The sequence below is a fragment of the Kitasatospora papulosa genome (assembly GCF_000717245.1).
Lineage (GTDB): Bacteria > Actinomycetota > Actinomycetes > Streptomycetales > Streptomycetaceae > Streptomyces > Streptomyces papulosus.
This window is the reverse complement of the sequence record NZ_JNYQ01000006.1, coordinates 111,587-169,257: the sequence shown is the minus strand read 5'-3', so window position 1 is coordinate 169,257 and position 57,671 is coordinate 111,587. Positions and strand designations below refer to the sequence as shown.

Genomic DNA, 57,671 nt, shown 5'->3' with positions numbered 1-57,671 from the left:
TGCGCACGAGGTTGGGGATATCGGCGTAGGCCTTGGTCGTGACCTCACCCGCGACATGCACCAGACCGGTGGTGATCAGGGTCTCGACGGCGACGCGCGAGGTGGGGTCCTCGGTCAGGAGCGCGTCGAGAATCGTGTCGCTGATCTGGTCAGCGATCTTGTCGGGGTGGCCCTCGGTGACGGACTCCGAGGTGAAGAGACGGCGGGACACATCGCTCCCTGGGGTTGCAGCGGCTGCTGGCTGATCATTGATGGAACTCCGGGAGCTGCGCCCGGCACATTCCGTCGACCAGTTTATCGGTCGCTTCCGGTGGTTGGGTCACGCGTCTCGCCCCTTGGGAGGTCTGTGATCTGCGGCACTGTTGACGGCAGTACGACAATCCCTCCTTCCGGGTGCGCGGCATCGACGTTCGTCGTGAGTTCCCTCGAGCCGGAGCGGCATCTGTGCAATCTAACCGAAACGGGCGGTCACGAGGTCCCATACCGTGTCGGCAAGCGCTTCCTTCGGCCCGTACGGCACAGCGGTCTCGCCGCCGTCGGATCCGAGCACGACCGCTTCGTTCTCCTCGGACCCGAAGGTCTTGCGCTCCCCCACCTCGTTCACGACGAGGAGGTCGCAGCCCTTGCGGCGGAGCTTCTCGCGCCCGTTGGCAAGGACGTCGTCGGTCTCGGCGGCGAATCCGACAACGAGCTGTCCGGGCCGGGCCCGGTCGGCGGCGACCTCGGCGAGGATGTCGGGGTTGCGGACGAGCGTGATCGGCGCCGGCTCCTGGCCGTCCTTCTTCTTGATCTTGCCCGACGCGTAGGCCGCGGGCCGGAAGTCGGCGACCGCCGCGGCCATCACCACCACGTCGGCGTCGGCCGACGCCTTCAGCACGGCCTCGCGCAGCTGGACGGCGGTCCCGGCCCGTACGACGTCGGCGCCCGCGGGGTCGGGGAGCCCCGTGTTGGCCTCGATCAGCGTCACCCGGGCGCCCCGCGCGACAGCGGTACGCGCGAGGGCGTAGCCCTGCTTCCCCGAGGACCGGTTGCCCAGGTAGCGCACCGGGTCGAGCGGCTCACGGGTGCCGCCCGCGCTGATCACCACGTGCCGGCCCGCGAGGTCGCGGGCGCCGGGACCGCGGGCGAGGACGCGACGGCAGACCTCGAAGATCTCCCCGGGATCCGGCAGCCGGCCCTTGCCCGTGTCCACGCCGGTGAGCCTGCCGACGGCCGGCTCGATGACGACGGCGCCGCGGCGGCGCAGGGTGGCGACGTTCTCCTGCGTGGCGGGGTGCTCCCACATCTCCGTGTGCATCGCCGGCGCGAAGACGACCGGACAGCGCGCGGTGAGCAGGGTGTTGGTGAGGAGGTCGTCCGCCAGGCCGTGGGCGGCCCTGGCGAGCATGTCCGCGGTGGCCGGGGCGACCACGACGAGATCCGCCGCCTGTCCGATCCGGACGTGCGGCACCTCGTGCACGCTCTCCCAGACCTCGGTCGACACGGGGTTCCCGGAGAGGGCCGACCAGGTGGCGGCCCCGACGAAGTTCAGCGACGCCTCGGTCGGCACGACCCGTACGTCGTGGCCGGACTCGGTCAGCCTGCGGAGCAGTTCGCACGCCTTGTACGCGGCGATGCCTCCGCTGACCCCCAGGACGACCTTCGGCTTCTCCACTGCGTCTCCCCGCACTCGTGTCTCTGCGCACTCGCGTGCGGCCTCATGACGTACGCCCCCATGCTGCCTCACCGCCGCCGGTCCGCTCCGGCGGGCCCGGGGCGGGACACACCACAGGCCCGGCGGTGGATGGCCGCCGGGCCTGTGGTGAAGGTGCGTTTCCTGCGTGCCGCCTGCTTACTGCGCGGGGCCCTCGATGGCCTCGGAGGTCAGCAGACCCGCGTTGATCTCGCGGAGCGCGATCGAGAGCGGCTTCTCGTGCACGTGGGTGTCGACGAGCGGACCGACGTACTCGAGGAGGCCTTCGCCGAGCTGCGAGTAGTACGCGTTGATCTGACGCGCGCGCTTGGCGGCGTAGATCACGAGGCTGTACTTCGAGTCGGTGGCCTCGAGGAGCTCATCAATCGGCGGGTTGATGATGCCCTCGGGCGTGGTGATGGAAGAGGACACTCTCTGCCTTCCGAAGGGGATAGAGATCAAAGAGATCTTTGATCATGCTGGTTCCGCAGTGGTGCTCTGCGTCCGCGGACGTGTGTGGACCGTTGAGGTCAGTCGTCACTGCCGCGGAGGCCGGAAGCCTGCAGCATCAACGTTAGCAGCTCGCGTGCGACGTCCTCGACGGAGGTGTTGACGAGCGTCGTGTCGAACTCCTCCTCCGCGGCCAGTTCGACCTTCGCCGCCGCCAGTCGCCGCTCGATCACGTCGGGCGCCTCGGTGCCGCGGCCGGTGAGCCGGCGCACCAGCTCGTCCCAGCCGGGCGGTGCGAGGAAGACGAGCAGCGCCTCGGGCATCGACTGGCGGACCAGCCGTGCGCCCTGCAGGTCGATCTCCAGCAGTACCGGCTCGCCCGCCTCCAGGCGGTCGAGCACGGCCCGGCGGGGCGTGCCGTAGCGGTTGCCGGCGAACTCGGCCCACTCCAGCAGCTCGCCGTTGGCGATCAGCTTGTCGAACTCCTCGTCGTCCACGAAGAAGTAGTGGACACCGTTGCGCTCACCGGGGCGCGGCTTACGGGTCGTCGCCGACACCGAGAGCCAGACCTCGGGGTGCACGGTGCGCATATGAGCGACGACCGTGCTCTTGCCGACCCCGGAGGGGCCGGAGAGCACGGTCAGCCGCGGACGTACGTCCGGGGGTACGGGGGACGTCCCCCGGGATGTTGCAGCCATGGGGCGATTATCCCCGTTCTCAGGAGTGCCTGAGAACGTCAGGCGGCGCTGCCGCCGAACTCACGCTCCAGGGATGCGATCTGGTTGGAGCCGAGACCCCGGACCCGGCGGCTCTCGGAAATGCCGAGCCGTTCCATGATCTGCTTGGCGCGGACCTTGCCCACGCCCGGCAGGGACTCGAGAAGAGCGGAGACCTTCATCTTGCCGATGACGTCGTTCTCCTGGCCCTGCTTGATGACCTCATGGAGCGAGGCGCCGGAGTGCTTGAGTCGATTCTTGACCTCGGCCCGCTCCCGGCGAGCCGCGGCGGCCTTTTCGAGCGCGGCTGCGCGCTGTTCAGGGGTAAGGGGCGGAAGAGCCACGCCTACGTCACCTCGGATGTCGATCTGTCGGATACGGACCGGTACGGGGCCTGGATGGCTCCGCACCTGGTGAGCAACGAACAACGTGTACTCGTTGGCTCTCGACGGAGACTAGCGGCCACGGCCGCCTGAGTCAGCGAGAACAGACGAAAAGTCCTGGTCAGCTGGCACCGACCCGGACATTCAGCCCATAACAACCCGGAATTTTGGTCAGGATTCCGTCAACAGGCTGTTACGTGGCATGGTCAGCTTTCCGGGACGGCCGTTCGGACCTCGTCCGCGAACCGTCCGGCGGCTTCGCGCAGCCCTGATACGTCCGGTCCGTGGCGCAGCACCCCCCGGCTCACGCTCGGCACGACGTTGCGTACCGCGGCGCCGAAGACCCGCGGGAGATCGGCCGGCGTGGCGCCCTGGGCGCCGATGCCGGGGGCGAGGAGCGGACCGTTGATCGACAGGTCGGCTCCCGTGTCCCCGAGGGTGGCGCCGACCACGGCCCCGACGGAGCCGAGCGGCGTCGCGCCCGCGTTCTCGGCCGCCATGTGGTCGAGCATCAGCTGGGCGAGCGACCGGCCGTCGGCGGAGGTGGCGCGCTGGACCTCGGCACCTTCCGGGTTGGAGGTGAGGGCGAGTACGAAGACGCCCGCGCCGGAGACCTCGGCGGCGTCGAGCGCCGGGCGCAGCGAGCCGAAGCCGAGGTAGGGCGAGACGGTGACCGCGTCCGAGAAGAGCGGCGAGTCCTTGTCGAGGTAGGTGGCGGCGTAGGCGCCCATCGTGGAGCCGATGTCGCCCCGCTTGGCGTCCATGAGCACGAGGGCCCCCGCCGCGCGGGCCTCCTCGACCGCCTTCTCCAGGACCGCGACGCCGCGCGAGCCGAAGCGCTCGAAGAAGGCCGACTGCGGCTTGAGCACGGCGACGCGGTCGGCCAGTGCCTCCACGACCGTGCGTGTGAAGCGCTCGAGGCCCGCGACGTCGTCGTTCAGGCCCCAGGAACCGAGCAAGGAGGCGTGCGGGTCGATGCCGACGCAGAGCGGCCCGCGGGTGTCCATGGCGTGGCGCAGACGCGCGCCGAAGGGTTCAGGGGTCATCGCGTGACCTTCCGTGTCTCGGCGCCGACGGCTTCGGCGAGGGTGGCGTACGGGGAGGCGGCCAGCCGGGCGGCCAGACCCTTGTGGATCGCGCGGGCGTAGAACGGGCCCTCGTAGATGAAGGCGCTGTAACCCTGGACGAGGGTGGCGCCGGCCAGGATGCGCTGCCAGGCGTCCTCGGCGTTCTCGATGCCCCCGACGCCCACCAGGGTGAGCCGGGTCCCCACGCGCGCGTACAGGCGGCTCAGGACCTCCAGGGAGCGCTCCTTGAGGGGTGCGCCGGAGAGCCCGCCGGTCTCCTGGACCAGGGAGGCGTCGGACCTCAGGCCCAGGCCGTCGCGGGCGATGGTGGTGTTGGTGGCGATGATGCCGTCCAGACCGAGCTCGACGGCCAGGTCGGCGACCGCGTCGACGTCCTCGTCGGCGAGGTCGGGGGCGATCTTGACCAGCAGCGGGACGCGCCGGTCGGTGACGGTGCGGTCGGCGGCCTCGCGCACGGCGGTGAGCAGCGGACGCAGCGCCTCGGTCGCCTGGAGGTTGCGCAGACCGGGCGTGTTGGGCGACGAGACGTTGACCACGAGGTAGTCGGCGTGGACGGCGAGCCGCTCGGTGGACTTCACGTAGTCGCCCACGGCCTCGGCCTCGGGGACGACCTTGGTCTTGCCGATGTTGACGCCGACGGTCGTGCGGAAGACGGGGGTGCGGGCGGCGAGGCGCTCCGCCACGGCCGCCGAGCCCTCGTTGTTGAAGCCCATGCGGTTGATCAGCGCGCGGTCCGCGACCAGGCGGAACAACCGCTTCCTCGGGTTTCCGGGCTGCGGCTCCCCGGTGACCGTGCCGATCTCGATGTGGTCGAAGCCGAGCATGGACATGCCGTCTATGGCGACGGCGTTCTTGTCGAAGCCGGCGGCGAGTCCGAAGGGGCCGTGCATCCGCAGTCCGAGGGCCTCGGTGCGCAGCTCCTCGTGGCGGGGGGCGAGCGCGGCGGCGACGAAGGTGCGCAGCACGGGGGTGCGGGCGGCGAGCCGGATCCACCGGAACGCCAGGTGGTGGGCCTGCTCCGGGTCCATCCGCTTGAAGACCAGCTGGAAGAAGAGTTTGTACATCACGGTGTCCTCATGAAGAGGGGGACACCGTTTCCGGTGTCCCCCTGCTGGGCCTGGCTGCTAGTCGCGGGCCGCGGTCAGATGTTCCGCGTGTTCCTGGAGGGAACGTACGCCGACACCGCCGTGGTTCAGCGCGTCGATGCCCTGCACGGCGGCGGCGAGCGCCTGGACCGTGGTGAGGCACGGCACGGACCGGGCGACGGCCGCGGTGCGGATCTCGTAGCCGTCGAGCCGGCCGCCCGTCCCGTACGGCGTGTTGACGATGAGGTCGACCTCGCCGTCGTGGATCAGCTGGACGATGGTCTTCTCGCCGTTCGGGCCCTCGCCCTCGGAGAGCTTGCGCACCACCGTGGCGTTGATGCCGTTGCGCTTGAGGACCTCGGCGGTGCCGGAGGTGGCCATCAGCTCGAAGCCATGGGCGACCAGCTCGCGCGCCGGGAAGATCATCGTGCGCTTGTCGCGGTTGGCGACCGAGATGAAGGCGCGTCCCTTGGTGGGCAGCGGTCCGTAGGCGCCGGCCTGCGACTTGGCGTACGCCGTGCCGAAGACGGAGTCGATGCCCATGACCTCACCGGTGGAGCGCATCTCCGGGCCGAGGACCGTGTCGACGCCGCGGCCCTGGATGTCGCGGAAGCGCGACCACGGCATGACGGCCTCCTTGACGGAGATCGGCGCGTCGAGCGGCAGGGTGCCGCCGTCGCCGTGCCTGGGCAGCAGCCCCTCCTCGCGCAGCTCCGCCACGGTCGCGCCCAGCGAGATGCGGGCGGCGGCCTTGGCGAGCGGCACCGCGGTCGCCTTCGAGGTGAAGGGGACGGTGCGCGAGGCACGCGGGTTGGCCTCGAGCACGTAGAGGATGTCGCCGGAGAGCGCGAACTGGATGTTGATCAGTCCGCGGACGCCGACGCCCTTGGCGATGCCCTCGGTGGAGGCCCGCAGCCGCTTGATGTCGTAGCCGCCGAGCGTGATCGGGGGCAGCGCGCAGGCGGAGTCGCCGGAGTGGATGCCGGCCTCCTCGATGTGCTCCATGACGCCGCCGAGGTAGAGCTCGGTGCCGTCGTAGAGCGCGTCGACGTCGATCTCGATCGCGTCGTCGAGGAAGCGGTCGACCAGGACCGGCCGGGTGGGGCTGATCTCGGTGGACTCCTCGATGTACGAGGAGAGGCGGGCCTCGTCGTAGACGATCTCCATGCCGCGGCCGCCGAGCACGTACGAGGGGCGCACGAGGACGGGGTAGCCGATCTCGTCGGCGATGGCCTTGGCCTCGGCGAAGGTGGTGGCGGTGCCGTGCTTCGGCGCCGGCAGTCCGGCCTCGGCGAGGACCCGGCCGAAGGCCCCGCGGTCCTCGGCGGCGTGGATCGCCTCGGGGGGCGTGCCCACGACGGGAACACCGTTGTCCTTGAGCGCCTGCGAGAGGCCGAGCGGGGTCTGGCCGCCGAGCTGGACGACGACACCGGCGATCGGGCCCGCCAGCGACTCGGCGTGCACGATCTCCAGGACGTCCTCGAGGGTGAGCGGCTCGAAGTAGAGCCGGTCGGAGGTGTCGTAGTCCGTGGAGACGGTCTCCGGGTTGCAGTTGACCATCACGGTCTCGTAGCCCGCGTCGTGCAGGGCGAACGAGGCGTGGACGCACGAGTAGTCGAACTCGATGCCCTGGCCGATGCGGTTCGGGCCGGAGCCGAGGATGATCACCGCGGGCTTGGTCCGGGGCGCGACCTCGGTCTCCTCGTCGTAGGAGGAGTAGAAGTACGGCGTCTTCGCGGCGAACTCGGCGGCGCAGGTGTCGACCGTCTTGTAGACCGGGCGGATGCCCAGGGCGTGGCGGACCTCGCGCACGACGTCCTCGCGCAGGCCGCGGATCTCCCCGATCTGGGCGTCGGAGAAGCCGTGCCGCTTGGCCTCGGCGATCAGCTCGGCGTCCAGGCGCTCGGCGGCGGCCAGCTCGTCGGCGATCTCCTTGATCAGGAAGAGCTGGTCGACGAACCAGGGGTCGATCTTCGTGGCGTCGAAGACCTCTTCCTGGGTGGCGCCGGCGCGGATCGCCTGCATCACGGTGTTGATGCGGCCGTCCGTGGGACGGACCGCCTCGGCGAGCAGCTCGGCCTTGTCGCCCGTCGGGCCGGTGAAGGCGAACTGCGAGCCCTTCTTCTCCAGGGAGCGCAGCGCCTTCTGCAGGGCCTCGGTGAAGTTGCGTCCGATCGCCATGGCCTCGCCCACCGACTTCATGGTGGTGGTGAGGGTGGAGTCGGCGGACGGGAACTTCTCGAAGGCGAAGCGGGGTGCCTTGACGACGACGTAGTCGAGGGTCGGCTCGAAGGAGGCGGGCGTCTTCTCGGTGATGTCGTTGGGGATCTCGTCCAGCGTGTAGCCGACGGCCAGCTTGGCGGCGATCTTGGCGATCGGGAAGCCGGTCGCCTTGGAGGCGAGCGCGGAGGACCGGGAGACGCGCGGGTTCATCTCGATGACGATGACCCGGCCGTCGCTGGGGTCGATGGCGAACTGGATGTTGCAGCCGCCGGTGTCGACGCCGACCTCGCGGATGATCGCGATGCCGACGTCGCGCAGCCGCTGGTACTCACGGTCGGTGAGCGTCATCGCCGGGGCGACCGTGATCGAGTCGCCGGTGTGGACGCCCATCGGGTCGAAGTTCTCGATGGAGCAGACGACCACCACGTTGTCGTTCTTGTCGCGCATCAGCTCCAGCTCGTACTCCTTCCAGCCGAGGATGGACTCCTCCAGGAGCACCTCGGTGGTCGGCGAGAGCGTGAGGCCCTGTCCGGCGATACGGCGCAGCTCCTCCTCGTCGTGGGCGAAGCCGGAGCCGGCGCCGCCCATGGTGAAGGAGGGGCGGACGACGACGGGGTAGCCGCCGAGGGTGTCGACGCCGGCGATGACGTCGTCCATGGTGTGGCAGATGACGGACCGGGCGGACTCGCCGTATCCGATCTTGGCCTTGACTGCCTCGACGACGCCCTTGAAGAGGTCGCGGTCCTCGCCCTTGTTGATCGCCTCGACGTTGGCGCCGATGAGCTCGACGCCGTACTTCTCCAGCACACCGTTGTCGTGCATGGAGATCGCGGTGTTGAGCGCGGTCTGGCCGCCCAGGGTCGGGAGCAGCGCGTCGGGGCGCTCCTTGGCGATGATCTTCTCGACGAACTCGGGGGTGATCGGCTCGACGTACGTGGCGTCGGCGATCTCCGGGTCGGTCATGATCGTCGCCGGGTTGGAGTTCACCAGGATGACGCGCAGGCCCTCGGCCTTGAGCACGCGGCAGGCCTGGGTGCCGGAGTAGTCGAACTCGGCTGCCTGCCCGATGACGATCGGACCGGAGCCGATGACCAGGACGGACTGGATATCGGAGCGCTTAGGCACGCTGGCCCTCCATCAGGGTGACGAAACGGTCGAAGAGGTACGCGGCGTCGTGCGGGCCCGCGGCTGCTTCGGGGTGGTACTGGACGCTGAAGGCCGGCTGGTCGAGCAGCTGCAGCCCTTCGACGACCTGGTCGTTCAGGCATACGTGGGAGACCTCGGCGCGGCCGAACTCCGTGTCGGAGACCCTGTCGAGCGGGGCGTCGACGGCGAAGCCGTGGTTGTGCGCGGTGACCTCGACCTTGCCGGTCGTGCGGTCCTGCACCGGCTGGTTGATGCCGCGGTGGCCGTACTTCAGCTTGTAGGTGCCGAAGCCGAGCGAGCGGCCCAGGATCTGGTTGCCGAAGCAGATGCCGAAGAGCGGGGTCTTCCGCTCCAGGACTCCGCGCATGACGGAGACCGGGTGGTCGGCGGTGGAGGGGTCGCCGGGGCCGTTGGAGAAGAACACGCCGTCGGGCTCGACCGCGTACACGTCCTCCAGGGTGGCGGTGGCGGGCAGGACGTGCACCTCGATGCCGCGCTCGGCCATGCGGTGCGGGGTCATGCCCTTGATGCCGAGGTCGATCGCCGCGACGGTGAACTTCTTGGTGCCGACCGCGGGGACGACGTACGTCTCCTTGGTGGCGACCTCGGCCGCGAGGTCGGCGCCCGTCATCTCGGGCGCCTGGCGGACCTTGGCGAGCAGTACGCCCTCGTCCTGGACGGCGTTGCCGGAGAAGATGCCGACGCGCATCGCGCCGCGCTCGCGCAGGTGGCGGGTGAGCGCGCGGGTGTCGATACCGCTGATGCCGACGACACCCTGGCTCGCGAGCTCCTCGTCCAGCGACCGACGGGAGCGCCAGTTGGAGGGAACCCGGGCGGGGTCGCGCACGACGTAGCCGGAGACCCAGATGCGCTTCGACTCGGGGTCCTCGTCGTTCACGCCGGTGTTGCCGACGTGCGGGGCCGTCATGACGACGACCTGGCGGTGGTACGAGGGGTCGGTCAGCGTTTCCTGGTAGCCGGTCATGCCGGTGGAGAACACCGCCTCGCCGAAGGTCTCCCCCACGGCCCCGTAGGCACGGCCGCGGAAGGAGCGGCCGTCCTCCAGGACGAGTACGGCGGGAGCTTTTCCGGCTCCCCGGGTGGAGATCGTCATCGTGCGGTGCCTTCCGTCGTGCTGGTGGTGGTGCTGGTGAGGTGGTCGCCGGACGTACCGGCGAGGTGGTTGACGGCGTCGACCCACGCCTGGTGCTCGGCCGCGTGGTCGGAGCGGAAGCCGGAGTCGATCAGCTGGTCGCCGTGCGCCCAGGTGATGACCAGCAGGCCGCCCTCGGGGAGGACCTTTCCGGCGAGCGCCTTGTCGAGCCTGGCCTCGCGCAGGGCGGCGGCCGGCACGAAGAAGTCGGCCGCGCCGGGGCGTACGACGTCGAGGCCCTGCTCGGTGAGGGTCAGCTCGGTCCGGCTGCGGGTGCCGAGACCGTGCGCCACGATCCGGTCGAGCCACTGCCCGGCGGTCGTCGAGGCGTGGTAGCGGCCGGTGAGGGTGAGCAGGGTCTCACCGTCGGCGAAGCCCTCCGGGGTGGTGGCCAGCTCGGGCAGGCCGGACTGCAGGCTTCCCCGCCACTTCCATCCCTGGCGCATCAGCCAGTAGACGAACGCGATGAATACGACCAGTCCGAGTACCCAGCTGATGCGGGCGGACCAGTCCGTCACCTCGGCCGACTTCTGCTCGGCGGCCATCCGGTAGAGCTGATAACTGGGGGTGAGTGTTGTCACGCGAGCTTCCCGTCGACGACCGTGGCACGGCCCCGCAGGAAGGTGTGGGTCACTCGGCCGGGCAGCTCGCGACCCTCGTAGGGAGTGTTGCGGCTGCGGGAGGCGAAGCCCGCGGGGTCCACGGCTCCACGGTATGACGGATCGACCAGGGTGAGGTTGGCGGGCTCACCCGCCGAGACGGGCCGGCCGTGTCCTTCGAGCCTGCCGATGGCCGCGGGGCGCAGTGACATCCGGTCGGCGACGCCCGCCCAGTCGAGGAGTCCGGTGTCCACCATCGTCTGCTGGACCACGGAGAGCGCGGTCTCCAGGCCCACCATGCCCATGGCGGCGGCGGCCCACTCGCAGTCCTTGTCCTCGTGCGGGTGCGGGGCGTGGTCGGTGGCCACGCAGTCGATGGTGCCGTCGGCGAGGGCCTCGCGCAGGGCCATGACGTCGGCCTCGGTGCGCAGCGGCGGGTTCACCTTGTAGACGGGGTTGTAGGTCCGTACGAGTTCGTCGGTGAGCAGCAGGTGGTGCGGGGTCACCTCGGCGGTGACGTCCCAGCCCTTGGACTTGGCCCAGCGGACGATCTCCACGGAGCCGGCGGTCGACAGGTGGCAGATGTGCACCCGGGAGCCGACGTGGGCGGCCAGGAGGACGTCGCGGGCGATGATCGACTCCTCGGCGACGGCGGGCCAGCCGCCGAGACCGAGCTCGGCGGAGACGACGCCCTCGTTCATCTGGGCGCCCTCGGTGAGGCGGGGTTCCTGGGCGTGCTGGGCCACGACGCCGTCGAAGGCCTTCACGTACTCCAGCGCGCGGCGCATGATCACGGCGTCGTCGACGCACTTGCCGTCGTCGGAGAAGACCTTCACCCCGGCGGCCGAGTCGTGCATGGCGCCGAGCTCGGCGAGCTGCTTGCCCTCCAGGCCGACGGTGACGGCTCCGACGGGCTGCACGTCGCAGTAGCCGGACTCCTTGCCGAGCCGCCAGACCTGCTCGACGACACCGGCGGTGTCGGCGACCGGGAAGGTGTTGGCCATGGCGTGGACGGCGGTGAAGCCGCCGACCGCGGCCGCCTTGGTGCCGGTGAGGACGGTCTCGGAGTCCTCGCGTCCCGGCTCACGCAGATGGGTGTGCAGGTCGACGAGGCCGGGCAGCAGGATCCGCCCGGCCGCCTCGATCACGGTGGCGCCCTCGGCGTCGAGTCCGGAGCCGGTGGCGGCGATGTTCTCGCCCTCGATGAGGACGTCCTGCGGCTCTCCGCCGAGGACCTTCGCGCCGCGGATAAGGATCTTGCTCATGGTTACTTGTTCTCCTCGGTACGGGCGGCGGCGGACGGCAGGGCGGTCTCGGAACCGCCCAGCAGCAGGTACAGGACGGCCATGCGGGTGGAGACGCCGTTCGCGACCTGTTCGACGGCGGTGCAGCGGTCGGAGTCGGCGACCTCGGCCGTGATCTCCATGCCGCGGACCATCGGGCCGGGGTGCATCACGATGGCGTGCTCGGGCATCCGCGCCATGCGCTCGCCGTCCAGGCCGTAGCGCCGGGAGTACTCGCGCTCGGTCGGGAAGTAGGCGGCGTTCATCCGCTCACGCTGCACACGGAGCATCATGACCGCGTCCGACTTCGGCAGCACGTCGTCGAGCCGGTAGCTGACGTCGCACGGCCACCGCTCGACGCCGACCGGCACGAGGGTGGGCGGCGCGACCAGGGTGACGTGCGCGCCGAGCGTGTGCAGCAGGTGGACGTTGCTGCGGGCCACGCGGCTGTGCAGGATGTCGCCGACGATCGTGATCCGCCGGCCGTCCAGGTCGCGGCCGATCCCCGCGTCGGGCCCGACCAGCCGGCGGCGCATGGTGAACGCGTCCAGCAGCGCCTGGGTGGGGTGCTCGTGCGTTCCGTCACCGGCGTTGACGACGGCGCTGTCGATCCATCCCGAGGTCGCGAGGCGGTACGGGGCGCCGGAGGCGCCGTGCCGGATGACGACGGCGTCGGCGCCCATGGCCTCCAGGGTCAGGGCGGTGTCCTTGAGGGACTCGCCCTTGGAGACGGAGGAGCCCTTCGCGGAGAAGTTGATGACGTCGGCGGAGAGGCGCTTGGCGGCGGCCTCGAAGGAGATCCGGGTACGGGTCGAGTCCTCGAAGAAGAGGTTGACGACCGTTCGTCCACGCAGGGTGGGGAGTTTCTTGATCGGCCGGTCCGCGACCCTGGCCATCTCCTCGGCGGTGTCGAGGATCAGGACGGCGTCGTCGCGGGTGAGGTCTGCGGCCGAGATGAGATGACGGGGGGTCCGGGGGTTGTCCCCGGGAGGGCGCAGCATCTGAGGGTCTCCGTGAAGGGTGGAGGGATCAGGCAGGCGGGCGTGCGGAAGCGGCCGTGCGGCCGGTGGGGCGCGCACGGGACGTGACTCGGCTACCGCTCGCCCGTCGGGGCGGTCTGCTTGACACCGAGCAGTACGGCGTCGCGGCCGTCCTCCTCGGCGAGCTGGACCCTGACCGTCTCCCGCAGCGACGTGGGGAGGTTCTTGCCGACGTAGTCGGCGCGGATCGGCAGTTCGCGGTGGCCGCGGTCGACGAGGACCGCGAGCTGTACGGCACGCGGACGGCCGATGTCGCCGAGCGCGTCGAGTGCGGCACGGATCGTGCGCCCGGAGAAGAGCACGTCGTCGACCAGGACGACGAGACGGTTCTCGATTCCCTCACCGGGGATCTCGGTGCGCGCCAGAGCGCGCGCGGGGCGCATCCGCAGGTCGTCGCGGTACATCGTGATGTCGAGTGACCCGACCGGCGTCTTCCGGCCGGTGATCTCCTCGAGCTTTTCGGCCAGTCGGCCCGCGAGGAAGACCCCTCGTGTCGGGATGCCGAGCAGCACCACGTCGTCGGCGCCCTTGGCGCGTTCGACGATCTCGTGGGCGATGCGGGTCAGTGCCCGGGCGATGTCGGGAGCCTCGAGAACGGGGCGTGCCGCATTGCCGGTGTGGTCATGCTGTGCGTCCATAAGAAACGGACCTCCTTCTCCGCCTCACTGGACGGACGTTAAAGGACGTCGAAATTGCGTCATCCACGTTACCAGGGCTTGCGTGAGGCCCTGACCCCACCCCCGGAAGGTGGCAGTCCGGACCTTTCGGCTTGACGCAGCCATGTAACGCTGCGTAACCTCACAGTGAGTTACCAGCCACGCGGTCCAGCCGCAGAATGTTCCAGCGTCCGGGGAGCCTTATGTCCAGCGAATACGCAAAGCAGCTCGGGGCCAAGCTCCGCGCCATCCGCACCCAGCAGGGTCTCTCCCTCCACGGCGTGGAGGAGAAGTCGCAGGGTCGCTGGAAGGCCGTCGTGGTCGGATCCTACGAGCGCGGGGACCGCGCCGTGACCGTGCAGCGCCTTGCCGAGCTGGCCGACTTCTACGGCGTCCCCGTGCAGGAGCTCCTGCCCGGCACGACCCCCGGCGGCGCCGCCGAGCCGCCGCCGAAGCTGGTCCTCGACCTGGAGCGCCTGGCCCACGTGCCGCCGGAGAAGGCCGGACCGCTGCAGCGTTACGCGGCGACGATCCAGAGCCAGCGCGGTGACTACAACGGCAAGGTGCTCTCGATCCGCCAGGACGACCTGCGCACGCTGGCCGTGATCTACGACCAGTCGCCGTCCGTGCTGACCGAGCAGCTGATCAGCTGGGGCGTGCTGGACGCCGACGCGCGTCGCGCGGTCGCGCACGACGAGGGCTGACCGGCTCCGCAGAAGACGTAACGCCGGGTCGGCGGGGCCTTCGGGCCCCGCCGACCCGGCGTTTTCGTGCCCCTGCCGGGCCCGTACCGGGTGCCGGGACGCCGAAGGGCCCACGGTCGCATCGACCGTGGGCCCTTCGTGCGGCGCGACGCCGCCGGGGATCACTGCTCCCGGCGGAGATTCGGCTTGAGGTCCTTGAACCGGGCCAGCAGGCCGTTCACGAAAGCCGGGGAGTCGTCGGTGGAGAACTCCTTGGCGAGCTGGACCGCCTCGTCGATCACCACGGCGTCCGGGGTGGAGTCCATCCAGACCAGCTCGTACGCGCCGAGCCTGAGGATGCTCCGGTCGACGACCGGCATGCGGTCGATCTCCCAGTCCACGGCGTAGGTGACGATGAGGTCGTCGATCCGGTCCGCGTACTGCGCGTACCCCTCGACCAGCTCCATCGTGAATTCGCCGACCGGCGGCTGGCGGTCGTCGGTCCGCGAGAGCCGTACCCAGTCCGCGAGGACCGTCTGCACGGACTCGCCGCGCTGGTCGGCCTCGAAGAGGATCTGGAAGGCGCGCTTGCGGGCCTTGTTCCGGGCAGCCACGGTTAGCTGTTCACCCGGCCGAGGTAGTCGCCCGAGCGGGTGTCGACCTTGATCTTCTCGCCGGTGGTGATGAAGAGCGGGACGCCGATCTCGTAGCCGGTCTCCAGGGTGGCGGGCTTGGTGCCACCGGTGGAGCGGTCGCCCTGGACACCCGGGTCGGTGTGCTGGATGGTCAGCTCGACCGCGGCGGGCAGCTCGACGTAGAGCACCTCGCCCTCGTGCTGGGCGACGGAGGCGGTGAAGCCCTCGATCAGGAAGTTGGCGGCGTCGCCGACGGACTTGCGGTCGACCATGAGCTGGTCGTACGTGTCCATGTCCATGAAGACGAAGTACTCGCCGTCCATGTACGAGAACTGCATGTCCCGGCGGTCGATGGTGGCCGTTTCGACCTTCACGCCGGCGTTGAACGTCTTGTCGACGACCTTGCCGGAGAGCACGTTCTTGAGCTTGGTGCGCACGAAGGCGGGGCCCTTGCCGGGCTTGACGTGCTGGAACTCGACGACGGACCAGAGCTGGCCTCCGTCGAGCTTGAGCACCAGGCCGTTCTTGAGGTCGTTCGTGGAAGCCACGGTTGCGGAATCTCCTGGACTGAAGCTGGTGGACGACAAAGGATGCGCGCCGGGGTCCCCGCGAGAGGTTCCCCCTAGAGCGCGAGCAGCTCCTTGGTCGTAATGGTGAGTAGCTCGGGTCCGCCGTCCGCCTCGGGGCGTACGACGAGCGTGTCATCGATCCGGACACCGCCCCGGCCCGGGAGGTGGACCCCCGGTTCGACGGTGACCGGCACGCAAGCGTCCAGTTTACCCATGGCTGTCGGTGCCAACTGCGGGTCCTCGTCGATTTCCAGTCCGACACCGTGCCCGGTGCTGGGCGGGAGGCCGTCCGAGTGGCCCGCGGAGTCCAGCAGATGCCTGGCCGCGCGGTCCACGTCACGGTAGGCGGCTCCGGGCACCAGGGCCTCCCGTCCGGCCTTCTGAGCGGCGAAAACAAGGTCGTAGAGCTCGATCTGCCAGTCGGCGGGACTGGTGCCGATGACGAAGGTCCGGCCGATCTCGCAGCGGTAGCCGCGGTAGTTCGCTCCCAGACCGACGGAAAGGAAATCGCCTTCCTCGACCCTGCGGTCGGTGGGCCGGTGACGGCCCTGCCCCGAGTGGGGGCCCGTGCCGACGGAGGTCGCGAAGGCCGGGCCGTCGGCACCGTGGTCCACCAGCCTGCGCTCCAGCTCCAGGGCGAGGTGGCGTTCGGTGCGCCCGACCAGGATGGATTCGAGGAGCTCGCCGAGGGCCTGGTCGGTGATCTCCGCGGCGATCCGCAGGCAGGCGATCTCCTCCTCGTCCTTCACCAGACGCAGCTGTTCGACGGTGCTGCCGAGGTCGCAGAGGCGCAGGCGTGGGGCCGCGGCGGCCATGGCACGGTGGCGGGCGACCGTCAGGTCGTGCTCCTCGACCGCGAGGGAGTCGGCGTGCAGGCCGCCGGCGAGGCCGGCCGCCGCGACGACCGGGTCGCCGTCGTCGTCCGGCAGGACGGTCAGCCTCAGCTGCTCGTCGGGGCGACCGTGGGGTGGGTCCCCGGCCGGTGCCCGTGGGCAGAGCAGGACGTCCTCGCCGGGGCCGAGCAGCAGCACGGCACCGGGCGGGGCCCCGCCCGCGAGATAGCGGACGTTGGCGGGGCGGGAGACCAGGGCGGCCGCGGATCCGGCGGCGGCGAACCGGTCCCGCAGCAGCCCGCGTCGGACGGCGTACACCTCTGACATGTGTCCGAGCGTACGAGCGCGGGCGGGGCCCCGCCCGGTCAGCGCACCCGACCGGGAAAGCGGGGGCCGCTACCAGGCGGGCGGACTGGCTATGGAGCGGGCGAGGACGTCGTCGAGGACCCGCGCGGTCGTCTCGACGTCGTAGGTGGAGTTGTCGATGATGGGCAGGCCGGAGCCGTACCAGCCGGCCATCCGGCCGTGGATACGGGCGACCTCCTCGTCGGAGAGCCTGCGGTTCCCGCTGCGGGCCGCGTTCCGCTCCAGGACGACCTCCAGACCGGGCAGGAGGACCACGGGCAGGAGCCCGGGGCCCACATGGCGTTTCCAGCCGCCGAGACCGACGACCGGCCGGTCGGGGAAGACCGCGTCGTCGAGGATGCAGGAGATGCCGTTGGCGAGGAAGTTACGGGCGGCGAAGCCGCAGGTACGCCGGGCCAGCCGGTACTGGGCCTCGGAGTGGTCGTTCCATCCGGCCTGGGGGTCCGCGAAGCCGGAGCAGACCCACTCGCGGACGTCGTCCAGGGACACGTGCGCGGTGGGGACGCGGCGGCGGCCCGCCCAGAGCTTGGCGACCGTGGTCTTGCCGGCTCCGGCGGGCCCGATGAGGAGCACGGCCAGGGTCGCGGCCCCGGTCCCGGGCTCCGCGGGAGGGGCGGGCAGCGGAACGGGGCCGCCGGGCGGCAGCTGGACGTGCCCGGTGGTCTCCCTTGAGGGAGGCACCGGGGCGTGCTGGGGCGCCGGCGGCTGATGGCCGGGCGCCGGGGGAGGAAGAGGCGGCCCCGGCGGGCCGGGATGGGCTGAGTGCTGTGCCTGCGTCGTCCACGGTCCGTTCCCGGAACCCTGGGGCGGCGGCAGCGGGGCCCCCACTGCGTGCTGCATCCGGTGCCACTCCGTCTCGTACAGGCATTTGGCGCTGATCGACGGCAACCGTACCTTCCCCGGCGGCCATGCGGTGAACGGGCGGGGAAGGTACGAAGTGCCCGGTGTCAGTCCGTCAGTTCGTCCGCGAGGGCCCTCAGGGCCAGCCGGTAGGATCCGATGCCGAACCCGGCCACGGTCCCGGTGGCCACCGGTGCGACCACCGAGGTGTGGCGGAATTCCTCCCGTGCGTACGGATTCGAGATGTGCACCTCGATCAGCGGGGCGGTGCGCTGGGCTGCCGCGTCGCGCATTCCGTACGAATAGTGCGTGAAGGCACCCGGGTTGAGAACGACCGGAATCGAACCGTCTGCCGCCTCGTGGAGCCAGCGGATCAGCTCGCCCTCGTCGTTGGTCTCGCGGACCTCGACGTCGAAGCCGAGCTCCTTGCCGAGGACCTGGCAGGCCTCGACGAGACCGGCGTAGGAGGTCGCACCGTAGACATCGGGCTCGCGGGAGCCGAGACGGCCAAGGTTCGGCCCGTTGAGCACGAGGACCCTGCGGGCCGTCACGCGGAGACCTCCCCGTAGGCGGCGAGCAGCACGGCCGGGTCGGGGCCCTCCAGGACGGTGGGCTTGCCGATGCCGTCCAGGACGATGAAGCGCAGCAGGTCGCCGCGGGACTTCTTGTCGACCTTCATGTTCTCCAGCAGCTTGGGCCACTGGTCACCGCGGTAGGTGAGCGGCAGCCCGACGGCCTCCAGGACGGCGCGGTGCCGGTCGGCGGTGGCGTCGTCGAGACGTCCGGCGAGCCGGCCCAGCTCCGCGGCGAACACCATGCCGACCGAGACGGCCGCGCCGTGGCGCCACTTGTAGCGCTCGTTCTTCTCGATGGCGTGGGCCAGTGTGTGCCCGTAGTTGAGGATCTCCCGGAGGCCGGACTCCTTGAGGTCGCTGGAGACGACGTCGGCCTTGACCCGGATGGAGCGCTCGATCAGCTCCGCGGTGTGCGGTCCGGCGGGCGTACGGGCGCCTTCCGGGTCGGCCTCGACGAGGTCGAGGATCACGGGATCGGCGATGAAACCGGCCTTGATGATCTCGGCCATGCCGGAGACGTAGTCGTGGACGGGCAGCGAGTCCAGGGCGGCGAGGTCGCAGAGCACCCCGGCCGGCGGGTGGAAGGCACCGACGAGGTTCTTGCCCTCGGCGGTGTTGATGCCGGTCTTGCCGCCGACCGCGGCGTCGACCATGGCGAGTACCGTCGTCGGAACGGCGATCCAGCGGACCCCGCGCAGCCAGGACGCGGCGACGAACCCGGCGACATCGGTGGTGGCGCCGCCGCCGACCCCGACGATGACGTCGGTGCGGGTGAAGCCGGTCTGGCCGAGTGCCTTCCAGCAGTAGGCGGCGACCTCGACGGTCTTGGCCTCCTCGGCGTTCGGCAGCTGGATCGCGATGGCCTCGTAGCCCTGGGACGCGAGGTCCTCGCGGACCGCCTCACCGGTCTCGGCGAGCGCCTCGGGGTGCAGGACGGCGACCCGCTTGGCCTGGTCGCCGATGAGGTTCGGCAGCTCGCCGAGTAGCTGGCGGCCGACGAGCACCTCGTACGGGTCGGTGCCTGCCGTGCCGGCGATCTGGATACGGGTGGTGCCCTGCTCGGTCATCGTGTGGTTCTCCTGGCCGGCCGGCACGGCCGCGGCCGTCCGTTCCGGCAGTCCTGTCGCGTCGAGGACCGCCTGGGCGACCTCTTCGGGGGTGTGTTCGTCGGTGGCCACGGTCACGCCGGCCACGTCCTCGTACAGATGGCGCCTGGCGTCCATGAGTTCACGCCACTGCCGCCGCGGGTTGACGGCGAGCAGGGGGCGGGCGGTGTTCAGCCCGACCCTCCTGACCGCCTCGTCGACGTCCATCGACAGGTAGACGACCCGGTGGCCGGCCAGGAGCCCGCGGGTCGTCCCGTCGAGCACGGCACCGCCGCCGAGCGCGAGAACGCCCGGATGCTCGGCGACCGCGTCCCGGACCGCCCGGCGCTCCAGGGAGCGGAACCGCTCCTCGCCCTCGTCGAAGAAGATCTCCGCGATCGACTTGCCGGCCGCGGCCACGACGTCCGCGTCGGTGTCGCGATACGTGGTCCCGAGCCGGTCGGCGAGCAGTTCGCCCACGGTCGACTTGCCGACCCCCATCGGGCCGACCAGGACGATCAGGGGGGCGCTCACCGGATCTGGAGGTGGGAGAGGTACGACTGCACGTTGCGGTGGGTCTCGGCCACGCTGTCGCCGCCGAACTTCTCCGCGACGGCGTCGGCCAGCACCAGGGCGACCATCGCCTCGGCGACGATCCCGGCGGCCGGGACGGCGCACACGTCGGAACGCTGGTGATGGGCCTTGGCCGCCTCGCCGGTCACGACGTCGACGGTGGCGAGCGCGCGGGGCACGGTGGCGATGGGCTTCATGGCGGCGCGGACCCGCAGCAGCTCACCGGTGGTCAGCCCGCCTTCGGTGCCGCCGGAGCGGCCGGAGGTGCGCCTGATGCCGTCCGGGGTGGCCACGATCTCGTCGTGCGCCTTGGAGCCGGGCACCCGGGCGAGGTCGAAGCCGTCGCCGACCTCGACACCCTTGATGGCCTGGATGCCCATCAGCGCGGCTGCGAGGCGGGCGTCGAGCCTGCGGTCCCAGTGGACGTGCGAGCCGAGGCCGACGGGGACGCCGTAGGCGAGCACCTCGACGACTCCCCCGAGGGTGTCGCCGTCCTTGTGGGCCTGGTCGATCTCCTCGACCATCGCCTTCGACGCCTCGGCGTCCAGGCAGCGCACGGGGTCGGCGTCGAGCCGCTCGACGTCGGAGGGCTTCGGGTAGACACCGTAGGGCGCCTTGGCCGCGGCCAGCTCGACGACGTGCGAGACGATCTCGATGCCCGCGGTCTCCTTGAGGTAGGAGCGGGCCACGGCGCCGAGGGCGACCCGGGCCGCGGTCTCCCGGGCGCTGGCGCGCTCCAGGACCGGGCGGGCCTCGTCGAAGCCGTACTTCTGCATGCCCGCCAGGTCGGCGTGGCCGGGGCGGGGGCGGGTCAGCGGGGCGTTGCGCGCCTGCTCGGCCAGTACGTCGGGGTCGACCGGGTCGGCCGACATCACCTGTTCCCACTTGGGCCACTCGGTGTTGCCCACCATGACGGCGACCGGAGATCCCATGGTGAGGCCGTGCCGGACACCGCCGAGGAAGGTGACCTCGTCCCTCTCGAACTTCATCCGGGCGCCGCGCCCGTAACCGAGCCGTCGCCGGGCGAGCGCGTCCGCCACCATCTCCGTGGTGACGGGAATACCGGCGGGAAGACCCTCCAGCGTCGCCACCAGTGCGGGGCCGTGCGACTCTCCGGCGGTCAGCCAGCGCAACCTGCTCAACGGTGCTCCTCATGCTCGCGCCTGTAACTGCAACGGCGCGACCGGGTGCGCGGCCCTGGCCCGCCGCCCTCGATCCTCCCACGATCAGGGACGATTCCCTGCCGCCGGTCCAGGGGGCGGACGCCGCGGTCCCGTCTCCCGGGGCCGGGAGTCGGGACCGGAGCCGGTGCGGATCGTCAGCCGCAGTTCGAGTAGGTGCTGGTGTGGTACCAGTCGCGGATGCTGGAGGCGCCGATCTCCTGGTAGTGCGCCCAGAAGCGGACGCACTTGCCCGGGGCGTTCAGATACACCGGACCCGCGTAGTATTTGTAGTCGTCGTCGTCCTTCTTCATCGAGCCGCCCTCGGCCTGGATCCCCGCGCCGAGCCCGGTGGCGGTGCCGTAGTAGGCACCCGCGTTCTCGTGCTTGACCGTGACCACGCAGTTGTTGCCGGTGGACGAGCTGTAGAGCAGGAACACCGTGACGTTCTGTCCCAGGCCCAGCGAATACTGCCGCTGCACGTAGTAGCTCGACCCGCAGGCCGAAACAGCCTTCTGGGCGGGCGTGGACGCACTGGCGACCCCGGTCCCGGTCACGAGCAGTGCGAACGCTGCGGCAGCTATCGCGGCGGCTCTGGCAATCGGTCTGCGCATGGAACCCTCCCCGGCGGCACGCTCGTGCCGCCTCCGCCGAGGAGCGTAGTGAAAGTGCGCACCGGCGTGGCGGGAGCAGATCGATCAGGCCATCAACTGGCGAGAATCAGTGAGTCCGCGCCGCGAGCGCCGCCTCGCCCGCCGCGCGCATGACGGCGAGAGGTGCGTCCAGGCCCGTCATCTGCTCCACCTGAAGGACCGCCTGGTGCACCAGGAGATCGAGGCCTCCCACGACACCCGCTCCGGTCGCCCCCCAGCGCGAGGCCAGCGCGGTCGGCCAGGGATCGTAAAGGACGTCGAAGAGCGTGCCCGGCGCCGACGGGACGGCGCCGGCGAGGGCGTCCGTGGTGCCGGCCGGGGTGGTGGCGATCACCAGGGGCGCACGCAGGGCCTCATCGGCCTCGGCCCAGTCCGCGACCCTGACGTCGACGCCGAGCCGTCGGCCCCAGCCGCGCATCTCGTCGGCCCGGGCCTCGCTGCGCACGTAGGCCGTGACCGGCCCGGTGCAGATCTCCGCGAGAGCCGCCAGCGCGGAGGACGCCGTCGCCCCTGCGCCGAGGACAGCCGCCGTCCCGACCTTCTCCACGCCTCGTTCGCGCAGGGCGGCGACCATTCCGGGGATGTCCGTGTTGTCGCCGAGCCGCCGGCCGTCCTCGGTGAGGACCACCGTGTTGACGGCCTCGACGGACGCGGCGGTGTCGCTGATCCCGTCCAGCATCGGCATGATCGCCCGCTTGAGCGGCATCGTCAGGGAGAGCCCGGCCCAGGTGGAGTCCAGACCCTCGACGAAGCCGGGGAGTCCTGCCTCGTCCACCTCGAAGCGGTCGTACGACCAGTGGTCGAGGCCGAGCTCCGTGTAGGCGGCCCGGTGGAGGACCGGGGAGAGGGAATGCGCGATGGGCGAGCCGAGGACGGCGGCCCGACGGGTGACGCTCACTGGTTGGCCTGGTTCTCTTGGTACTTCTCGCGGTTGCGCTCGTGCTCCGCGTTGGTCACCGCGAACAGCGTCTTGTCCTCGGTCACGGAGACGAAGTAATACCAAGGGCCATCTGCGGGACTGATCGCCGAGTGCAGGGCATCCGCGCCCGGGTTGGAAATAGGGCCGAGCGGAAGTCCCTTGATCCTGTACGTGTTGTACGGATCGTCGATCTCCCTCAACGCATCGACGGCACCCACGTCCAGCGTGCTCTCGGCGCGGATGTAGTTGATCGTCGAGTCGAATTCCAGTCGGCCGACGGTTTCCAGGTTGTCCGGCTTGAGGCGGTTGTACACCACCCTCGAAACCTTGTCGAAGTCGTGCTTGTACTTGCCCTCCTTCTGGACAAGGCTCGCGACGGTGATGACGTCGAGCGGCGAATCCAGATTGAGCTTCTTCGCGTTCTGTTCGAGGTCGAGCTTCCCGTATTCCTTGTTGGCCCTGGTGACCATCTTCTTCAGCACGTCCTCGGGCTTCGAACCCTTGGGAACGGCATACGCTGCGGGGAAAAGGAAACCCTCAAGCGGGTCCTTCACCTTCGGGTCGTCATCCGCCCAATCGGGCAGCCCGAGGCTCTCGGCCTTCGCCTTCGCGACACCTGCCGTGGTGCCCGCCTTCAAGCCGAGCCTCTTGTCGATTTTCGCGTAGATCTCGGTCGAGATCGAACCCTCCGGGAAGACCAGAGCATTTTGACTCTTCGGGTTCAGCATCAATTCGATGGCGCTGTCGGCAGACATCTCCTTCTTCAGGAGGTAGACGCCGGCTTGCAGGGATCCCCCCTTGGGGTTCCCGTTCTGCGCGGAGACGAAGGCATCGACGGACTTGACGACGCCCGCCTTCTTCAGAATGCTCGCGATCTCGTTGCCCAGGGCGCCGTCCGGGATCTCCACCTCGACCGATCCCGTGCCGCTGCCTTCGTAGTCGGGTGCCGCGCCGAACTGGTTCTGGTAGTACGAGTAGCCCACGTAGCCCACCCCGCCGAGCCCTCCGACGAGGACCACGGCCACGCCCAGGCAGGCGCAGCCATTGCGGCTCTTCTTCTTGCCCTTGCCTCGGCGCTCGCCACCGCCCCTGCGGGACTCGCGCGGGTCGTCGTCGTGGTCGTCCTCGTCGCGCTCGGCGTCTTCCCGGGAGCGGGAACGGGAGTCACGGGTGTCGGCCGGCTCGTCGGCACCGGTGAAGAAAGGATGCGTCTCCTCCTGCGGCACCTCCGGGTCCCAGTCCGGGTTCTTCTGCTGCGCGGGCTCCTCGCGGCGCCCCGGGGGCTGCGGCGGCGGATAGGCCTCGGGGGTTGCGTAGTGGTCACCCTGGTCGCCGTAGCCGCCGGGGGTGTTGCCGTACTCGGGCTGATGCTGGGCCCCGTACGGCATGGCCGCCTGCTGGCCCGTGTCCCAGCCGCCGTCGTAGTGCGGCTGCTGCGGCTGGGCGTAAGGATCCTGCGGGGACCCGTACTGCTGAGGCTGGTGCTGGTGCTGCTGCGCGTACGGGTCGTGCTGCTGCGGCTGCTGGTGCTGCTGCTGGGCGTACGGGTCCTGCTGCTGCGGCTGCTGCGCGTACGGGTCCTGCTGGTAGCCCTGCTGGGCGTACGGGTCCTGCGCGTAGGGCTGCTGCCGGCCGTCGTGCTGGCCCTGGCCGGACTGCTGGCCTTCGTACTGGCCCTGGCCCTGGCCGTGGGCGGCCTGGTGGCCCCATCCCTGGTCCCCGTACAAGGGGTCCTCCGGATGCCACGGTTCGGAGCCGGGGCCCCGGCCATACTCAGTCATCGATCCCCTTGAGCCGCGAGACGACGCTCCGTCTCTTCGCTTTGCTGTGCGGTGCCTGTTCGAACACCGCCGCATCGCGCGGAACGTTACCGTATCGCGATCAGACAACCACTTCGACGCCCTCGCCCGGAGCGCTGCCTGACGCCCGTTCGGACTCCAGAGCGTTCTGAAGGATCACCACAGCGGCAGCCTGATCGATGACAGACCGGCCCTTCTTGGACTTCACGCCCGAAGCGCGCAGCCCTTGAGTGGCCGTCACTGTGGTCATCCTCTCGTCCAGGAGACGTACAGGAATCGGTGCGACGGCACGGGCGAACACCTGGGCGAACGCGCGGACCTTCGCGGCCGCCGGGCCCTCCCCGCCCCCGAGGGAGCGGGGCAGCCCGACGATGACCTCGATCGGCTCGTACTCCTCGACGATCTGGCCGAGCCGCCGGTGGGCGGCCGGGACGTCGCGTCCCGGCACGGTCTCCACCGGCGTGGCGAGGATCCCGTCGGGGTCGCACGAGGCGACCCCGATCCGGGCATCGCCGACATCGATCGCGAGTCGGCGTCCTCGGCGCATCTGCGACATGACCGGCGTCACGCCGTCTCGGTGACGAGGCGTTCGACAGCGGCGACGGCGTCACCGATGGCGTCCGGGTTCTGCCCGCCGCCCTGGGCGACGTCCGGCTTGCCGCCGCCACCGCCACCGAGGGTCTTGGCGGCGGTGCGGACCAGGTCACCGGCCTTGAGGCCACGCTCGCGGGCCGCCTCGTTGGTGGCGATGACCGTCAGCGGGCGGCCGTTGGCCGTGGTGAACAGGGCCACGACGGCCGGCCGGCCACCCTGGATGCGTCCGCGCACGTCGAGGACCAGCTTGCGCAGGTCGTCGGCCGTGGTGCCGTCCGGCACCTGCCCGGTCACGAGGGCGACGCCGCGTACGTCCTTGGCCGACTCCACGAGCCCGGCGGCGGCGGCGAGCACCTTCTCCGCGCGGAACTTCTCGATCTCCTTCTCGGCGTCCTTCAGCTTGCCGAGCATGCCGGAGATCTTCTCGGGGAGCTCCTCGGGACGGCCCTTGAGCAGCTCCTGGAGCTGGGCGACGACCGTGTGCTCCTTGGCGAGGAAGTTGTACGCGTCCACGCCGACCAGGGCCTCGATGCGTCGCACACCGGAGCCGATGGAGGACTCGCCGAGCAGCTTCACCAGGCCCAGCTGGGCGGTGTTGCCGACGTGCGTGCCGCCGCACAGCTCCTTGGAGAAGTCGCCGATGGTGACGACGCGGACCCGCTCGCCGTACTTCTCGCCGAACTCCGCGATGGCGCCCTGCTTCTTGGCGTCGTCGATGGACATGACTTCGGCCTGGACGTCGAGTTCCCGCGAGAGGACCTCGTTGATCTTCTGCTCGACGTCGGTGAGGACCGTGCCGGGCACGGCGGCGGGCGAACCGAAGTCGAACCGGAACCGGCCCGGCGAGTTCTCCGAACCGGCCTGGGCGGCCGTCGGGCCGAGGGCGTCGCGCAGCGCCTGGTGCGTGAGGTGCGTGGCGCTGTGGGCGCGGGCGATGGCACGACGACGGGTGTTGTCGATGGCGGCGTAGGCGGAGGCGCCGACCGTCACCTCGCCGACCTGGACCGAACCCTTGTGCACGGAGACGCCCGGTACCGGCTGCTGCACGTCCCGGACCTGGATGACGGCACCGCTGTCGAGCTTGATCCGGCCCTGGTCGGCGAGCTGTCCACCGCCCTCGGCGTAGAACGGGGTGCGGTCGAGGACGACCTCGACCTCGTCGCCCTCCGTGGCGGCGGGCGAGGGCACGCCGTCGACGAGCAGACCGACGATCTTCGACTCGCCCTCGATGCTGGCGTAGCCGGTGAACTCCGTGACTCCCGAACGGTCGGCGACCTCACGGTAGGCGGACAGGTCGGCGTGACCGGTCTTCTTCGCCTTGGCGTCGGCCTTGGCGCGCTCGCGCTGCTCCTTCATCAGGCGGCGGAAGCCGTCCTCGTCGACCGAGAGGCCCTGTTCGGCGGCCATCTCGAGCGTGAGGTCGATCGGGAAGCCCCAGGTGTCGTGCAGCAGGAACGCCTTGTCGCCGGCCAGGACCTTGCCGCCGGCGGCCTTGGTCTCGGTGACGGCGGTGTCGAGGATGTTCGTGCCGCCCTTGAGGGCCTTGAGGAAGGCGGCCTCCTCGGCCAGGGCGACGGTCTCGATGCGCTTGCGGTCGGTGATCAGCTCCGGGTACTGCTGCCCCATGGTGTCGACGACGACGTCGACGAGCTCACGGACGACCGGGCCGGTGGCGCCCATCAGCCGCATGTTGCGGATGGCGCGGCGCATGATGCGGCGCAGGACGTAGCCGCGGCCCTCGTTGCCGGGGGTGACGCCGTCACCGATGAGCATCACAGAGGTGCGTACGTGGTCGGCGACGACGCGCAGCGAGACGTCGGAACCCTGGTCGGCGCCGTAGCGCACACCGGTGAGCTCGGTGGCCTTGTCCATGACGACGCGCAGGGTGTCGGTCTCGTACATGTTCTGCACGCCCTGCAGGATCATGGCGAGCCGCTCGAGGCCGAGCCCCGTGTCGATGTTCTGCGACGGCAGGTCACCGAGGATCGGGAAGTCCTCCTTGCCGTCGCCGGCGCCCCGCTCGTACTGCATGAAGACGAGGTTCCAGATCTCCACGTAGCGCTCGTCGTTGACCGCCGGACCACCCTCGACGCCGAACTCGGGGCCGCGGTCGTAGTTGATCTCGGAGCAGGGGCCGCAGGGCCCGGGGACGCCCATGGACCAGAAGTTGTCCTTCTTGCCCAGGCGCTGGATCCGCTCGGCGGGGACACCGATCTTCTCGCGCCAGATCTGCTCGGCCTCGTCGTCGTCCAGGTAGACCGTGATCCACAGGCGCTCGGGGTCGAGGCCGAAGCCGCCCTCCTCCACGGAGTTCGTGAGCGCCGCCCAGGCGAACTCGATGGCGCCTTCCTTGAAGTAGTCGCCGAAGGAGAAGTTGCCGCACATCTGGAAGAACGTGCCGTGCCGGGTGGTCTTGCCGACCTCTTCGATGTCCGGCGTGCGGACGCACTTCTGCACGCTGGTGACGCGCGGGGCGGGCGGCTTGACCTCGCCGAGGAAGTACGGCTTGAAGGGGACCATGCCCGCGGGGACCAGCAGCAGAGTCGGGTCGTCCGCGATGAGCGACGCCGAAGGCACGACGGTGTGACCGCGCTCCTCGAAGAAGCTCAGCCAGCGGCGACGAATTTCAGCCGACTCCATCAGTGGTCCTCATTCCGGTTGTTCGAGTTGTAGGGGAGTGTGCGGTGGGCGACGAGTCCGGGGTCGGCAGGAGCTTCGATACCGAGAGCCCCGCCCAGTTCGGCTTCGCGCCTGACCATGCCCTCACGCACGTCGAGAGCGAAGTCCTTGAGCTTGTGGCCCGCCTCGATCGCCTTGTCGGCGGCCTGCGCCGCGAGGCTCTCGGGGGTCAGCTGCCGGATCTTGCGGTTGACCTTGGTGGTGGCCCAGACGCCGGCGGCTGCGCCGGCGGTGAACCAGAACGTACGGCGGAACATCGCTGGGTCAGTCCTTCTGTCCGCGGGAGCTTCGGCCGTTCCGCTTCCTGACGCGGGCCAACGGCACGGTACGGCCGACGATCACGGCGCGGGCGGGCTCCGGGGCGGGCGTGGCACGGCGGCCGATCGCCTGCCGCACGCCGTAGCCGAACGCCGCGACCTTCACCAGCGGGCCGCCGAACGTCGACGCGACGGTGGTGGAGAGCGCCGAGGCGTTGGAGGTGACCTCCTGGACGTCACTGGCGATGGCGTCGACCTTGTCCAGCTGTGTCTGCGCGGAACGCAGCGTGGCGGAGGCGTCGGCGAGCAGCGGGACAGCCTGCTCCGTCACGTCCGCCACCAGCGCGGTGGTCGCCCTGAGCGTCTGCGCCAGCCTCACGAGTACCACCGCGAGGAAGGAAACCAGGATCGCCCAGAAGACAGCCACCAGGATGCCGGCCACCTCTCCACCGGACACAGTGCACCGCTCTCTGCTCGTCGCCCGCATCGGCGGGGACCCTCTCCCCGCCGGTGTCTGCCTGCCGCCGGCCGGCCGGCGCTTCCTGCCACCTCTGCCGATCGTCGTCCCCCCGAGCCTATCGCGCCGGGCGTCGCACGCCGTACCGCATTAGGGGAGGGCGGCCACGGTCCGCGGAAGCGGGGAGATTGTACGGAGAGCTCGCGTGCCAGTACTCTGCGTGTTTCATGCGACGCCCTCAGCTCCCCTGCCCCACGCCCGACGGTACGGAGCCCGCCCCCGTACGCGGCAATCTCCCGGCGGAGCTGAACACCTTCGTGGGACGTGACGCGGAACTGGCCGAACTCGAGTCGCTGCTGGACGAGTCCAGACTCGTCACCGTGGTGGGGGTGGCCGGTGTCGGCAAGAGCCGTGTCACCGCCCGGGCAGCCGCTCTGATGGAGAAACGGTACTGCGACGGCGTATGGATCGCCGAGCTGTCCGACGTCCACGACCCAGGGCTTCTCGTGCACGCCCTGGTCGACGCACTGGGGCTCACCGACCACACCAGCAGGTCACCTCGCGCGGTGCTGGCCGAGCACTGTGCGGAGCGCCGGCTCCTGCTCGTCATCGACGGGTTCGAGCATCTCGCCGGCCCGTGCGCGTCACTCGTGCGGGAACTGCTGCGCCGGGCGCCCGGCCTCCGGGTGCTGGCGGCCGGCCGCAGGCCCCTGCGGGTGGACGGCGAAGTCGCCTTCCCGCTGATGCCGATGACGGACGACGACGCCCTGGAACTCTTCGTCCGGCGCGCGTCCGCGGTGCGCCCGGGCTTCCGGCCTTCCGACGGGGAACGAGAGACGGCGCGGGAAGTCTGCCGTCGCCTCGACGGCATCCCGCTCGCCCTGGAGCTCGCCGCCGGACGGCTGCGGGCTCTGACGACGGAGCAGGTCCTGCACCGCCTCGACGACCGTTTCCGGCTCTTGACCGGTGGCAGCCCCAGCGCACTCCCCCGGCACCAGACGCTCCGTACGGCCATCGGCTGGAGCCATGAGCTGTGCGCTCCGGAGCAGCGGCTGCTGTGGGCGCGGCTCTCGGTGTTCGCCGGGCAGTTCGACCTCGAGGCCGTCGAGTACATCTGCAGCGGTCCGGGCCTGCCCGCCGACTCCGTGCTCGACGTGCTCGACGAACTGCTGACGCAGTCCGTGGTGATGCGCGAGGACTCGGCCGCCGGCAGCCGCTACCGGCTGCTGGACACGGTGCGGGAGTACGGCGCCGAGTGGCTGGGGGCGACCGGGGACGCCGATCGGCTGCGCCGCAGGCACCGTGACTGGTACCTGGGCCTCGCGACGTGGTGCGAACTCGACTGGTTCGGCCCCAGGCAGGCGGAGGCCGCGGCGCGGATCGACAGTGAACTGCCCAATCTCCGCAGAGCGATGGAGTGCTCGATGGAGAACCCGGAGGAGGTCCATCTCGCGCAGTACCTGGCGGGCACCCTGTGGTTCTACTGGGCGGGCTGCGGACGTCTCGCCGAGGGCCGTCACTGGCTGGACCACGTCCTGGAGGAGGAGTCCCCCTACGACCACTCGCGGCTGAAGGCCCTGTGGGTCCTGGGATACGTCGCGGTGCTGCAGGGGGACCCGGTGGGAGCGGTGTCGGCCCTGCAGGAGTGCCGCGAGGAGGGAGAACGCTCGGGGGACGCCACCGCCGTGGCCTACGCCGTGCACCGCACGGGCTGCCTCTCGATCGTCACGGACGACCCTGCCCGGGCCGAGGACCTGCTGCGCGAGGCGCTGGGGCGCTACCGGGAGATCGGCGAGCTGAACAGCAACGTACTGATGGCGCAGGTCGAACTGGGCATGGCCGTGGCCTTCCGCGGCGACCTGGAAGCGGCCACGGTGATCTGCGACGAGGTCCGGGAGATCTGCGAGGACCACGGTGAGCGGTGGACCCTGGCCTACGCGCTGTACGTCCTGGGCTACGCGGCCCTGCGGGCGGGGCTGGGCGGACGGGCGCGCCGGATGCTCGCGGAGTCGCTGTCCATCACGCACGCCTTCCACGACCTGCTGGGCACGGTCCTGTCCCTGGAACTGCTGGCCCTCGTCACCGCGACGGAGGGCGACGCCGCAGAGGCCGCGGTGCTGCAGGGGGCGGCCGACCGGATCTGGCCCTCGGTGGGCCTGCCGCTGTTCGGCTCCGCCCACTACGGCAGACCGCGGGCGGAGTGCGAGGAACGGGCCAGAGCGCAGCTCGGCGACGCCCGGTACGACGGGGAGCGGCAGTCGGGCCGCCGGCTGGACACACAGGCCGCGGTGGCACGGGCGCTCCGGGCCGGGGCCGCCAGAACCGGATCATCCGGGACCGGGGCGGCCGGGGAAACGCGAAGGCCCGCCGCCTCCCGTACACCAGGGAGGGGCGGGCCCGAGCTCGGCTGAGAGCTACACCTGCGTCAGCGGGCGTAGTACTCGACGACGAGCTGCTCGTCGCAGATGACCGGGATTTCCTTGCGGTTCGGGTCACGGTCCAGGCGGAAGGCCAGGGCCTTCAGGTTCACCTGGAGGTAGCGCGGGGTCTCGCCGTCGGTGTCGTAACCACCCTCACGGGCCACCTGGAAGGGGACCTTGGAGCGGCTGCGCTCGCGGACCTGCACGACGTCGTCGGGGCGCACGCGGAAGGACGGCTTGTCGACCTTGCCACCGTTGACCTCGATGTGGCCGTGGACGACCATCTGGCGGGCCTGGTAGATGGTGCGGGCGATGCCCGAACGCAGGACCAGGGCGTCGAGACGGCGCTCGAGCTCGACGACCAGCGCCTCGCCCGTCTTGCCCTCGGCCTTACGGGCGCGGTCGTAGGCGCGCGCCATCTGGCGCTCGCTGATGTCGTACTGCGCACGCAGACGCTGCTTCTCGAGCAGACGGACCTTGTAGTCCGAGTTCTGCTTGCGGCCACGGCCGTGCTCGCCCGGCGGGTAGGGGCGGGCTTCGAAGTACTTGACAGCCTTCGGCGTCAGGGCGATGCCGAGGGCACGCGACTTCTTGACCTTGGGACGCGACTGGTTAGGCACGTTCTCCAGACCTCCGTTGTAGGTTAGGTTAGGCTTACCTTACTCAAGGAGATCGCATGTCTCGCCCTGGGAACACCACACACGTCACGGACAGCACAGACAGCGACGGCACACACAAAGGTGCCGTAACGACGGAAGGCCGATCTGATCGTGGTCAGCCGCGTCCCAGCGGGCTTGAAAACACTCGGATGCCGTCAGCAGCCGAGCGCACACGAACTCTCGTACAGAGTACCTGCTCCGCGGTGCTGCTCGTACCCGGGCTGTCGGTCATCCACCCGGACCAGCTGATGCCCGACAGCAGGAGCATCGGTCCCGAGGGGGACCTGTTCCTCGGCTTCCCCTCCGGTTCCCCGGTCGTACGGGCCGCGACGCGCGCCCAGGGCGACGAGCTGACCGCTGTGCTGGAGATCACCGACGTCGCTCCGGTCTCCGTCCCCCACCGCATCCGCGGACGCGCCAGGGTCGCCGGCTGGCTCACCGCCGTGCCGGGGCTCGCACAGCCCGGCCGGACGATGCTCCGGCTGGAGACCGGGGAGGCGTCGGTGGACGACCTGTGGGGCTTCGAGGAGGTGGAGCCGGAGGACTTCCGGGACGCCGTCGCCGACCCGCTGGTCGCGCACGAGGCCGAGCTGCTCCAGCATCTGCACGCCGCGCACCGCGAGCAGATGGCCTCCTTGTCCGCCTTGCTGGGCGACCGGGGCGAGTGCGGCTGCGCCGAGCACCGGCTCGACGCCGTCCCGGTCTCCGTCGACCGGTTCGGCCTGCGGGTGCGGTTCGTCGAGGACGGCGACGCCTGCTTCGACGCCCGGTTCGAATTCCCCGATCCCGTACGGGACATCGGCGAGCTCCGCCGGGCGATGCACATCCTCTTCGAGGCGGCGGCCTGCTGAGCGGCCGCCGTCACGAGGCCGCGGGACCGCTCGGCTCCCCGCGGCCCAGCCGCTCACGGACCCGCTCCGCCACGTCGGCGTAGCGCGCCTCCGCGCCGTACCGGGTGGGTTCGTAGTAGCGCCTGCCGCGGACGGCGTCCGGGGCGTACTCCTGGGCGGCGATCCCGCCCGGGACGTCGTGCGGGTAGACGTACCCCTGGGCGTGGCCGAGCTTGGCGGCGCCCTTGTAGTGGCCGTCGCGCAGGTGGGCCGGGACCGGGCCCGCCAGTCCCCGGCGCACGTCCTCCTGCGCGGCGGAGATCGCCAGCGTCGCCGCGTTCGACTTGGGGGCGAGCGCCAGCGCGATCGTGGCATGGCTGAGGGTGAGCGCCGCCTCGGGGAAGCCGATCATCGCGACCGCCTGGGCCGCCGCCACCGCTGTGGGCAGCGCCGTAGGGTCGGCGAGCCCGATGTCCTCGCTGGCGGAGATCATCAGCCGCCTCGCGATGAAGCGCGGGTCCTCCCCCGCCTCGATCATCCGGGCCAGGTAGTGGAGTGCGGCGTCCACGTCGGATCCGCGGATCGACTTGATCAGGGCGCTCGCCACGTCGTAGTGCTGGTCGCCGTCACGGTCGTACTTCACGGCGGCGCGGTCGACGGTCTCCTCGAGCGTCTCCAGCGTGATCTCGTCCTCGTGCTTGGAGAGTGCCGCCCCCGCGGCGGCCTCGAGCGCGGTCAGCACCCGCCGGGCGTCTCCCCCCGCGATCCGCAGCAGGTGCGCCTCGGCGTCCTCGGGAAGGGTGACGGCTCCGGCCAGCCCCCGCTCGTCGGTCACGGCCCGGCGCAGCAGGGCCCGCAGGTCGTCGTCGCCGAGGGGCTCCAGCGTGAGCAGCAGGGAGCGCGACAGCAGGGGGGAGATGATCGAGAAGTACGGATTCTCCGTGGTGGCCGCGATGAGCGTGACCCAGCGGTTCTCCACGGCCGGCAGCAGCGAGTCCTGCTGGGCCTTGGAGAACCGGTGGATCTCGTCGAGGAAGAGGACGGTCTCCTTGCCGAAGCCGCCGGTGGCGCGGCGCGCGCCCTCGATGACCGCCCGGACCTCCTTGACGCCCGCGGTGATCGCGGAGAGCTCCACGAAGCGCTTGTTGGTGGCCTTGCTGACCACGTACGCGAGGGTCGTCTTCCCGGTGCCGGGCGGGCCCCAGAGGATCACCGACGACGGTCCGGCGGGTCCTCCGCCGCCCTCACCGACGAGGCGGCGGAGCGGGGAGCCCGGCTTGAGCAGATGCTGCTGGCCGACGACCTCGTCCAGGGTGCGGGGACGCATCCGGACAGCGAGGGGGCTGCTGGACGGGTCCTTCTCCTGGCGGTCTTCGGCTGCTGCGGTAAAGAGGTCGGGCTCCACGCGGGAAAGCCTATGTCACCCCACCGACAGGACCGCCTTGGGCGTCAGCTGGTCCAGAAGTCCCACCAGCGGGTCAGGATCAGCATGCCGATGATCCCGATCCAGAGCACCGGCGGCACCCAGTGGAACTCGGTGAGCGCGTTCCGCAGCCAGGCGGGTGCGGGCAGGATGCCGTGCCTGACGTTGTGCGTGGTGACGTAGCAGAACATGAAGATCGTGGCGACCCAGGCCAGGCAGCACCACAGGCACAGCGAGTTGATGTTGTACAGCGACTGGTACTGCAGCCAGGTGCAGAAGCCGACGCCGAACAGGGTGCCCGCGTTGAGGCCCAGCCAGTACCAGGCGCGGAAGCGGGCACCGGCGAGGAGCGCCATGCCGATGCCGATGACCACCGAGTAGGTGGCGATGCCGAGCATCGGGTTGGGGAAGCCGAAGGCGGACGCCTGCTCGCTCTTCATGATGTTGCCGCACGCGACCACCGGGTTCAGGCTGCAGCCCGGGGTGAAGCTCGGGTCCTCGAGCAGCTTGAACTTGTCGATCGTGATCACCCAGGCGGCGAGCAGCCCGGCCGCTCCCGTGATCACCAGCAGCAGGGCGAGCGCGCGACTGCCGCCGAAGGTCTTCGCGCCGTTGTCCTCTTCCTGCCGCGAGGAGGAGTGGTCTACCGCTGCCATCGTCATATCGCCGTTCCATCACTGAGTAGCCAGCCGGGCATCGTCATTGTGCCGCACCACCGTCACGGCCATCCGTTCGATGCGCATAAAGGTGTTCCCGGCAGGGGTCCTCGGCCCGGTGCTCCGCCAGGCCCGCGCCACCGGCCCGGGCGCGCGGCCGGCCCGCGCGGACCGGGCGGGCGCCCTGACCGCCCGCGGCCGGTGCGGCGGCCCCGACCTGCGGCTCGCGTCCCCCGGCGGGGCCCGTGGGTCCCTCGTGAGCGCTGGGACGCGGGGGGACGGACCCCACCGCCGCGGGCAGCCGGAGGCGTTCCCCGATCGAGGCCATCTCACAGGATGAATTCGCTCGCACCGGATTGACGCAGCCCGCTCCCGGACCGCGCGGACACCACCTGGACGCGCCTGTGCCCGCCCGGACGGGCCGGGCGGGCACAGGCGGACGGGCCGTCGGCTCAGGCGAGCTTCGCCTGGATCACGGCCACCAGGTCACCGACCGCCACCGCTTCCTGCTCGCCGGACTCCATGTCCTTGAGCTGGACGTCGCCCTCGGCGAGGTCCCGCTCCCCGGCGACGACCGTGTAGCGGGCGCCGGAGCGGTTCGCGCTCTTCATGGCGCCCTTGAGGCCGCGGCCGCCGAAGGCGAAGTCCGTCGCGACGCCGGCCTTGCGCAGTTCGGTGACGAGGCCGAAGAGCACGCGCCGCGCCTCCTCGCCGAGCGGCACCGCGTAGACGCTGGTCGAGGCGGGGATGTCGAGCTCGATGCCCTCCGCCTCCAGGGCGAGCACCGTGCGGTCCACGCCGAGGGCCCAGCCGACGGACGGCAGCGCGGGGCCGCCGATCATCTCGGAGAGGCCGTCGTAGCGCCCGCCGCCGCCCACCGCGGACTGGGAGCCCAGACCGTCGTGGACGAACTCGAAGGTCGTGCGGGTGTAGTAGTCGAGGCCGCGGACCAGCTTCTCGTCGTCCTCGAACGCGACGCCCGCCGCCGTCAGCAGGTCGCGGACCTCCTCGTGGTACGCCTTGCAGGCGTCGCAGAGGAAGTCGCGCAGCATCGGGGCGCCGGTCAGCTGCTTCTGGACGTCGGCCCGCTTGTCGTCGAGGACCCGCAGCGGGTTGATCTCGATGCGCCGGCGGGTCTCCTCGTCGAGGTCGAGGTCCCGCAGGAACGTCTGGAGCGCCTCGCGGTAGACGGGGCGGCACTCCTTGTCGCCCAGCGAGTTCAGCAGGATGCGGAACTGCGTGAGGCCGAGCGAGCGGTACGCCTGGTCGGCGAGGATGATCAGCTCGGCGTCGAGCGCGGGGTCCTCCGTGCCGATGGCCTCGGCGCCCACCTGCGAGAAGTGGCGGTAACGGCCCGCCTGCGGGCGCTCGTAGCGATAGTACGAACCCGAGTACCAGAGCTTGACGGGGAGGTTGCCGACCTTGTGGAGGTTGGCCTCCAGCGCGGCGCGCAGCACGGACGCGGTGCCCTCGGGACGCAGCGCGAGCTTGTCGCCGCCCTTGGTCTCGAAGGCGTACATCTCCTTGGACACGATGTCGGTGGACTCGCCGACGCCCCGGGCGAACAGGGCGACGTCCTCGAAGCCGGGGGTCTCGATGTACCCGTAGCCGGAGTTCTTCAGGGGCGAGGAGATCGCCTCACGCACCGCGAGGAACTTCGCGGAGCGGGGCGGGGTCAGGTCGTACGTGCCCTTGGGGGCCTGGAAGGTGCTCACAGGTTTTTTCTCTCGTCACATTCCTCGGCGGGGCGCGTCCAGTCCGTGCAGGTACGGATTGGAGGCGCGCTCGCGGCCGATGGTCGTCTGGGGGCCGTGGCCGGACAGCACCACGGTCGAGTCGTCGAGCGGCAGGCACACACGGGCCAGCGACGCGAGCAGCTCGGCGTGGTCGCCACCGGGCATGTCGGTGCGTCCGACGGAGCCGGCGAAGAGCAGGTCGCCCGAGAAGAGGATCTGCGGGACGTCCGCGACCTCGGGCATCCGGAACGTCACCGACCCCTTCGTATGGCCCGGTGCGTGCGCGACGCCGAACTCCATGCCCGCGAGCTTCAGCGCCGCGCCGTCGGACAGTTCCTTCACGTCGTCCGGCTCGCCGACGGTCAGCTCGCCCATCAGCGGCATCCCGATGGAGCGTCCCAGCGCCTTCTCCGGGTCGCTCATCATGTAGCGGTCCTCGGGGTGGATCCAGGCGGGGACGTCGTGGGCCCCGCACACGGGAACCACGGAGGCGACGTGATCGATGTGGCCGTGGGTGAGGACGACGGCGACGGGCTTGAGCCGATGCTTCTTCAGCGTTTCCTCGACGCCCTGCGCGGCCTGGTGGCCCGGGTCGATGATCACGCACTCCTCGCCTGCGGCAGGGGCGACCAGGTAGCAGTTGGTCCCCCAGGCCCCGGCGGGGAACCCGGCAATGAGCACGATCGTCCTTAGTTTTTCGTCCGACGAGGAGGGCCGCGGAGGGTGATGCGGCAGACCAGAGACTACCGGCGCTCCTCATTCCACAGCTAACCCATATACCGTACGGGCATTCCAGGTCCGATCACACGACGCACAAGGAGACCATCCGGTGGTCAGCAGCGATCAGCGGCGACGGCAGCTCGCCCGGGAGAAGTTCGAGCGGCAGCAGCAGCGCCGGGAGGAAGCGCGCCGGAGGACCAGGCGTCTCACGGTGATCATCGCCTCGTCGGTGGCCGTGGTCGCGGTCATCGGCGTGGGCGCGTACCTCGCGCGCGGCGGGGACGACACGAAGAACTCCGCGGACGCCGCCGCGAGCGCGAGCCCGTCGGCTTCGCCCTCGGAGAGCGAGAGCAGCGCTCCCGAACCCGCGATGAAGATCGACAAGAAGGCCGAGTACACCATGTCGCTCAAGACGAGCCAGGGTGACATCGGCATCGCGATGGACGCGTCGAAGACCCCGCACACGACGAACTCCTTCAAGGCCCTGGCGGACAAGGGGTACTTCGACGACACCAAGTGTCACCGGCTGACCACCGAGGGCATCTTCGTCCTCCAGTGCGGCGACCCCAAGGGTGACGGCACGGGCGGTCCCGGCTACACGATCCCGGACGAGAATCTGACCGCGCTGGGCAAGGCGGGCGACGACGGCTCGGTGACGTACCCCGCGGGCACCGTCGCGATGGCGAACACCGGCCAGCCGGGAACGGGCGGCAGCCAGTTCTTCCTCGTCTACAAGGACACCAAACTGCCGCCCAGCTACACGCCGTTCGGCACCATGGACGACGCGGGCCTGAAGGCGGTCGAGAAGGTCGCGAAGGCGGGCGTCGCCGAGGGGGCGGGTGACGGTGCTCCGAAGAAGGCCGTCACGGTCGAGAAGGTGACGGTCGACAAGGCGTGACCCGCACGCGGCCGTCCGGCGGGGCGTTCCCGGAGCGCACCGAAGAATTTCAGCCGCGCTGAGTGCGGACAGCCGGGTGGCCGGTCGCCTAGATTGGCGTTGTGCAGGGCGGGCGCTGCCCGCCGCAGGAAACTGTGGACGATGCACGGGGGGCGAACCCCCTCGATGCATCAGGTGGAGGAGGCGCTGTGAGCAGCGACCCGTGGGGCCGTGTCGACGAGACGGGCACCGTGTACGTGCGTACGGCCGAGGGCGAGCAGGTCGTCGGATCGTGGCAGGCCGGTACCCCCGAGGAGGCACTGGCCTATTTCGAGCGCAAGTACGAGGGCCTGGTGGTCGAGATCGGCCTCCTCGAGCGGCGGGTGAAGACCACCGACCTGTCGGCGAAGGACGCCACGGCGGCGATCGACCACCTGCGTCAGCAGGTGGACGAGCACCACGCCGTCGGCGATCTCGCCGCGCTCGGCAAGCGGCTGGACGCGCTCGTCGCGACGGTCGACTCGCGGCGCGAGGAGCGCAAGGTCCAGAAGGCGAAGCAGACCGACGAGGCCCGTCAGGCCAAGGAGGCGCTCGTCGTCGAGGCCGAGGAACTGGCGCAGAGCGAGCAGTGGCGGTCGGCGGGTGAGCGTCTGAGGGCGCTCGTCGACACGTGGAAGGGGCTGCCTCGTCTGGACCGCAAGTCCGATGACGAGCTGTGGCACCGCTTCTCGCACGCCCGTTCCGCCTTCTCCAAGCGGCGCAAGGCCCATTTCGCCGCGTTGGACGCCCAGCGCGAGGACGCCCGCAAGGTCAAGGAGAGGCTGGTCACCGAGGCCGAGTCGCTCTCCGGCTCGACCGACTGGGGTGCGACGGCCGCGCGTTACCGCGACCTGATGACCGAGTGGAAGGCCGCGGGCCGCGCCCAGCGCGAGGCCGAGGACGAGCTGTGGAACCGCTTCCGCGGCGCCCAGGACGTCTTCTTCGGTGCCCGCAGCGGTGTCTTCGCCGAGCGGGACGCGGAGCAGGGCGAGAACCTCAAGCTCAAGGAGGAGCTCGCCACCGAGGCCGAGAAGCTGGTGCCGGTGAAGGACCTGAAGGCGGCCAGGGCCGCGTTCCGTTCCATCAACGAGCGCTGGGAGGCCATCGGCCACGTCCCGCGTGACGCCCGTCCGAAGGTCGAGGGCCGGGTGCAGGCCGTGGAGCGGGCGCTGCAGGAGGCCGAGGAGTCCGAGTGGCGCCGGACGAACCCGGAGGCACGGGCACGTGCCGCGGGTCTGACGGGTCAGCTCCAGGCGGCCGTCGACAAGCTGCGCACGCAGATCGACACGGCGCGCGCCTCGGGCAACAACGCCCGGGCCGACAAGCTCTCCCGGGAGCTCGAGGGCCGTCAGGCCCTGCTGGACCAGGCCCTGAAGGGCCTGGAGGAGTTCGGCGGCTGATCCGGACGAACCGTCCGACACGAGGGGGGCTCCCGTACGGGAGCCCCCCTCGTGTGCGTAAGGCGACCAGAGGTACGGCGCCGGTGGTGGTCGGACCCGGGCGCGATGATCTCCCTGTCGGCACGCTCGCAGGTGCCGGCACCGGGCTCACTCCTGCCTACGGCCGGTGCGCGACGCGTGGGTGGTCGAGGACGCCGTGTCCGGCAGGCTCCCCGCCTGCCGGACACGGCGTCCTCAAGGCCTGCGCGCCGAGGTGACCCGGTAGACGTCGTAGACGCCCTCCACGCCGCGCACGGCCTTCAGGACGTGTCCCAGGTGCTTGGGGTCGCCCATCTCGAAGGTGAACCGCGAGGTGGCCACCCGGTCGCGGGAGGTCTGCACGGCCGCCGACAGGATGTTCACGTGCTGGTCGGACAGCACGCGGGTGACGTCGGAGAGCAGCCGCGACCGGTCGAGCGCCTCCACCTGGATGGCCACCAGGAAGACGGACGACTGCGTGGGCGCCCACTCGACGTCGAGGATCCGCTCGGGCTGCTGCGAGAGCGAGTCGACGTTGACGCAGTCCGCGCGGTGCACGGAGACACCGCTGCCCCGGGTGACGAATCCGATGATCGGGTCGCCCGGAACGGGAGTGCAGCAGCGGGCCAGCTTGACCCAGACGTCCTCCACGCCCTTAACGACCACGCCGGGGTCGGCATTGGCCCGGCGCTTGCTGCGCCCGTGCGAGGGCGGTGAGCTCTCCGCCAGGTCCTCGTTGGCCGCGTCCTCGCCGCCGAGCGCCTGGACGAGCTTCTGGACGACGCCCGCCGCGGCGACGTGCCCTTCCCCGATCGCCGCGTACAGCGAGGAGATGTCGGGGTAGCGCATCTCGTGGGCCAGCGTGACCAGGGAATCGCCGGTCAGGATCCGCTGGATCGGCAGGTTCTGCTTGCGCATGGCCCGCGCGATGGCGTCCTTGCCCTGCTCGATCGCCTCGTCGCGCCGCTCCTTGGAGAACCACGCGCGGATCTTGTTGCGCGCCCGGGGCGACTTGACGAACTGGAGCCAGTCACGGGAAGGCCCGGCGCCCGCCGCCTTGGAGGTGAAGACCTCCACCAGGTCACCGTTGTCGAGGGTCGACTCCAGAGGGACGAGCCGTCCGTTGACCCGTGCCCCTATGGTCCGGTGGCCGACCTCCGTGTGGACGGCGTACGCGAAGTCGACCGGCGTCGCGCCGGCGGGCAGCGCTATCACGTCGCCCTTCGGCGTGAAGACGAACACCTCGTTGCGCGACAGGTCGAAGCGCAGGGACTCCAGGAACTCGCTGGGGTCCTCGGTCTCCTTCTGCCAGTCCAGGAGCTGGCGCAGCCACGCCATGTCGTTGACGGTGTCCTGGCCGCGGCCGCCCGCGTGCTTGGGGACGTCGGTGCGCACCTTGGACGCGCCCGCGACGGCCTCCTGCTTGTACTTCCAGTGCGCGGCGATGCCGTACTCGGCGCGGCGGTGCATGTCGAAGGTACGGATCTGGAGTTCGACGGGCTTGCCGCTGGGACCGATCACGGTGGTGTGCAGCGACTGGTACATGTTGAACTTGGGCATCGCGATGTAGTCCTTGAACCGCCCGGGCACCGGATTCCACCGGGCGTGGACGGTGCCGAGCGCCGCGTAGCAGTCGCGGACCGTGTCGACGAGGACCCTGATGCCCACCAGGTCGTAGATCTCGGCGAAGTCGCGGCCTCGCACGATCATCTTCTGGTAGACGCTGTAGTAGTGCTTCGGCCGCCCGGTGACGGTGGCCTTGATGCGGGCGGCGCGCAGGTCCGCCTGCACCTCGTCGGTCACTATGGCGAGGTACTCGTCGCGCTTGGGCGCGCGCTCGGCGACGAGGCGGACGATCTCGTCGTACATCTTGGGGTAGAGGATCGCGAACGCGAGGTCCTCCAGCTCCCACTTGATGGTGTTCATGCCCAGGCGGTGGGCCAGCGGCGCGTAGATCTCGAGGGTCTCGCGGGCCTTCTTCTCCTGCTTCTCCCGCTTGAGGTAGCGCATGGTGCGCATGTTGTGCAGGCGGTCGGCGAGCTTGATGACGAGGACACGGGGGTCCTTGGCCATGGCGACGACCATCTTGCGCACGGTCTCCGCCTGGGCGGCCTCACCGAACTTGACCTTGTCGAGCTTGGTGACGCCGTCGACGAGGAGGGCGACCTGGTCGCCGAAGTCCTTGCGCAGGGTGTCCAGGCCGTACTCGGTGTCCTCCACGGTGTCGTGGAGCAGCCCGGCCATCAGCGTCGCCGGGTCCATGCCGAGCTCGGCGAGGATGGTGGTGACGGCGAGCGGGTGGGTGATGTACGGGTCGCCGCTCTTGCGCTTCTGACCGCGGTGCCAGCGCTCGGCCACCTGGTAGGCGCGCTCGATCTGGCGCAGGGTGGCGGACTCGATCTTGGGATCGTTGCCCCGGACCGTGCGCAGCAGGGGTTCGAGCACCGGGTTGTACGGGCTGGAGCGCTGCACGCCCAGTCGTGCGAGACGGGCCCGGACGCGGCTGGAGGAGCCGCCGGAGCGCGCGGGCGCGGCCGGCGGGGTGGCGGAGGTCCGGGCCGGGGGCTTGGCGGCGGGGGCCGGAGGCTTCTGCGCCGCGGGCGCGGAGGCGGGCTTCTCCTGTGGCGCGGGCTTCGTCGCGGAGGACGGCGCGGCCTTCGTCCCGGGAGGGGGCGTCGGCTTCGCCGCCGTCGCCGGGGCGGCCGGGGTGCCGGGCGACTCGGGGGCCGGAGCCTTGGCCGGGCCCTGCGTGTGCTCGCCCGCGGAACCGGAGGCGCCCGGACCTTCGTGTTGCGTCTCCCCGGGCGTGGCGGAGGCCGCAGCGGGCCTTTCGGGCTGCGGGGCGGCGACTGGCTGGGCCTCGTCTGGCAAGAGCGCTCCTCGTGCGGATCCGGGCTACCGGAAAGCCCATGGTATCGACCTCCGGGCAGGACCTCGCCCGGGGAGTGTGGAACCCCTCACGACGCAGGACGGGTACCCGGATGTTCCCGGGTACCCGTCCTGTACCTCCCTATGCGCGGCCGATCGGACGCGGCGCAGGTCAGAGGGTGATCAGGGCCTCCAGCGGGGCTTCCCGCAGCCCTGCGCCGAGCCGGTCGCGGCCGGCGAGGAAGCCGAGCTCCATGAGGACGGACACCCCCGCGACCTGTGCACCGGCCCGCCGGATGAGCTCCAGCGATGCCTCGGCGGTGCCGCCGGTGGCCAGGACGTCGTCGATGACCATGACGCGGTCGTCGGCGGACAGGTCCTCGGCGTGGATCTCGATCTCCGCCGTGCCGTACTCCAGCTCGTACTCCTGGCCCAGCGTGGCGCCGGGCAGCTTCCCGGCCTTGCGCACGGGGACGAACCCGAGTCCGGCCCGGACCGCCACCGGCGCGGCCAGGATGAAGCCGCGCGCCTCCAGACCGACGACCTTGGTGGCGCCGTGCCGTGCGCACAGCTCCACGAAGAAGTCGGTGAGCGCGGTGAAGGCGACCGGGTCCGCGAGCAGCGGAGTGATGTCCTTGAACAGCACTCCGGGCTTCGGATAGTCCGGTACGTCGCGGATCCGGCTGAGCAGCAGCTCACGGGTCGCGTCGGTGACGCTCATGCTGGTCATCGGCGGTTCCTCGGAGTCCGGCCGTGCCCGCCCGGCTGACGGCGCTGACCGACGACGGCACCCGCGGGCTCGGTGAGGTCGTCCGTCAGGTCGTCACGCTCGTCCTCGGCGGACTCGCCCTTGGCGGCCGCGGCGGCCCGCTTGGCGAGGATCCGCTTCTTCAGTGCCTTTATCTGCGGCTCGCGTTCCTTGAGGTCGGCGACCAGCGGGGTGGCGATGAAGATGGAGGAGTACGCACCGGCGGCGAGGCCGACGAAGAGCGAGAGCGAGATGTCGTTCAGCATGCCCGCGCCGAGGACACCGCCACCGATGAACAGCAGACCGGCGACCGGCAGCAGCGCGACGACGGTGGTGTTGATGGAACGCACCAGCGTGCCGTTGATGGACCGGTTCGCGATCTCGCTGTAGGTCCAGCGGGTCTGCTTGGTGATCCCCTGCGTGCCCTCCTTGAGGCTGTCGAAGACGACGACCGTGTCGTAGAGGGAGTAACCGAGGATCGTCAGCAGACCGATCACGGTGCCGGGGGTGACCTCGAAGCCGACAAGGGCGTAGACACCGACGGTGATCGTGATGTCGTGGATCAGCGCGATGAGGGCGGCGACGGCCATCCGCCACTCGAAGGCGATGGCCAGGTAGACCACCACGAGGACCATGAAGATGCCGAGGCCGGCCCACGCCTTGTTGGCGATCTGCTCACCCCAGCTGGGGCCGACGAGGTCCGCGTTGATCTTCGCCTCGGGGATGCCGAGGTCCTCGGAGAGCTGGGCCTTGATCTGGTCGGCCTTCTTGGTGTCGACCTCGGTGATCTGGATCCGGAGCCCGCCGTTGCCGAGCTCCTGGACGATCGCCTCGTGACCGGAGGCCGCGACCGCGTCCTCGTGGGCCTGGGAGACGGACACCTTGGCCTTGGTGTCGGTCGTGAAGACGGCACCGCCCTTGAACTCGATGCCCATGTTCAGGCCGCTGACCGCCAGGCCGAGGATGGCCGTGATGGTGATCAGGATCGAGACGCCGTACCAGATCTTGCGCTTGCCGATGAAGTCGTAACCGACCTCGCCACGGTAGAGCCGGGCGCCGAGATTGCCGAGTCGCGACATCTCACGCCTCCTTCGGGTGGTCGGTACGGGCGTTGACGCGGCGCGAGCGGCGCAGCGGCGGCTTGGCGCCGAGCCGCTTCGGGTCCAGGCCGGACCACGGGTGACCGCCACCGAAGAACTTCGTGCGGGCCATCAGCGTCATGACGGGCTTGGTGAAGAGGAACACCACGACGACGTCGAGCAGGGTCGTGAGACCGAGCGTGAACGCGAAGCCCTGGACCTTGCCGACGGTGACGAGGAAGAGCACGGCCGCCGCGAGGAACGACACGAAGTCGGACACGAGGATGGTGCGACGGGCGCGCGGCCAGGCACGCTCGACGGCCGGACGCAGGGTGCGTCCCTCGCGGATCTCGTCCCGGATGCGTTCGAAGTAGACGATGAACGAGTCCGCCGTGATACCGATCGCCACGATCGCGCCGCAGACGGCCGGGAGGTTCAGCGCGAAGCCGATGGCCGGGCCGAGCAGGGCCATGATCGTGTAGGTCAGGATTCCGGAGGCCACCAGGCTGAGGAGCGCGATGAGCGCCAGGCCGCGGTAGTAGGCCACCAGGTAGATGACGACCAGGGCCAGTCCGATGGCGCCGGCGATGAGACCGGCCTCCAGCTGCTCGCCGCCGAGAGCGGCGGTGACCGTGGTGACGGTGTCCTCGCTGAAGGACAGCGGGAGCGCGCCGTAGGACAGGACGTTGGCCAGGTCCTCCGCCGACTGCTGGGTGAAGCTGCCGGAGATCTCGGCGCTGCCGCTGAGCGTCTCGTTCACCTGGGGTGCGGAGACGACCTCGCCGTCGAGGGAGATCGCGAACTGGTTCGCCGGGGACTGCTGCGTCGAGAGCTTCTTGGTGATCGTCTGGAACTTCTTGGAGCCCTTGTCGGTGAACTCCATGGAGACGAGCCAGATGCCGCGCTGCTGGTCGAACTGGGCCTTCGCGTCGTCGACGTCCGTGCCGGAGACCTCGGCCGGGCCGAGCAGGTACTTGGCGTCACCCTCGGAGCTGCAGGCGACCGTCGGGTCCTCGGGCTTCACACCGTCGCCGGCGGCCGCGCGGGCCGCCTTGTCGGTGCAGTCGAGCTCGGTGAACTTCTTCTGGAGCGCCGCGGTGGCCGCGTCGGGCGTCTCGGTCGCCGCGGGGGCGTCCGACTCCGAGGCGCCGGAGGGGGTCGGCGTCGCGTCCTTCTTCAGGGCGCCGGTGACGGCACGGCCCTGGGTGGTGGCACCGTCCGAGGGCGTCGCCTTCGGGTCCGAGGCCGTCTCCGGGTCGCTCGCCTTCGCACTGGGCGTGGCGCTCGGCTTCCCGGAACCGGTGGCGGACGGGCTCGCGGAACCCTCGGGCGTCGGTGCGCCGCCGGCGACCGTGAGGACGGGCCGGAAGTACAGCTGGGCGGTCGTACCGACCTGCTCCCGGGCCTGTGCCGAGTTCGTCCCCTTGGGGATGTTGACGATGATGTTCGATGCGCCCTGGGTCTGAACCTCGGCCTCGGAGACGCCCAGACCATTGACACGGCGTTCGATGATGCTGACCGCGGTGTTCATGTTGGTCTCGTTGATCGCCTCAGGCTTGCCGGGCTGGCTCTTCGCCTTGAGGGTGATCGACGTGCCGCCGGCCAGGTCGATGCCGAGCCGGGGCGTGGTGTGACCGGACAGGAACATCCCGCCGGTCAGGGCGACCATGGCAATGAGGATCAGTGCCAGGGCACGGCCCGGCCTGCCCTGTCCACCGGATGATCCCCGGCCTTTCTTCGGTGCTGCCACCTTTTCGTTTCTCCCTGTCCAACCGCCCCGCGCCGGGTGCGCGCCCGAGCGGCCACTGAGTGATGTGGGGACCCGACCCCGCAGAAGGGCCCACGGCCCGCGAGACGCCGGACACCCGTAGGCATCCGGCGTCCGGGGATCGTGGAACTACTTCGCGTCGCCCTCGCCGTCGGCCTTGGCGTCCTTGACCTCTGAGCCCTTGACCTCGGTGTCCTTCGGCGCCGCGTCGTCCTCGGGCTTCTTGCCCAGGTCGATCTTCGCGACGTCGTCGTGCGCGGACTCACCGTCGGTGAGCGAGGAGGCGTCGTCGGGGACGACCGTGGCCTCGCCCTCCAGCTCGTCGTCGCCGTGGACGATGCGGTTGTACTCCGCGTCGTCGAGGACGGCGCCGATGGCGTTCTTCGCGTAGACGGCGTGGACGCCGGGTGCGACCTCGAGGAGAACCGTGTCGTCCTGGATCTCCTTGACGGTGGCGTACATGCCCCCGATCGTCCGGACGCCGGTGCCGGGCTGCATGTCGTCGCGCATCTGCGCAGCCGCCTGCTGCTTCTTCTTGGCGGACCGGGTCATCAGGAACATGGCCCCGATGAGCACGATGAAGGGGAGGAGGGTCACGAGACTCACGGGACGGAACTTCCTTCGCACGACCACGCTGATTGACGCGGCCTGGTCTACGGGGGTGGGTACACCGACCTGTACGGGCGGCATCGGCGGAGTCTAAGCGAGTCCGCATCATTGGAACAACGTCCAGCATGGCACCGGGGTTCCCCTGCTGGCCAACCCGTCCGGTGTCACGCCCCGAACAGGCCCTGTTGTCTCTTTGCGCCGTGCTGCGGAGGAACGAGGCCGAGGTGGGCCCACGCCGCGGGGGTCGCGACCCTGCCCCGCGGGGTCCTGGCGAGCAGCCCTTCCCGTACGAGGAACGGCTCGGCGACCTCCTCGACCGTCTCGCGCTCCTCCCCCACGGCCACCGCGAGGGTGGAGAGCCCGACGGGGCCCCCGCCGAAGAGCTTGAGCAGGGCGCCGAGCACCGCCCGGTCCAGCCGGTCGAGTCCCCGGGCGTCGACCTCGTACACCCGCAGGGCGGCGGCGGCGATGTCCCGGTCGATCCGACCCTCGGCCTTGACCTGGGCGTAGTCGCGGACACGGCGCAGCAGGCGGTTGGCGATGCGGGGGGTGCCGCGGGAGCGTCCGGCGATCTCGGCGGCTCCGGCGGTGTCTATGGCGACGTCGAGCAGTCCGGCGGAGCGGTGGATGACCCGCTCCAGCTCGGTGGGGGCGTAGAACTCCATGTGGCCGGTGAAGCCGAAGCGGTCGCGGAGCGGGGGCGGGAGCAGTCCCGCCCTGGTGGTGGCGCCGACGAGGGTGAAGGGCGGCAGTTCGAGCGGGATGGCCGTGGCGCCGGGGCCCTTTCCGACGATGACGTCGACCCGGAAGTCCTCCATCGCCATGTAGAGCATCTCCTCGGCGGGCCGCGACATCCGGTGGATCTCGTCGAGGAAGAGGACTTCGCCCTCCTGGAGCGAGGAGAGGATGGCGGCGAGGTCTCCCGCGTGCTGGATGGCGGGGCCCGAGGTGATCCGGATCGGGGCGCCCATCTCCGCCGCGATGATCATGGAGAGGGTGGTCTTGCCCAGGCCGGGGGCGCCGGAGAGCAGGACGTGGTCGGCGGTGGCGCCCCGCGCGCGGGCGGCCTTCAGGACGAGGTCGAGCTGTTCCCGCACCTTCTCCTGGCCGACGAATTCGTGCAGGTCCTTCGGGCGCAGGGCGGCCTCGACCGCGGTGTCCTCGCCGTCGGCGCCGGCGTCGACCAGGCGGTCGTCCAGGCGGTCGTCGGTGAGGTCGCCGGTGTCGGGCCCGGTCTCGTCCCAGTTCATCTCGTCAGTCCCGCCTCGGGTGTTTCGGTGCCGTTCGGTGCGGTGTCCGGCCGGCCTGCGGGGCGTGTGGGCCCCGGGGGTCAGCGTGCGCGGTTGAGCGTCTGCAGGGCTGCGCGGAGCAGCTGGGGTACGGGGGCCTGGCCGCCCCCGGCGATCGCCGCCTCGGCCTGCGGTGTCACGGCGGTCACCGCCTCGTCGGCCTCCCGGGTGGCGTAGCCGAGGCCGATGAGGGCGGCCTGCAGCTGGTCGCGCCAGGAGGAGCTGACGGGGGTGCCGACGCCCTGCTGCCCGATGCGCGCGCCGACCGGGTCGCCGAGCCGGTCCTTGAGTTCGAGGAGGAGCTTCTGGGCGCCCTTCTTGCCGATGCCGGACACGGCGGTGAGGGCCTTCTCGTCACCGGTGGCGACGGCGGTGCGCAGGGCGTCGGGGCTGTGGGTGGCGAGCATCGCCTGGGCGAGCCGGGGGCCCACGCCGCTGGCGGTCTGGAGCAGTTCGAAGACCTGCCGCTCGTCGTCGTCCGCGAAGCCGTACAGGGTGAGGGAGTCCTCCCGGACCACGAGCGAGGTGGCCAGCCGCGCGTCCGTGCCGATCCGCAGCCCGGCGAGGGTGCCGGGGGTGCACTGGACGGCCATGCCGATGCCGCCGACCTCGATCACGGCTGTCGTCGGGGCGAGGGCGGCCACCGGGCCGGAGACGAAGGCGATCATGCGGTACGGCCTTTCAGCGTGCGATGTGCGGCGACGGCCTGCTGCAGTCGGTTCTGCGCGGGTGCGCGCCAGATGTGGCAGATGGCGAGGGCGAGGGCGTCGGCGGCGTCGGCGGGCTTCGGGGGTGCGTCGAGGCGCAGCAGCCGGGTCACCATCGCCCCGACCTGCGCCTTGTCGGCGCGTCCGGATCCGGTGACGGCCGCCTTGACCTCACTGGGCGTGTGCAGGGCGACGGGGATGCCGCGGCGGGACGCGCAGAGCATGGCGACCGCGCTGGCCTGGGCGGTGCCCATGACCGTGCGGACGTTGTGCTGGGCGAACACCCGCTCCACCGCCACGTACTCGGGGCGGTGTTCGTCGAGCCACTGCTCGATGCCCCGCTCGATGGCGACCAGCCGGTGGCCGAGCTCCGCGTCGGCCGGGGTCCGCACGACGCCGACGCCCACCATGGTGAGCGGCCGGCCGGCCACGCCCTCGACGACTCCGACACCGCACCGGGTCAGCCCCGGGTCCACGCCCAACACCCGCACGAAAGGGCCCCCTCCGCCACTCGGTCACCTGTTCCCGCAGGCTATCGGGTCGCACCGACAATGCGACGGGCCGACGGGGTGTGTCCCGTCGGCCCGTCGCTGTGCCGCACCGCCCTCAGGCGTCCACCTTCTCCATGACCTCGTCGGAGACGTCGAAGTTGGCGAAGACGTTCTGCACGTCGTCGCTGTCCTCCAGCGCGTCGATCAGCTTGAAGATCTTGCGCGCGCCCTCCTCGTCGAGCTCGACCTGCATGGTCGGGACGAAGTTGGCCTCGGCCGAGTCGTAGTCGATGGAGGCGTCCTGCAGCGCCGTGCGGACCGCGACCATGTCGGTGGCCTCGCTGAGCACCTCGAACGTGTCACCGAGGTCGTTGACCTCCTCGGCCCCCGCGTCCAGCACGGCACCGAGCACGTCGTCCTCGGACAGCTCGCCCTTGGGGACGATCACGACGCCCTTGCGGTTGAACAGGTACGAGACCGAGCCCGGGTCCGCCATCGAACCGCCGTTGCGGGTCATGGCGACGCGGACGTCGGACGCGGCACGGTTGCGGTTGTCGGTGAGGCACTCGATGAGCACCGCGACGCCGTTCGGACCGTAGCCTTCGTACATGATCGTCTCGTAGTCGGCGCCGCCGGCCTCGAGGCCGGCGCCGCGCTTGACCGCCGAGTCGATGTTCTTGTTCGGGACCGAGCTCTTCTTCGCCTTCTGGATGGCGTCGAAGAGGGTCGGGTTGCCGGACACGTCGGCGCCGCCCGTACGGGCCGCCACCTCGATGTTTTTGATCATCTTCGCGAAGAGCTTGCCGCGCTTGGCGTCGATCACGGCCTTCTTGTGCTTCGTCGTAGCCCATTTAGAGTGGCCGGACATCTGCCTTCTCCTTCGCGTCACCAAAATCGATCCGAACCCGAGAGATCCTACCGGGATCGCGTCAGCCCACGGCGCGCACCATGTCGGTGAAGAGCGCGTGCACGCGGTGGTCCCCGGTGAGTTCCGGGTGGAACGACGTCGCGAGGGCGTTTCCCTGGCGTACGGCCACGATATGTCCGCCGTGCACCGCGAGGACCTCGGCGCGGGCGCCGACCGACTCCACCCAGGGGGCCCGGATGAAGACGCCCTCGACGGGTCCGCCCGGGACCTCGTCCATCTCGACGGCCGCCTCGAAGGACTCGTTCTGCCGCCCGAAGGCGTTACGGCGCACGATCATGTCGATGCCGCCGGCCGTCTCCTGACCGGAGCGGGGGTCGAGGATCTTGTCGGCCAGCAGGATCATCCCGGCGCAGGTGCCGTACACGGGCATCCCCGAGGCGATCCGCTCGCGCAGCGGCTCCATCATGCCGAAGAGGACCGCCAGCTTGGACATCGTGGTGGACTCACCGCCGGGGATGACGAGCCCGTCGACCTCGGCGAGCTCATCGGGCCGCCTGACCGGCCTGGCCAGGGCGTCCGCCACGGCGAGGGCGGTCAGGTGTTCCCGTACGTCGCCCTGGAGCGCCAGGACTCCGATCACAGGGGTGTCGGTCATCGGTGCTTACCAGCCGCGGTTGGCGTAGCGCTCGCCCTCGGGCAGCGTGTCGCAGTTGATGCCGACCATGGCCTCGCCCAGGTTGCGGGAGGCGTCCGCGATGATCTTCGGGTCGTCGTAGAAGGTGGTGGCCTTCACGATGGCGGCGGCGCGCCTGGCCGGGTCGCCGGACTTGAAGATGCCGGAGCCCACGAAGACGCCCTCGGCGCCGAGCTGGCGCATCAGGGCCGCGTCGGCGGGGGTGGCCACGCCGCCGGCCGAGAACAGGACGACGGGCAGCCTGCCGAGCTCGGAGACCTCCTTGACCAGCTCGTAGGGGGCGCGGAGCTCCTTGGCGGCGGCGTACAGCTCGTTGTTGTCGTAGCCGCGCAGCCGGGCGATCTCGTTCTTGATCTGACGCAGGTGCCGGACCGCCTCGACGACGTTGCCCGTGCCCGCCTCGCCCTTGGAGCGGATCATCGCCGCGCCCTCGGCGACACGGCGCAGGGCCTCGCCCAGGTTGGTGGCGCCGCAGACGAACGGGGTGGTGAAGGCGAACTTGTCGCTGTGGTTGACCTCGTCGGCCGGGGTGAGCACCTCGGACTCGTCGATGTAGTCGACGCCGAGGGACTGGAGCACCTGGGCCTCGACGAAGTGGCCGATGCGGGACTTGGCCATGACGGGGATGGAGACGGCCTCGATGATCTCCTCGATCATGTTCGGGTCCGACATCCGGGCCACGCCGCCGTCCTTGCGGATGTCGGCGGGCACCCGCTCCAGGGCCATGACGGCCACGGCGCCCGCGTCCTCGGCGATCTTCGCCTGCTCGGCGTTGACGACGTCCATGATCACGCCGCCCTTGAGCTGCTCGGACATGCCGCGCTTGACTCGGGCGGTGCCGGTGGCCGGGGTCTCGGCGGACTGCGGGGTGCTGGGAAGCGTGGACACGAATCGACCTCACTGGGGTGGAGACAACGGGGTGCTGCTTCTCCGAGCAAACGCCCCCGGAGCAGTCCACAGCAAGGGCCAATGAACACCCCGTGGACCGGTCCGTGCGTCCCGCGAGCCCGCGCGCGGCCGGGTCACCGCTCCGCCGGGCCGGACCGCCCCAGCAGGCGCTCCGGCCCGTTCCCGACGTGAACGGGCGGGGCCGCCGTCAGCTGCCGGGGCGGTCAGCCAGGGCCACCGGCGGTTCGTCGTCCATCTCGAAGGCGAGCGGGAACGGGGCGTGGCCGGCGAGCCGGAGCAGTCGCACCGTCCGGTGCCTGCGCAGGGCCCGGGCGGCCCGCACCGCGTCGTTGTGGAAGCGGCGTGCCATCGGCACCCGGCGCACGGCGGCGGCCAGTTCCCTCGCCGCGTCCTCACCGCCCGGGAACTCCTTCACGGCGTCGACCTGCGCCGTCTCGCCGAAGACGGCCCGCAGGGCGGTGCTCAGCTCGCTCTCCGCGACCTCGCGCTGGTCCTCCTCGGCCTGCCGTGCGGCGTGGGCCGCTTCGTACAGCACGATCGACGCGGCGGGATCCAGGACCCCGGCCGTGGCCAGTTCCTGGGTGACCGACGCACGGCGCAGCAGCTGGGCGTCGAGCGCGGCCCGTGCCGCGTCGATGCGGGCGTGGAGCCGGTCGAGCCGCCCGGCGGTCCAGCTGAGGTACAGGCCGATCGCGAACAGCGCGACGACGGTCCAGATGAGGATTTCGATCACGGGCGGCAAGGCTACCGTCGGCGGTGGCCGTCCGGGCCCGCCGGTACGGCCAGGACCCGCCTGACTCCCGGCCCGGCGCCCCGGGCCGGGAGGTCCGCGCTCAGTCCCTCGCGAGCCCGAAGCGTGCGCGGAGCCCGGTGCGTTCGTCGGTGTCCACGGCCGCCGCCCCGTCCGTCACCGTCTCGTACACCGCCAGGATGTCCGCACCGACCGTGGTCCAGTCGAAGCGGCGCACGTGCGCGCTGCCGCGTTCCCGCAGCCCCTCGCGCCGCTCCGGGTCTCCCAGCAGCCGGATCGCGGCCGCGGCCAGGGCGTCCGCGTCCTCGTTGGCGAACAGGTCGCCGGCGGATCCCTGGTCGAGCACCTGCGCGAACGCGTCGAGGTCGCTGGCGAGGACGGGCGCGCCCGCCGACAGTGCCTCGACCAGGATGATGCCGAAGCTCTCGCCACCGGTGTTCGGCGCGACGTACACGTCGACGCTGCGCAGCAGCCGTGCCTTGTCCTCGTCGCTCACCATGCCGAGGAACTCGACGCGCGAGCGCATCTCCTGGGGCAGCGAGGCGACGGCCTCCTCCTCGTCACCGCGTCCGGCGACCAGGAGCCTGGTCTCCGGGCGGGCGGCGAGGATCGCGGGGAGTGCCTTCATCAGGACGGGCAGTCCCTTGCGCGGTTCGTCGATACGGCCTATGAAACCGAGCGTGCCGCCCTGCCACTCGGCCTTCGGCTCGGCCCGGGCGAAGAAGTCCACGTCGACCCCGTTGGGGATGACCACGGCGTCGCCGCCGAGGTGCTCGACCAGCGTCCGCCGCGCGTACTCGCTCACGGCGATCCGCGCGCTGATCTTCTCCAGTGCCGGCTGGAGGATCGGGTACGCCGCGATCATGGCCCTGGAGCGCGGGTTGGACGTGTGGAAGGTGGCCACGATGGGCCCCTGCGCGGCCCAGCAGGTGAGCAGGCCCAGCGAGGGCGCGGTGGGCTCGTGGATGTGGATGACGTCGAACGTGCCGTCGTTCAGCCAGCGCCGCACGCGCGCGGCGGACAGGAATCCGAAGTTCAGCCGGGCGACCGAGCCGTTGTACGGGACGGGCACGGCCCGGCCGGCGGACACGACGTACGGCGGGAGCGGCGTCTCGTCGTCGGCGGGCGCGAGCACCGAGACGTCGTGGCCGAGGCGGATCAGGTGCTCGGCCAGGTCGCGGATGTGGAACTGCACCCCGCCCGGGACGTCCCAGGAGTACGGGCAGACGATGCCGATCTTCACGGGGCTTCCCCCTGGGGGTCCAGATCGGCGAGCCAGAGCCGCTGCAGCATGTGCCAGTCCTCCGGGTGCTCGGCGATCCCGTCGGCGAAGGCGTCGGCCAGCGCCTGGGTCATGGAGGACGTCTTCTCGGCCCGTGTGCCCGTCTCCGGTACGGGGACGGGCGGATGGACCCGCGCGCCCATGACGGGGGTGCCGTCGTACCAGAGGGTGACGGGCAGCAGCAGGGCACCGGTCTGCTGGGCCAGCAGGGCCGGCCCGGCGGGCATGCGGGCGGTGGCGCCGAAGAAGTCCACCTCGACGCCGGAGGCCGACAGGTCGCGGTCGGCGACGAGGCAGACGAGCCCGCCCGCGCGCAGCCGCCGGGCGAGGGTCCCGAACGCGGCCCCGCCGCTGTGCGGGAGGACCTCCATGCCGAGCCCCTGGCGGTACGCCACGAAACGGTCGTAGAGGGTCTCCGGCTCGAGCCGCTCGGCGACCGTCGTGAACGGCACCTTGAGATCCGTGGTGACCCAGGCGCCCGCCAGGTCCCAGTTCCCGAGGTGCGGCAGCGCGAGGACGACGCCCCGGCCCGCGTCCAGCCCTTCCGTGAGCCGGTGGGCGTCACGGACGTCGATGGACGCCTTGATCCGCTCCGGGCTCCACGTCGGCAGCCGGAAGGACTCCATCCAGTAGCGCATGTACGAGCGCATGCCGGCCTGCGACAGCTCGGCGAGCCGGGCGGCGTCCGCGTCGGGCACGACCCGGGCGAGGTTGGACTCCAGCCGGAGCACGGACTTCCCGCGCCGCCTCCACACCTGGTCGGCCAGGTTGCGGAAGAGCGCGGCGGCGACGGGCTCGGGCAGCTTCTTGACGGCGCCCCAGCCGAGGCCGTAGAGCCCGTCCGTCAGGCGTCCCTTCAGGTCGGACCGGGTTCTGCTCACTGCGCCGCCCCGCTCCCGCCCTGGGCGGCGGCCGCGGCGTCCGCCTCGGCGGACTCCCTGCGTACGGTCACCACCCGCTGGATCAGCGTCACCAGGCTGCCCACGGCGACGATCCACAGCGCGATCGGCAGCAGGACCTGGATCCCGGGCACCCCGAAGCCGTGCAGACCGGCGAGGCCCGCCGCGACCAGGGAGATCACGAGCCGCTCGGCACGCTCCACCAGCCCGTTGACGGCGACCGGCAGACCGATCGACTCACCCCGTGCCTTCGTGTACGAGACCACCTGGCCGCTGGCCAGGCAGAAGATGGCGACCGCGCACAGCACGGTGTCGTCGCCGCCGCCCGCGTACCAGAGCGCGAACCCGGCGAAGATCGCCCCGTCCGCCACCCGGTCGAGCGTCGAGTCCAGGAACGCGCCCCACCGGCTGGAGATGCCCGCCTGACGGGCCATGTTGCCGTCGACGAGGTCCGAGAAGACGAAGACCGTGATCACGATCGTGCCCCAGAAGAACTCCCCCATCGGGAAGAAGACCAGCGCACCTGCCATCACTCCGGCCGTGCCGACGAGCGTGACCGTGTCGGGGCTGACCCCGAGACGGAGCAGCAGAGCGGCGAACGGTGTGAGGACACGCGTAAAAAATGCACGCGCGTACTTGTTCAGCATGGCCTTCCCGAGGTTCGGTGGGCGCCGCGGCCCCTTCGGCCACCGGCTGGCCCATCGTAGTCACGAGCCGTGCCCGGCACCGGCGGGGCACCCCGTCCCGCCGGATGTCCCGGAAGTCCTGTGCCGCCGCGCCCGCCGTATGGACGGGGTCCGGCCCGGGTGAAAAGCTCGAAGGACCGCGGGCGTCGCCGAAGCCGCCGCGGCGGCTCCCGTTAGCCCGTGCATCCACACCCGAGTTCTTGCGGCACCACGCCACCGATCGGGAGGCACGCAGTCATGGGCGACAGGACACGCACGCACACCGGGGCCGCCGGCAGGGCGGTGACGGCCGGCCGGCCCGATTCCGTACGGAACGTCGCGCTGGTCGGTCACAGCGGCTCGGGCAAGACCACCCTGGTGGAGGCGCTGGCGCTGACCGCCGGCGCCCTGAACCGGGCCGGCCGGGTCGAGGACGGCGCGACCGTCTCCGACCACGACGAGACGGAACAGCGCCGACGGCGTTCCGTGGAGCTCTCGCTGGTCCCCGTCGACTGGGAGGGCCACAGGATCAACCTGCTGGACACACCCGGCTACGCGGACTTCGTCGGGGAGGTCAGGGCCGGTCTGCGCGCGGCGGACGCGGCCCTCTTCGTCGTCTCGGCCGCTCAGGAGGCCGACGCGGTGGCGGGCACCACGCGGGCGCTCCGGGAGGAGTGCGCGGCCGTCGGCATGCCGACGGCCGTCGTCGTCACGCACCTGGACACCGCGCGTACGCCCTTCGACGAGCTGACCCGGATCTGCGGCCGGATCTTCGGACACGACGACCCCGACGCCGTGCTCCCCCTGTACGTGCCCGTGCAGGGGGACGAGGGACCTGACGGGCACGCCCCGCTCACCGGACTCACCGGGCTTCTCACCCAGCGGGTCTTCGACTACTCGTCGGGGGAACGGCGGGAGGGACCGCCCTCCGACGGACAGCGCGGCCCCCTGAAGGAGGCACGTGACCGGCTCATCGAGGGGATCATCGCCGAGAGCGAGGACGAGACCCTGATGGACCGCTACCTCTCCGGGGACGGGATCGACGTCGCGACCCTCTTCGACGACCTGGAGCGAGCCGTCGCACGCGGCGCCTTCCACCCGGTCCTCACCGCGGCTCCCGCGCTCGAGGGCGCGCGCCAGGGCATCGGGACCGTGGAACTCCTGGACCTGATCACCCGCGGCTTCCCCTCCCCCGCGGAACGCGTGCTTCCGGCGGTCACCACCCAGGACGGCACCCAGCGCCCCTTTCCCGTCCGTGATGCGGCGGCCCCCCTGCTCGCCGAGGTCGTGAAGACCTCGTCCGACCCGTACGTCGGCCGGATCTCCCTCGTCCGCGTCTTCTCCGGCACCCTGCGCCCCGACGCCACCGTGCACGTGTGCGGCCACGGCCTCGGCGACCCCGGCGGCCGGACCCGCCCGGACCACGGGGCCGAGGTCCGCGTCGGCGCCCTCTCCTCGCCCTTCGGCAAGCAGCAGCGCCCCCTGGACAGCTGCGCCGCGGGGGACCTGGCGTGCGTCTCGAAGCTCGGCGGGGCGGAGACCGGGGACACCCTCTCGGAGAACGGCGAACCGCTGCTGCTGGAGCCGTGGACCATGCCCGACCCGCTGTTCCCGCTGGCCGTCCGGGCCCACGGCAAGGCCGACGAGGACAGGCTCTCCCAGGGACTGGCGCGCCTGGTCGCCGAGGATCCGACGATGCGCCTGGAGCAGAACCAGGACACCCACCAGGTCGTCCTGTGGTGCATGGGCGAGGCGCACACGGAGGTGGCGCTGGAACGCCTCCGCAGCCGCTTCGGCGTCCAGGTCGACGCCGAACCCCACCGGGTGCCGCTGCGCGAGACGTTCGCCTCCCGGGCCGCCGGGCGGGGGCGGCACGTCAAACAGTCCGGCGGCCACGGCCAGTACGCCGTGTGCGAGATCGAGGTGGAGCCGCTGCCGCCCGGCTCGGGCGTCGAGTTCGTCGACAAGGTCGTCGGCGGCTCTGTGCCGCGGCAGTTCGTCGCGTCCGTGGAGAAGGGCGTACGCGCCCAGGCGGCCCGCGGGGTCGCGTCCGGGAATCCGCTCGTCGACGTGCGCGTCACCCTGGTCGACGGGAAGTCCCATTCGGTGGACTCCTCCGACGCCGCCTTCCAGACGGCCGGCGCGCTGGCACTGCGCGAGGCCGCTGCGGACACCCGCGTCGCGCTCCTCGAACCCGTCGCCGAGGTCGGTGTCCTCGTTCCCGACGACTACGTGGGGGCCGTGATGAGCGACCTGGCGGGGCGGCGCGGCCGGGTCGTCGGCACCGAGCAGGCGACCGGGGAGCGCACGCTCGTACGCGCGGAGGTGCCGGAGATCGAGATCGGCAGGTACACGATCGACCTCCGCTCCCTGACGCACGGCACCGGACGTTTCGACCGGGCGTACGCCCGGCACGAACCGATGCCACCGCAACTCGCCGCCCGCATCCGCGAAACGGCGGAAAGCGGATCAAAGAGCGGCTAGCTGACCGGAAATGGCGCCCGGCGCCCGCCTGCGGCCCTGTTCTCCGGGCGGGCGCACCGCCCGGACGATAGGCTGTGGGCCCAGCTCAGAAGGTGTGCGACGTACCGTAGTTGGGAACAGCCGCAGGAGCAGACCGTGCGGGTGAGTGGGGGCGACAGTGGCCAACGACGGATTCGACTTCTCTCCTGGAGCGCAGATCCCGCTCCAGGGGTCCGGAGGACAGGCGGTGGCGACCAACGCCCTCGCCTCCGCCGCGTACCGCGACAGCGATGTGACGGAGATCCTCAAGGCCAACAGCGACTGGCACAAGTCCGAGGTGAAACCGGGCCAGTCCAAGCTGTTCAAGTCCGACTACTTCAAGCCGAATCTGGGTGAGGCGTTCTCCCGGGCCGTGCAGGAGCGGATGCTCGGCGGCGGCCGCGCCGCGCTCATCCAGTCCTTCGGCTCCGATCCGCAGACCGTCGTCGAGCACTGCCTCTCCGCCACCCGGCTGCGTAAGGCGCGCGACTCGAAGCTCACCCTGATCACCGTCGTCTTCGGCGTCGTCTTCCTGCCCGGCCTGCTCCTCTGGGTCCTGGCCTTCCGCCTCCGGGACTTCCTCAACAAGTCCA

Annotated in this window: 54 protein-coding genes (2 of these 54 running past the window's edge); 7 read left to right on the top strand and 47 right to left on the bottom strand. The window is 70.8% G+C overall.

Annotated features, from left to right (window positions below; all coding sequences use genetic code 11):
- From metK to pyrR, 13 genes are all read right to left on the bottom strand, one after another.
- Window positions 1-211: the 5' portion of a methionine adenosyltransferase gene (gene metK, locus IA22_RS0119635; RefSeq protein WP_014157390.1), read on the bottom strand. It extends 1,013 nt beyond the left edge of the window; 211 of the gene's 1,224 nt are visible here — the first part of the coding sequence; the start codon lies at window positions 209-211; its stop codon lies beyond the left edge, outside the window.
- 240 nt (window positions 212-451) lie between these two features.
- Window positions 452-1,654 carry a bifunctional phosphopantothenoylcysteine decarboxylase/phosphopantothenate--cysteine ligase CoaBC gene (gene coaBC, locus IA22_RS0119630; protein WP_030124311.1) on the bottom strand — a complete coding sequence of 401 codons (1,203 nt, stop codon included), beginning with the start codon at window positions 1,652-1,654 and terminating at the stop codon, window positions 452-454.
- 177 nt (window positions 1,655-1,831) lie between these two features.
- Complete coding sequence (gene rpoZ, locus IA22_RS0119625) at window positions 1,832-2,104, bottom strand: DNA-directed RNA polymerase subunit omega (protein ID WP_003970369.1); 273 nt, start codon at window positions 2,102-2,104, stop codon at window positions 1,832-1,834.
- A 98-nt stretch (window positions 2,105-2,202) separates the two neighbouring features.
- Window positions 2,203-2,820, bottom strand: coding sequence for a guanylate kinase (gene gmk / locus IA22_RS0119620; RefSeq protein WP_014157388.1), 618 nt, complete (start codon window positions 2,818-2,820; stop codon window positions 2,203-2,205).
- 38 nt (window positions 2,821-2,858) lie between these two features.
- Window positions 2,859-3,182 carry an integration host factor gene (locus tag IA22_RS0119615; RefSeq protein WP_014157387.1) on the bottom strand — a complete coding sequence of 108 codons (324 nt, stop codon included), beginning with the start codon at window positions 3,180-3,182 and terminating at the stop codon, window positions 2,859-2,861.
- Between the two features lie 245 nt (window positions 3,183-3,427).
- On the bottom strand, window positions 3,428-4,267 hold the full coding sequence (pyrF, locus tag IA22_RS0119610; RefSeq protein WP_014157386.1) for an orotidine-5'-phosphate decarboxylase: 840 nt from the start codon (window positions 4,265-4,267) through the stop codon (window positions 3,428-3,430).
- On the bottom strand, window positions 4,264-5,373 hold the full coding sequence (locus tag IA22_RS0119605) for a quinone-dependent dihydroorotate dehydrogenase (protein WP_030124309.1): 1,110 nt from the start codon (window positions 5,371-5,373) through the stop codon (window positions 4,264-4,266). The genes pyrF and IA22_RS0119605 overlap by 4 nt, the downstream gene beginning before the upstream one ends.
- Window positions 5,374-5,433: 60 nt before the next feature.
- The gene (carB, locus tag IA22_RS0119600) at window positions 5,434-8,742 is read right to left on the bottom strand and encodes a carbamoyl-phosphate synthase large subunit (RefSeq protein WP_014157384.1); all 3,309 of its coding nucleotides are present in this window, start codon (window positions 8,740-8,742) and stop codon (window positions 5,434-5,436) included.
- Window positions 8,735-9,877, bottom strand: a complete 1,143-nt coding sequence (gene carA, locus IA22_RS0119595) for a glutamine-hydrolyzing carbamoyl-phosphate synthase small subunit (protein WP_014157383.1) — start codon at window positions 9,875-9,877, stop codon at window positions 8,735-8,737. The genes carB and carA overlap by 8 nt, the downstream gene beginning before the upstream one ends.
- Window positions 9,874-10,497 carry a PH-like domain-containing protein gene (locus tag IA22_RS0119590; protein ID WP_014157382.1) on the bottom strand — a complete coding sequence of 208 codons (624 nt, stop codon included), beginning with the start codon at window positions 10,495-10,497 and terminating at the stop codon, window positions 9,874-9,876. The genes carA and IA22_RS0119590 overlap by 4 nt, the downstream gene beginning before the upstream one ends.
- The gene (locus tag IA22_RS0119585) at window positions 10,494-11,780 is read right to left on the bottom strand and encodes a dihydroorotase (protein ID WP_014157381.1); all 1,287 of its coding nucleotides are present in this window, start codon (window positions 11,778-11,780) and stop codon (window positions 10,494-10,496) included. The genes IA22_RS0119590 and IA22_RS0119585 overlap by 4 nt, the downstream gene beginning before the upstream one ends.
- A gap of 2 nt (window positions 11,781-11,782) precedes the next feature.
- The gene (locus IA22_RS0119580) at window positions 11,783-12,799 is read right to left on the bottom strand and encodes an aspartate carbamoyltransferase catalytic subunit (protein ID WP_014157380.1); all 1,017 of its coding nucleotides are present in this window, start codon (window positions 12,797-12,799) and stop codon (window positions 11,783-11,785) included.
- A gap of 92 nt (window positions 12,800-12,891) precedes the next feature.
- Window positions 12,892-13,476 carry a bifunctional pyr operon transcriptional regulator/uracil phosphoribosyltransferase PyrR gene (gene pyrR / locus IA22_RS0119575; RefSeq protein ID WP_014157379.1) on the bottom strand — a complete coding sequence of 195 codons (585 nt, stop codon included), beginning with the start codon at window positions 13,474-13,476 and terminating at the stop codon, window positions 12,892-12,894.
- 221 nt (window positions 13,477-13,697) lie between these two features.
- On the opposite strand from pyrR, the gene bldD reads away from it, so the two are divergent.
- Window positions 13,698-14,198, top strand: a complete 501-nt coding sequence (gene bldD, locus IA22_RS0119570) for a transcriptional regulator BldD (protein WP_014157378.1) — start codon at window positions 13,698-13,700, stop codon at window positions 14,196-14,198.
- A gap of 161 nt (window positions 14,199-14,359) precedes the next feature.
- Here bldD and nusB read toward each other — a convergent pair whose 3' ends face one another.
- The 14 genes from nusB to IA22_RS0119500 form a co-directional block, all read right to left on the bottom strand.
- Window positions 14,360-14,791 (bottom strand): transcription antitermination factor NusB, encoded by a 432-nt coding sequence (gene nusB, locus IA22_RS0119565; RefSeq protein ID WP_015576379.1) that lies wholly within the window; start codon window positions 14,789-14,791, stop codon window positions 14,360-14,362.
- 2 nt (window positions 14,792-14,793) lie between these two features.
- Window positions 14,794-15,360 carry an elongation factor P gene (efp, locus tag IA22_RS0119560; protein ID WP_014157376.1) on the bottom strand — a complete coding sequence of 189 codons (567 nt, stop codon included), beginning with the start codon at window positions 15,358-15,360 and terminating at the stop codon, window positions 14,794-14,796.
- 74 nt (window positions 15,361-15,434) lie between these two features.
- Window positions 15,435-16,541, bottom strand: coding sequence for a M24 family metallopeptidase (locus IA22_RS0119555; RefSeq protein WP_030124307.1), 1,107 nt, complete (start codon window positions 16,539-16,541; stop codon window positions 15,435-15,437).
- A gap of 69 nt (window positions 16,542-16,610) precedes the next feature.
- A complete protein-coding gene (locus IA22_RS34165; protein WP_014157374.1) occupies window positions 16,611-17,420 on the bottom strand; it encodes a Pro-rich N-terminal domain-containing protein in 810 nt (269 codons plus the stop codon).
- Between the two features lie 107 nt (window positions 17,421-17,527).
- Window positions 17,528-17,971 (bottom strand): type II 3-dehydroquinate dehydratase, encoded by a 444-nt coding sequence (gene aroQ, locus IA22_RS0119545; RefSeq protein WP_015576382.1) that lies wholly within the window; start codon window positions 17,969-17,971, stop codon window positions 17,528-17,530.
- Window positions 17,968-19,614, bottom strand: a complete 1,647-nt coding sequence (gene aroB, locus IA22_RS0119540; RefSeq protein WP_081889848.1) for a 3-dehydroquinate synthase — start codon at window positions 19,612-19,614, stop codon at window positions 17,968-17,970. The genes aroQ and aroB overlap by 4 nt, the downstream gene beginning before the upstream one ends.
- Window positions 19,611-20,795: a chorismate synthase gene (gene aroC, locus IA22_RS0119535; protein WP_015576384.1), complete on the bottom strand. Its 1,185-nt coding sequence runs from the start codon at window positions 20,793-20,795 to the stop codon at window positions 19,611-19,613. Before aroC ends, aroB begins: the two co-directional genes overlap by 4 nt.
- Before the next feature lie 176 nt (window positions 20,796-20,971).
- Window positions 20,972-21,427, bottom strand: a complete 456-nt coding sequence (locus IA22_RS0119530; RefSeq protein WP_014157370.1) for a hypothetical protein — start codon at window positions 21,425-21,427, stop codon at window positions 20,972-20,974.
- Between the two features lie 106 nt (window positions 21,428-21,533).
- Window positions 21,534-22,364, bottom strand: coding sequence for a shikimate dehydrogenase (locus tag IA22_RS0119525; protein ID WP_015576385.1), 831 nt, complete (start codon window positions 22,362-22,364; stop codon window positions 21,534-21,536).
- Entirely contained in the window at window positions 22,361-24,166 is a 1,806-nt protein-coding gene (mltG, locus tag IA22_RS0119520) for an endolytic transglycosylase MltG (RefSeq protein WP_030124305.1), read from the bottom strand. The genes IA22_RS0119525 and mltG overlap by 4 nt, the downstream gene beginning before the upstream one ends.
- A gap of 100 nt (window positions 24,167-24,266) precedes the next feature.
- Window positions 24,267-24,740: a Holliday junction resolvase RuvX gene (gene ruvX / locus IA22_RS0119515; RefSeq protein ID WP_014157367.1), complete on the bottom strand. Its 474-nt coding sequence runs from the start codon at window positions 24,738-24,740 to the stop codon at window positions 24,267-24,269.
- 8 nt (window positions 24,741-24,748) lie between these two features.
- Window positions 24,749-27,418, bottom strand: a complete 2,670-nt coding sequence (gene alaS / locus IA22_RS0119510) for an alanine--tRNA ligase (RefSeq protein WP_015576388.1) — start codon at window positions 27,416-27,418, stop codon at window positions 24,749-24,751.
- Entirely contained in the window at window positions 27,418-27,714 is a 297-nt protein-coding gene (locus IA22_RS0119505) for a hypothetical protein (protein ID WP_014157365.1), read from the bottom strand. Before IA22_RS0119505 ends, alaS begins: the two co-directional genes overlap by 1 nt.
- Window positions 27,715-27,721: 7 nt before the next feature.
- A complete protein-coding gene (locus tag IA22_RS0119500; RefSeq protein ID WP_030124304.1) occupies window positions 27,722-28,156 on the bottom strand; it encodes a DUF948 domain-containing protein in 435 nt (144 codons plus the stop codon).
- Between the two features lie 242 nt (window positions 28,157-28,398).
- Here IA22_RS0119500 and IA22_RS0119495 point away from each other — a divergent pair, with 242 nt between their 5' ends.
- The gene (locus tag IA22_RS0119495; protein WP_030124303.1) at window positions 28,399-30,582 is read left to right on the top strand and encodes an ATP-binding protein; all 2,184 of its coding nucleotides are present in this window, start codon (window positions 28,399-28,401) and stop codon (window positions 30,580-30,582) included.
- A gap of 14 nt (window positions 30,583-30,596) precedes the next feature.
- Here IA22_RS0119495 and rpsD read toward each other — a convergent pair whose 3' ends face one another.
- Window positions 30,597-31,211: a 30S ribosomal protein S4 gene (rpsD, locus tag IA22_RS0119490; protein WP_014157362.1), complete on the bottom strand. Its 615-nt coding sequence runs from the start codon at window positions 31,209-31,211 to the stop codon at window positions 30,597-30,599.
- A gap of 188 nt (window positions 31,212-31,399) precedes the next feature.
- Here rpsD and IA22_RS0119485 point away from each other — a divergent pair, with 188 nt between their 5' ends.
- Window positions 31,400-32,101, top strand: coding sequence for a DUF2470 domain-containing protein (locus tag IA22_RS0119485; protein WP_030124302.1), 702 nt, complete (start codon window positions 31,400-31,402; stop codon window positions 32,099-32,101).
- Window positions 32,102-32,111: 10 nt separating this feature from the next.
- Here IA22_RS0119485 and IA22_RS0119480 read toward each other — a convergent pair whose 3' ends face one another.
- From IA22_RS0119480 to IA22_RS0119465, 4 genes are all read right to left on the bottom strand, one after another.
- Window positions 32,112-33,485, bottom strand: coding sequence for a replication-associated recombination protein A (locus IA22_RS0119480; RefSeq protein WP_014157360.1), 1,374 nt, complete (start codon window positions 33,483-33,485; stop codon window positions 32,112-32,114).
- Between the two features lie 44 nt (window positions 33,486-33,529).
- Window positions 33,530-34,165 carry a vitamin K epoxide reductase family protein gene (locus tag IA22_RS0119475; protein WP_015576392.1) on the bottom strand — a complete coding sequence of 212 codons (636 nt, stop codon included), beginning with the start codon at window positions 34,163-34,165 and terminating at the stop codon, window positions 33,530-33,532.
- A 446-nt stretch (window positions 34,166-34,611) separates the two neighbouring features.
- Window positions 34,612-35,874: a histidine--tRNA ligase gene (gene hisS, locus IA22_RS0119470; protein ID WP_030124301.1), complete on the bottom strand. Its 1,263-nt coding sequence runs from the start codon at window positions 35,872-35,874 to the stop codon at window positions 34,612-34,614.
- 15 nt (window positions 35,875-35,889) lie between these two features.
- Window positions 35,890-36,576, bottom strand: a complete 687-nt coding sequence (locus IA22_RS0119465) for an MBL fold metallo-hydrolase (protein WP_015576393.1) — start codon at window positions 36,574-36,576, stop codon at window positions 35,890-35,892.
- A 148-nt stretch (window positions 36,577-36,724) separates the two neighbouring features.
- Between IA22_RS0119465 and IA22_RS0119460 the strand changes: the two genes are divergently transcribed.
- Both IA22_RS0119460 and IA22_RS0119455 read left to right on the top strand, forming a co-directional pair.
- Window positions 36,725-37,513, top strand: a complete 789-nt coding sequence (locus IA22_RS0119460) for a peptidylprolyl isomerase (protein ID WP_015576394.1) — start codon at window positions 36,725-36,727, stop codon at window positions 37,511-37,513.
- Window positions 37,514-37,701: 188 nt separating this feature from the next.
- The gene (locus tag IA22_RS0119455) at window positions 37,702-38,931 is read left to right on the top strand and encodes a DUF349 domain-containing protein (RefSeq protein WP_015576395.1); all 1,230 of its coding nucleotides are present in this window, start codon (window positions 37,702-37,704) and stop codon (window positions 38,929-38,931) included.
- Between the two features lie 234 nt (window positions 38,932-39,165).
- Here IA22_RS0119455 and IA22_RS0119450 read toward each other — a convergent pair whose 3' ends face one another.
- The 15 genes from IA22_RS0119450 to pgsA form a co-directional block, all read right to left on the bottom strand.
- A complete protein-coding gene (locus tag IA22_RS0119450; protein ID WP_030124300.1) occupies window positions 39,166-41,820 on the bottom strand; it encodes a RelA/SpoT family protein in 2,655 nt (884 codons plus the stop codon).
- A gap of 169 nt (window positions 41,821-41,989) precedes the next feature.
- Window positions 41,990-42,547 (bottom strand): adenine phosphoribosyltransferase, encoded by a 558-nt coding sequence (locus IA22_RS0119445; protein ID WP_030124299.1) that lies wholly within the window; start codon window positions 42,545-42,547, stop codon window positions 41,990-41,992.
- Window positions 42,544-43,644, bottom strand: a complete 1,101-nt coding sequence (gene secF / locus IA22_RS0119440) for a protein translocase subunit SecF (RefSeq protein WP_014157352.1) — start codon at window positions 43,642-43,644, stop codon at window positions 42,544-42,546. The genes IA22_RS0119445 and secF overlap by 4 nt, the downstream gene beginning before the upstream one ends.
- Before the next feature lies 1 nt (window position 43,645).
- A complete protein-coding gene (secD, locus tag IA22_RS0119435) occupies window positions 43,646-45,394 on the bottom strand; it encodes a protein translocase subunit SecD (RefSeq protein ID WP_014157351.1) in 1,749 nt (582 codons plus the stop codon).
- 147 nt (window positions 45,395-45,541) lie between these two features.
- Window positions 45,542-46,018 (bottom strand): preprotein translocase subunit YajC, encoded by a 477-nt coding sequence (yajC, locus tag IA22_RS0119430; protein ID WP_014157350.1) that lies wholly within the window; start codon window positions 46,016-46,018, stop codon window positions 45,542-45,544.
- Between the two features lie 167 nt (window positions 46,019-46,185).
- On the bottom strand, window positions 46,186-47,271 hold the full coding sequence (ruvB, locus tag IA22_RS0119425; protein ID WP_030124298.1) for a Holliday junction branch migration DNA helicase RuvB: 1,086 nt from the start codon (window positions 47,269-47,271) through the stop codon (window positions 46,186-46,188).
- Between the two features lie 80 nt (window positions 47,272-47,351).
- Window positions 47,352-47,978 (bottom strand): Holliday junction branch migration protein RuvA, encoded by a 627-nt coding sequence (gene ruvA / locus IA22_RS0119420; protein ID WP_014157348.1) that lies wholly within the window; start codon window positions 47,976-47,978, stop codon window positions 47,352-47,354.
- A complete protein-coding gene (gene ruvC, locus IA22_RS0119415) occupies window positions 47,975-48,508 on the bottom strand; it encodes a crossover junction endodeoxyribonuclease RuvC (protein WP_014157347.1) in 534 nt (177 codons plus the stop codon). The genes ruvA and ruvC overlap by 4 nt, the downstream gene beginning before the upstream one ends.
- Before the next feature lie 115 nt (window positions 48,509-48,623).
- Window positions 48,624-49,376, bottom strand: coding sequence for a YebC/PmpR family DNA-binding transcriptional regulator (locus tag IA22_RS0119410; RefSeq protein WP_014157346.1), 753 nt, complete (start codon window positions 49,374-49,376; stop codon window positions 48,624-48,626).
- Between the two features lie 61 nt (window positions 49,377-49,437).
- Window positions 49,438-50,031, bottom strand: a complete 594-nt coding sequence (gene pdxT, locus IA22_RS0119405; RefSeq protein ID WP_014157345.1) for a pyridoxal 5'-phosphate synthase glutaminase subunit PdxT — start codon at window positions 50,029-50,031, stop codon at window positions 49,438-49,440.
- A gap of 6 nt (window positions 50,032-50,037) precedes the next feature.
- Entirely contained in the window at window positions 50,038-50,958 is a 921-nt protein-coding gene (pdxS, locus tag IA22_RS0119400) for a pyridoxal 5'-phosphate synthase lyase subunit PdxS (protein WP_030124297.1), read from the bottom strand.
- A gap of 208 nt (window positions 50,959-51,166) precedes the next feature.
- A complete protein-coding gene (locus IA22_RS0119395; RefSeq protein WP_030124296.1) occupies window positions 51,167-51,712 on the bottom strand; it encodes a hypothetical protein in 546 nt (181 codons plus the stop codon).
- Between the two features lie 100 nt (window positions 51,713-51,812).
- On the bottom strand, window positions 51,813-52,973 hold the full coding sequence (locus IA22_RS0119390) for a glycosyltransferase family 4 protein (RefSeq protein ID WP_014157342.1): 1,161 nt from the start codon (window positions 52,971-52,973) through the stop codon (window positions 51,813-51,815).
- A complete protein-coding gene (locus IA22_RS0119385; RefSeq protein ID WP_015576402.1) occupies window positions 52,970-53,893 on the bottom strand; it encodes a phosphatidylinositol mannoside acyltransferase in 924 nt (307 codons plus the stop codon). Before IA22_RS0119385 ends, IA22_RS0119390 begins: the two co-directional genes overlap by 4 nt.
- Window positions 53,890-54,558 (bottom strand): phosphatidylinositol phosphate synthase, encoded by a 669-nt coding sequence (gene pgsA, locus IA22_RS0119380; protein WP_030124295.1) that lies wholly within the window; start codon window positions 54,556-54,558, stop codon window positions 53,890-53,892. Before pgsA ends, IA22_RS0119385 begins: the two co-directional genes overlap by 4 nt.
- A 276-nt stretch (window positions 54,559-54,834) precedes the next feature.
- Here pgsA and IA22_RS0119375 point away from each other — a divergent pair, with 276 nt between their 5' ends.
- Window positions 54,835-57,060: an elongation factor G-like protein EF-G2 gene (locus IA22_RS0119375; protein WP_030124294.1), complete on the top strand. Its 2,226-nt coding sequence runs from the start codon at window positions 54,835-54,837 to the stop codon at window positions 57,058-57,060.
- A 157-nt stretch (window positions 57,061-57,217) separates the two neighbouring features.
- On the top strand, window positions 57,218-57,671 hold the 5' portion of the coding sequence (locus IA22_RS0119370; protein ID WP_030124293.1) for a hypothetical protein. Its footprint extends 1,217 nt past the window's final position; 454 of the gene's 1,671 nt are visible here — the first part of the coding sequence; it begins with the start codon at window positions 57,218-57,220; the stop codon falls past the right edge of the window.

Coding starts and splice junctions, on each gene's coding strand:
- mltG (WP_030124305.1), bottom strand. CDS start 24,166: ATGACTGAGTATGGCCGGGGCCCCGGCTCCGAACCGTGGCATCCGGAG.
- IA22_RS0119585 (WP_014157381.1), bottom strand. CDS start 11,780: ATGAGCAAGATCCTTATCCGCGGCGCGAAGGTCCTCGGCGGAGAGCCG.
- ruvB (WP_030124298.1), bottom strand. CDS start 47,271: ATGAACTGGGACGAGACCGGGCCCGACACCGGCGACCTCACCGACGAC.
- IA22_RS0119375 (WP_030124294.1), top strand. CDS start 54,835: ATGGGCGACAGGACACGCACGCACACCGGGGCCGCCGGCAGGGCGGTG.
- carA (WP_014157383.1), bottom strand. CDS start 9,877: ATGACGATCTCCACCCGGGGAGCCGGAAAAGCTCCCGCCGTACTCGTC.
- IA22_RS0119445 (WP_030124299.1), bottom strand. CDS start 42,547: ATGACCAGCATGAGCGTCACCGACGCGACCCGTGAGCTGCTGCTCAGC.
- IA22_RS0119495 (WP_030124303.1), top strand. CDS start 28,399: ATGCGACGCCCTCAGCTCCCCTGCCCCACGCCCGACGGTACGGAGCCC.
- alaS (WP_015576388.1), bottom strand. CDS start 27,418: ATGGAGTCGGCTGAAATTCGTCGCCGCTGGCTGAGCTTCTTCGAGGAG.
- IA22_RS34165 (WP_014157374.1), bottom strand. CDS start 17,420: ATGCAGCACGCAGTGGGGGCCCCGCTGCCGCCGCCCCAGGGTTCCGGG.
- IA22_RS0119485 (WP_030124302.1), top strand. CDS start 31,400: ATGCCGTCAGCAGCCGAGCGCACACGAACTCTCGTACAGAGTACCTGC.
- IA22_RS0119605 (WP_030124309.1), bottom strand. CDS start 5,373: ATGTACAAACTCTTCTTCCAGCTGGTCTTCAAGCGGATGGACCCGGAG.
- IA22_RS0119530 (WP_014157370.1), bottom strand. CDS start 21,427: ATGCGCAGACCGATTGCCAGAGCCGCCGCGATAGCTGCCGCAGCGTTC.
- gmk (WP_014157388.1), bottom strand. CDS start 2,820: ATGGCTGCAACATCCCGGGGGACGTCCCCCGTACCCCCGGACGTACGT.
- IA22_RS0119475 (WP_015576392.1), bottom strand. CDS start 34,165: ATGACGATGGCAGCGGTAGACCACTCCTCCTCGCGGCAGGAAGAGGAC.
- IA22_RS0119580 (WP_014157380.1), bottom strand. CDS start 12,799: ATGCTGCGCCCTCCCGGGGACAACCCCCGGACCCCCCGTCATCTCATC.
- secF (WP_014157352.1), bottom strand. CDS start 43,644: ATGTCGCGACTCGGCAATCTCGGCGCCCGGCTCTACCGTGGCGAGGTC.
- bldD (WP_014157378.1), top strand. CDS start 13,698: ATGTCCAGCGAATACGCAAAGCAGCTCGGGGCCAAGCTCCGCGCCATC.
- IA22_RS0119410 (WP_014157346.1), bottom strand. CDS start 49,376: ATGTCCGGCCACTCTAAATGGGCTACGACGAAGCACAAGAAGGCCGTG.
- pyrF (WP_014157386.1), bottom strand. CDS start 4,267: ATGACCCCTGAACCCTTCGGCGCGCGTCTGCGCCACGCCATGGACACC.
- pdxT (WP_014157345.1), bottom strand. CDS start 50,031: ATGACCGACACCCCTGTGATCGGAGTCCTGGCGCTCCAGGGCGACGTA.
- pyrR (WP_014157379.1), bottom strand. CDS start 13,476: ATGGACGCACAGCATGACCACACCGGCAATGCGGCACGCCCCGTTCTC.
- ruvA (WP_014157348.1), bottom strand. CDS start 47,978: ATGATCGCCTTCGTCTCCGGCCCGGTGGCCGCCCTCGCCCCGACGACA.
- pgsA (WP_030124295.1), bottom strand. CDS start 54,558: ATGCTGAACAAGTACGCGCGTGCATTTTTTACGCGTGTCCTCACACCG.
- ruvX (WP_014157367.1), bottom strand. CDS start 24,740: ATGTCGCAGATGCGCCGAGGACGCCGACTCGCGATCGATGTCGGCGAT.
- IA22_RS0119555 (WP_030124307.1), bottom strand. CDS start 16,541: ATGTCAGAGGTGTACGCCGTCCGACGCGGGCTGCTGCGGGACCGGTTC.
- IA22_RS0119505 (WP_014157365.1), bottom strand. CDS start 27,714: ATGTTCCGCCGTACGTTCTGGTTCACCGCCGGCGCAGCCGCCGGCGTC.